Here is a 57,671-nt window from a genome sequence, read left to right as displayed (position 1 = left end):
CTTCGCATCCTCGTAGCGACGAAGCTCGACGATCGAGCCCGGGGCGGAATCGGCAGTGGCGTCGAGATCTTGGAACCGAATGTGATGGGCACGACCGTCTATGCCGTCCACGATGGCATAAGCCGAGCCCCGTAGCTCATCGTCGAGCCCCCGCTCCAACAGCCGACCGATGATAGGTGTATCGATCTGCTCAGCTGCAAGGACATAGTCGGCTGCGCCTTTGTGGATGCCATGGCCGGTTAGGCTGCGATGCATGCGCTTGATGATGTCGCCGCGCTCGCCAAGCGCGCGCAAGGTCGACTCGACGTCTTCGCCCACCATCCACTGGCCAGGACGGATTTCGTTGGCGAGGCCGAGGTTTTCCAACTTGCGGAGCCGTCCGACCTTCTGCGTCAGAAACTCGTCAGGCCGCCCATCAGGATGCGGCGCGAGATCGATGATGCCATGGCGATCGGCGTCACAAACAAGCTGGCGGTCGAGCTGCGTCCAACGTTCGCTGTCGATCTGCCGCTCGATTGTTTGGCGAATGTCGTGACCGGTGCGTAGCCCAAGTGTCTGGGTGAGGATGTCACTCGCCCGGTCTCGCATGCCTTGGCGGATGTAGTCGCGCGATATGACGAGGTTCTCGCCATCATCGGCGACACCACGAACGAGAATATGGACATGCGGATGTTCGGTGTTCCAATGGTCAACGCCCACCCAATCGAGCTTCGTGCCGAGATCGCGCTCCATGTCGGCCATCAGGTTGCGAGCGAAGCCTTTGAGGTCGCCCAACTCCTGAGCATCGTCCGGTGAGACGATGAAACGGAAATGGTGCCGGTCCTCCTTGCACCGATCGGCAAAGACGTCGTGATCGGCCTCGTCCGTATCAGGACCAAACATTGTCGCCTTCTCGCCGTCGCGCGTCACGCCTTCGCGACGAAGGTATTTGAGATGAGCAGCGAGCGGTGCAGAGCTTCTGAATTGGCGAACGACGCGCGCTTTGACAATGGCACCGCGCGAGCGGCCGGTGATGAGGCGATTGGCGCGGATGCTTGCCGACCGGCCGCGACCGAACGTCGAGGCCCTTGGGGAGGTGATGCGGCCTTCTCGCGAGATATGACCGCCCGCCCGCTGTGCCGCTGCGAGCGCCTGGAATATGAACGGGCGAGCGCGCTGGCCGGCGCGGGAGCGGATACGGCCAGGGCGCACACGAAAACTATCGTCACGATTCATAGGCGCTGAGCCCGCGAGGTGCGATTTCCATTGTAGATCTTGAGAAGACAGCGAGCGTGCACATCGCCAATTACGCGAGCACATCGCAAAGCGAGACAAAAACCATAAGAAAAACAACCAACCGACCGAGCCGCACATCGCGGCCCTTTATCCTGCCATCCCTTCCCGTACTGCCCCGAAACCCACCCTCCCGCCGCAATTCCTGCGACGCAACAGGCCAGAATGCGATTGACCAGGAATGCGCCGATCATTGTGGTGTCTCGGACGAACCCTGCACAAACGGGCTATGGACAGCAGAGGGCGGAGACAATCCACCTTCACTGCGCGAGCCGTCCGGTTGCGGTACGAGCGCCGTAAGATCGGTGACCGCTTGGTCCACCGGTGCTCGCACGCTGGGTGAACGGATCGCCGTGAAGACGGTCTCTACGGGAACATTAGTCTCGCGCTCACCCTGAGGCGCCGAGCTATTCCGTGTGTTCACGACGTGCGCGAAAATCGCCGCTTCGAGTGCGCTCACCCTGCCCGCTCCTTGACGTGCGCGCATCGGAATGGGAACCGAACCATTGATCAGGGGCGCCAGTTTCCTGACGTAGTCGATCGTCTCGTGCGGAAGTGGCCGGCCGGTAACAAGATGCTCTTCGTATCGCCCAGGGCCGGCATTGTAAGCAGCGAGGAAGCCGTTGCGGCCGAAGCGGTCGAGCATCTCGCGCAGATACGCCGCACCTGCAAAAATGTTGTCGCGCGGCTGATAAGGATCGTCACCGAGGCGGTACTTGGCGCGCAGTTCTTCCCATGTCGCCGGCATGATCTGCATCAAGCCCATTGCTCCTTTGCTCGACACCGCATGAACATCACCAACGCTCTCGACATGCATGACGGCGCGAAGTAGTCGCTCGGGAATGGCAAAGCGTTTGGCCGCTTCCCGGATATGCGCCGACCAGGGATCAGCGGACGAGATGGTACTGCTGGAGTGCGCCGGCCGCTCACGATGCGCGGAAGGCTCAGCACAGACAATAGACGCCGTAAGGGCGAGCATGACGCTTGCAGACAGTGCTGCAATGCCTCGGCAGATAAAAGCACCTGCACCACGATCCCGACGCGCCTGCAGCCTGCCACCGTGCTCGCTTCCGTCAAGGGCAAGGCTTCGCCGGCCGGACTTGCTTGCCGCAAACTGCGGCGCCATGGACGTCCTGAACGAAGGGCAAGCGTCCGGCCGCCCTTGACCTTCGCTGCGCGCGGTGGCCGCCTGACAGGCGATCGGGTCGGAGGGTTTGACCGGCGCCCAATCGATCAAAGGGTTTGACTCAGAAAGTTCGCTGAGGCGAAATCGGAGCATCCGATCAGCCCCGTTCGTCGCGCTTCGACTGCCGGCTCCAGTGCAATGCCCAGATACTTTTCTCGGCATCGGACTGAAACAGATTGGCGCGGATCGCCTGAGTGAACGACGGATCATCGATGGAGACGGAGAGGTAGTTGCCGGCCTTCTCGCCGGTGCGATCCCATGCCGCGCCGATCTCCATGCCTTCGCAGAAGACGCGATGGTCTGGCGCGTTTTCGGCGTCCGATTTCTCGGCAGGCAGGATGGCAAGTTTCGCGTCGAGCGTCAGCGTAGAGACGTTGCCGAAGAAGCCGTCATCGTTGCGGGTGAAGGTGCCGATCTGGGCCACTGCGTTGCTCCTTTCATGAGCGTTGATGAGGGTTGGTGCGAGAGGTCATGGCTCGCGGCGATCCGCTTCGCCAGAAACATCCAGCACCGGAGAAGCGCGGTCGGTGGTCCACATCGGGACCGCGCGGCCAATAATCGAAGTGAGCGGCAGCGGCCCGAAATATCTGCCGTCGAAACTGTCAGCCGAGTTCCAGTTCATGAGGAAGACTTCACGATCGGCAATGATGCGGCAACCCTGCCAGCCGGGCAGCGGCCGGCCACGACTGTCACGCTCGCGCGCATGTCCAAAGGCCACGCCATAGACGATGATGGAGCCGCCTCGCCGGCACACCATCGTGCCTCCGAGTGCCAACACATGTTTCAGGAGGGGCACGCCGTCCGGCAGGTATTCGCGTTGGGCGAGCAAATCCGCCAGTGGCTTGGGCGGCATGACGACGGCGATGTCGGAAACCCCGATCCGGTCGACCGGCTCGACGCGATAGAGTCCGACCGGGACGCTTGCTGACGCGTTCCAGATCAACTTCCGTCGATGGTCGATCGATGCCGGCGCGGCGACGAGGACCGCACCGCCAAGCATAGCGACGATGATCGTTGCGCGCGTGCTCATGGCTCAATCCTGCGGCGCAGGAGCCATGCCTCATGGCGCTGGCGGGTGTAGGGCCTGGGCGCCTCGCGCGCAGCGAGCCGGCTGTGGGCATGCCGCCAGTAGTCCGGCGACACATCAATGGGATCGATGCCGATCGCTTCGATAGCGTCAATGATCTTCAGCACCTTCTCGACGTTCGGCCATCCGATAGCTGTAAGCAGGATGTCGGCGCCGGGCCGCACATAGGCGACAGTCGAGCAGCGCTCGCCGGTGGCAACAGCGCGTAGGATATCGATGCGGGAAGCGATGGTGCCGAAGTCGTTCGCGGTCCAGCGAACGAAGGCGAAGATACTGTCTGGCGTAAAGGAGACGACGCGACGGCTAAGGTCGATGTTCCTGTTGGAAGCAACCTTTCCGAACCGGATGTAGTTCTCGATCCGCCTCTTCAGCCACACCAGCTCGACGTGGGTGAGATTGCTCATACCGGCCCCCGTGAACTGAGGTCAGCAGTCAGCATGGCGAAACGAGGAGCGGAGAAATCAGCCGTGCTTCGGGAAGGAAAACGGGCGTCGATCGTTCTCGGCCCGGCCGAATGATCATGTCGCCGCTGTCGTCCACAGCCTCGCTGATCGGCGCTTTCCGTTAGAAAGAATCCGAAGGATTCACAGTTAGAAACGTTAGAGGAGCGGGTTCGGCAATCGCTGCAATGGCTTAAGCCCGATTCCGGTTCCTGATAGCACGGGAATCCGGTTCCCGATGGCACGGGAGTTGCGGTTCCTGATAGCACGGGCCTGTCCACAGTCATTTCACAGCCCTGGTGGTGCGGCCACGTGGCGCCCACGACGTTGCGCTGGCGCTAGCAAATTGATCCGCCGGGTTGAGTTGGAAGTTCAGGCGTGATCGACCGTCGGGATCGACGGAGAATGCCAGCCGGTAGCCCGGCAGTGGCTGGCGACGCACGATCTCGCGCAGGTCGAAGGTGAAGCGCTTGAAGGGCGACAGACTGCCGGACTTCACGTGGAGATGACGAAGATCAAAGCTCCAACCGTAGGTCTGGCGGCCACCGTGCTTGCGAACGAGACGATAGAGCCAGCGCTCCAGGCCGCCCGTCAGCCCGAAATATTGGCGGTCGATCGTGAGAATAAGTGCATCGTCGATGACGCCGGCATAGAACCAGTCCGGCAGGATGAGCTCGACGCCGAGTGGGCGCCCGTTGGCATCCATCCGTTCCTTCCATTCGTTGATCCAGGAGAAGCGATGTCGCCGCCGCTCGGACGACTGACGGATGGACGTGGCAACCGTCGTCGATTGCAGGCGGTCCAGCGCGGCCTTCAGTCTGTCATAGCTATGGGCGGAGTCGCCACGCTCAATGAAGGCAAGGATCTCGTAGGGCGTGGCCGCCATCAGACGCGACGTGCGAAGGCCTTTGTCACGTGCATCGACAATCTGACTGGCTGCCCAGATCAGGATGTCGGCGTCCCAGATCGTCGCCATGCCATGTTCGATCGTCGCCTCGACGCGGATCGAAACCTCGCCCATGCGAAAATCGATAGGCGTCACGCGCCGGGATTTGGCGAGTGAGAAAAATGGCCACGACATCAGGTCTTGCGCATCGCGTGGCGTGATCACACTGGGGCGCGCGCGGAACAGATCAAGCTGCCCCTGATCGGTCGAGCGAAGCTGCATTTTCTTTGCCCCGCAGAATAGAATCAGGAGACGCGAGCGCGCCGGCCGGCATAGGCTGGCGCGCGGGCGGCATGCGGCTTGGCAGGCGGAACAACGGTCGCGTTGGCATCGCTGGTGGACGTGCGCGCACCAAGCTCGATCCAGGCGTGCAGATCGTCGATGTCATACAGGACGCGACCACCGACCTTTCGGTATTTTGGTCCGGTGCCGTACGTCCGGTGCTTTTCCAGGGTGCGAGCGCAAAGGCCGACGATTGGTGCCGCCTCCTTGGTTCGCAGGTATTTTTGGGGCGCGTCCGCGGGACCCTTCGACATCGCTCGATCTCCGTTCGGTTTTGCTGTCGTCCTGGCCTGCCGGGACGCGCGAAACGGACGATGGTCGAATTGAGGAAAAGCGAGGGAGGGCAAACATCGGGGGATGTGTTTTCGCTACCCACGCGAAAGGGATTTCAGCGATCGGATTTTCGGCTGCGGCTGTGTGGATAGAAGAGAAGGTCGCGGTAGCCGCCGGCCACAAGACGATCAGCCCTTCGCAGGATCGCCCGAACCTTGTGCCGGAGATGATGATCGCGCCAGTCTCGAGGCGCGATTGACTCTCGTGACAAAAGCACCTCCGCAATCTCGCGGTAGGTGGCCCCTGCGCGACGGGCGTCATGAGCACGCAGGTTGAGAGTGTGCCTCGTCTTCGCTTGCTTCGGCAGCGCACCGTAGGCCGAGCCTGATGGTCGGCCGCTCAGCGCCCGCCTGAACCGGCGCGCTGCATCGAGCCGTGTCTCGAATGCCGCATCGAGTGGCAGGACGATGGCGTTGAATTCGGTCGCGCCGCTGTGAATGTCAGTGACGAGATTGTTTGTTCCGGTCGATGCCGGCCAAAGAATATGAAGCTCGTCTGCTTCCCAAACGGCGGCGCTGCTGAGTTTGGAGAGTTGAACAGTCTGATGGGAAGGGCTGACTGACGATCGGATTTGCATGGCTCGCAGCACGCGCGGCGAGGCCTGTTCCGTCCAGACGATGTTGTCAGCTAACGGAAGCCCATCACCGGTGACTGTGAAATCGCGCGCCCCAGCGTGCGGCGAAGTCAGATTGTCCGAGCAGGTCTCCGGTATTTGCGCCTTGCGACGCAAGCTGACTGCACTCGACGATGAAGGCGTCGTTCCGGATCAGGTATTCGGCAGCGAACTCCGGCGCTTCGTAGTCGCGCATGTGCACGTAGGCCGCTGGATTGGTCCAATCGCCTTGCAATTTGCCAAGCCCTCTCCCGATGCCAGCACTAGGCTGCGAGCTTCGGAATCAGCATCGAAGTCGATGCGCGGACTGGGTAGTTGGAGAGTCAGCAAACCGCTGTGCTGATTCAGCAAAGCGGGGCGCATGGTATGCTACACCTAGTGGGGTGCACCGCCCGCCAGAAGATACCGATAACCACTCGTCGTCATCCACCTCGCGCGGGCAAGATGGGTCTCCCAGGACTTGAACGCTCGCTCCGGCTCCTGCTTAGGGTCCATGTGCAGCACGATCCTGGCCACCTCGCGCCAGTCCGCACCTTCTGCCGCCGCGTCGAGCAGGCGAATGTAGGTGAGCAGCCGCTCCTCGTCATAGCCGGTCAGGATCGGTGCATCCGGCGCAACGTCGGCGACATCGGGATCGAGGAGTGGTTTAAGCACGGCCCACCAAAAGTCGTCGAAGCACAATTGGGTGCATTCACCAGATAACCGGATTTTCTGGTTATCTGGGTTTCCATTTAATTGATCTGCCGGTTTCGTCAAGGACCGGCAGCGAATGCAAAAGACACTTCGGTCGCCAAGACATTTGCGACTTATCCAATTGATCGTGGACAAGCGCAAAGCTGCAGGCTTGAGCCAAGCCGACCTAGCAAAGGCAATCGATCGATATCAGTCAGTAGTCGCAGCCATCGAGTCGGGGGGGCGGCGCCTGGATGTGATCGAATTCCTAGATCTGGCTGAAACGATCGGATTCGATCCCCATGATATTCTGAATGAGGTGGCAACAGTTCCGAGTATGCCCGTCAGAAAACGTTAGCGGCCGATTTGCTCAAGGGCGAAATCACACCTGAAATCCAAACGAATTTCTTGTGGCTGTAGTCAAACAGCAGCAGTCGCATCGCGAGCCGGGCGGAGCCCGGCGAGCCGCCCTGTCTCCGTACGGCCGCAAACGTTGATCCTGGCTATCCGTCGGGCGTCATACTTTGATATGACGGTTTCGTCGATTTGGCGGACCTGAGGGCGGCGCGGCGAGACAGTCGCCGCGCGGCCTTTGTTCGTTCATGTCGCCTTTTCCAATAAGGCCTTCGCCCTACCTTCAAGCTCCAGCCGACTATCCTGATGCGCCTTAGTGCGGGCATGCGCGGTCATGCCCTGCACAAAATCGAAGATGCTTTCGGGCGGGCGGCCTTCCTCCTGCAACACAGTCTCGATGATCTTGCCCGTTTCGCCCTTGGAGAAACCGCGCTTGCGCAGGAAGCTTTCGCGGTCTTCGTCGCTACGGGCCACGATCTTCTCACGCGCAGCCTTGATACCGGCGATGAACGGCGCCGGACTTGAGTTCGCAAAGCTCGTCAAAGCGGGTGCTGCCTCGTGCGCAAAACGCTGCGAGGCAAACTTCGAATGCCGGATGCTGATTTCCTCCAAGCCCTCAACGCCCCACAGATTGCGGTTCATGCAAACGGCGCGGAGATAGAAACTCGCAATTCCCAGCGTCTTGCTGCCGACTTCCGAATTCCAGCAATAGAAGCCGCGAAAATACAAATCCGGTTCGCCATTCGGGAGCCGTCCGGCTTCGATCGGATGCGTATCATCAACTAGAAACAGGAACACGTCTCGGTCGCTGGCGTAGAGCGTGGTGGTGTCCTTGGTGATGTCCACGAAAGGATTGTGAGTCATCGTCGCCCAATCCAGAACGCCCGGCACCTTCCACATCGTGTCACCGGTACCATTGCCCGCGATTTTCATCACGGCGGCCACAAGCTCATGATCCCAGATACGGCCATAGTCCGGGCCGGTGACCGCGCGAAGCTCAAGGCGTCCGCATTCTGTCTCGAGGGTCTTCATCAACTCCGCCCGATGGCTCAAAAGGCCATGCTGTAAATTGATCCCTGCCAACGGTGCGGGCAGCTGGCGCATGTAAGTCGCCGGCGCGCTGACAAGGCTGCAAAGCTGGCCGAAGCTCCAATGCGTGGGCGCAATAGGCTGCTCCTGTCCGGGGATGATAAGCGAAAGCTGCTCTGCATTGTCGCGGGTAGCTTCGACGCGAACCGCGCGGCTCTCCACGGTGCGGGCGGTAGCGCGGTCCGCTCTCTGCTTCACGGCATCATAAAGCTCGGTGAGGCTCAGATAGCGCTCGTCATCGGGACGCGAAAACCATTCCGAGGAAACTCGTCCGATCCGCTCGCCGCGCGAGATATCGACGCGAAAGCCGCTGGAAATCGCCTGCTGCTGGGTGTTGCTCTCGCTGTTAATAATGGTGGTCATGTTCATTGTGCTCACTCCTTTTTTCGTCAATGCCGAAGGCATGTCCCCCGGCATGCCTTCCGGGGGCGCGTGAGCGCGCGGGAGTGATGGGGGCCAATGCCGACGCGCGGAGCCGGGCTGCATGGTCGAGCGGAGCGGATGGAAATTGACGGCCACTGTTGTTGCAGTCAGCCGCTTTGCGAGCCTGCGGCCCTGCTCTGCACAGGCGGCACTGGCGGGGAAGCGAGGGGAAGTTCCTCGCTTCCCATCGGTCGACAAGGGTATCCGCAGTCGATCTGAACGATGAATGCGAAGCTTACTCTTACAATGTTGTGCAATAGATTTGGATTTTACAGAGAAAGGTACTATTTGCCTCGTTGGCGGGACAGGGAAATCAAACTTCGATCAATTCGTCCGATACAAAAAAGGGAAATTATATGACCAGTGCTCTCGAACAAGGCAACCAACTGGATACTGTGTCGATAGCGGCTGACATTGTCGCCGCCTATGTATCGAACAATCCATTGCCGGTCGGCGAGTTGCCGAAGTTGATCGGCGATATCCATGCCGCTCTGAAAAGCATCGGCACGCCGGCGGTAGAACCGGTGGTCAAGCAGGAGCCGGCAGTCTCGATCAAGAAGTCGGTGACGCCTGACTTCATCATCTGCCTGGAGGACGGAAAACAATTTAAATCGCTGAAACGGCATATCGGAGTCCACTATAATCTGAGCCCCGACGAATACCGGCAGAAATGGAATCTGCCCTCCGACTATCCGATGGTGGCGCCGAATTACGCGGCCACCCGCTCGGCTCTGGCGAAATCAATAGGGCTCGGGCGCAAGGCGGCTGCGCCCACTCCTGCCGCAGCGGAAAAACCAAAACGGGCTGCTCGTGCGGCAGCAGCGAGAACAGCTGCGGCAGCCATCAAGTCACCAGTGAAGAAGGCGCGCAAAGCAGCGGCCAAAGCCTAGCGCGCTGCAGCTGGCGGACGTGCCAACCTGTGCAGGACCTGAACATGGTAAAGCCCCGCCTTGCGGCGGGGCTTCGTGTTAGGTCGGATCACTCTGCGGTGCGGCGGGACCAGATGAGCGAGAAGTCGCCCTCGGTGTCGGTCTCGACCAGGCTCGCATAGATCGGAGCGGGAAAGCTCGGATCGTCGAGCTTGACGGAGTGGTAGTCGCGTCCCTCGCGCGAGGTCTTCTTCCATGCCGCCCCGAACTCGGTGGCGCCGGCGAAGATGCGGAAGTCGGGACCCTTTTCATTTTCGCCATCGGCCGGAGAGAACGTTACCGTCTTGACGTTGAGGTTGAGGGTTTTGACCGATCCGGAGAAGCCGTTCGCGGTGCGGGAGAAAGTGCCGATTGTAGCCATTGTGGTGGTTCCTTCTGTTTTTCTCGGGCCGCGCCCATCGCGACCTCGATGGTGGTCGTGAGGCCGGAGACGATCGGTCTGCATCCCGAAGGGGCTGAAACGAAGTGAAAGACGCCGGCGCGAGGCTTTCTTGGACCGCGAGGAAGGACGCGCAGCGGCCAGGGGAAGAAAACGCAGCGACGTCGTTGCGGGAAGACGATCGAGACTGAGCGCAGCGAAGGTGGTCTTCGGTCAGACCAAATCCATTCGAGGACGTAGCGGGCGCTGCCGAACGGATAACAGATCGGAGCGGGCATACTCGCAGCGACCATTCGCATTTTGACGCACGCCGTGGGCTGCCTCTATGGTCGATGAGCCTGGCTTCAACGTGAAGGCGACAGATCACCAACCCGGGGGAACCGGAAGGGCGAGACTTCCATCGGCTCTTTGCGTTATTGCGCTCGGAGCGGTGCGAAGAAAGCCTTCCGCCATTTGAGAAAGTCGCAACTGGTGGGCTGTCAAGCAATTCAACCGACTAACTGCCCGCATGCGATCGATACGAAGAGAATGGCGCAGCAAGCGCCAGGCCGGGCTCTTTGCCGGTTTCGGTGGCCACGCTATAACCTCAGGTTCGCCATCGCGAGGTATACGCATCCGGCTTTGCGCTCTGCGGGGTGATATGCCCGCCCTATCGCTGCAACGGGAAAAAGTTCGAGGAGACCGCACCCATGAATCTAAGGTTTGCCAGCCTTGCGCATGGCCGGGCTGCCAACATGTCCAGTATGAGACTGATAGAGCTCGGATAGGCGCTCCAGCCGTTTTTCCACCGTCTGGCCGAGGCTCCCGATCACGTCGTTGACAAGAAGATTGACTGCACAGCTCAGGGATACCGGCGAACTCCAGAACAACTCGACCTCCGTGGATACCGCGATGACGTGGCTGGTAAACTTGCGAATCCAGTCGCAAAACTTGTCTGTGATCATAACCAGGGGGATACCTTCGCGGCTTGCCCGTGCGGCCAAATCGTAGGTCTGCTCTGAGTATCGTCGGACATCGAAGAGTACGAGGCAGTGGCTTTCGGATTCGGTCGCGAATATCTCATGGTAGTTACCTGCCGATGTGTCGACGAGGCTGACGCCGTCCCGCGCGTATTGCAAGAGATTTGCCAGCATCGCCGCGACGCCTCGTTCCGTTTGAAAGCCAACGACATGCACGCGGTGGCTATGCGCTAGCAACGCGACGATCCGCTTCCAGTTTTCGCTCTCCGCCATCGCATAGACCTCAATAATCCCGGCCAGTTCCAGTTCGAGGCTGCGCTTGGTGCGATTGCCCTCCCCTTTCGTCTCCACGAATTCGGTTACCTGATCGCCGACCAGCCAAGGCACACCTGACATTGTCGTTTGCAACCCCGCCTTGAGATCCTTGAAGTGGCGATATCCCATCTTGCGCGAGAAGCGGCCAACGGTGATTGAGCTTACCTGCAGCTTGGCCGCGATCGAATTGGCGGTCTCGAATGCGATTCCGCCGCGATTGGTGAGGATGAAATTGGCTATCATCCGTTCGGCCTGCGTGAAGCCTTCAAGATTGTCCTCAAGCCGCCGCAACAGATCATGGGACATATCACCTCCACCTTGCACGAATTGGTTCTCCGCAGTTTTCGACGGCCGCCACACTAGGATAGCGCGCTCGTCGATGCCAGCACCGCCATTTCCGTCCTTTTCGAACGCGCTTGCGGCATAATGTTACTTAATTGACAAACAGTCAGCATGTGACATAATCCTGTCTTGTTGATGCAGGGCAAAATCTGCGGCAACGATTAGAGACCGCAAAGACTAGGGAGAATTCCAGCCGGCAAGGCGAGGAGAACCCACGAACAGAGACAGGTGTATTGGGTGATCTGATCCAGTCTAGCTTTCACGCTATATTGTCTGCGAGGAAGCTCCGTGCTTTTGAGATACAATTGAGCGCTGCGCGCCACCTGTTGCGCAGGCACGATTGATTTATGAAAAATGAGCGGAGCATCAAAGGGCGGTCATCGACTGCTCTCTCTCCTTATTGAAACACAACCAGCGAGAATGAGGTACGAGGAAAATGTTTAAGCTGACCGCATCAATATGCGCATTCGCGATGCTTTGCGCCACCGCCCCGGCGATTTCTGCCCCCAATCTCGACACGTTCAGAAAAGAGCTCGACACGTTCGTGGAAACCCAAATGCACACCCAGAAGGTACCTGGGGTCGCGATCGCCGTGCTGCGCAACGGCAAGATTGTCGTCGCGAAAGGTTATGGCTGGGCGAATGTCGAGCTTAACGTCCCAGTGACGACCGAAACCATGTTCCAGTCGGGCTCGGTCGGCAAGATGTTCACCGCTGCGGCCGTCATGACGGCGGTCGAGCAGGGCAAGATGGACCTCAACGATTCGGTAAGCAAATATCTGCCTGACGCGCCCGCCAGTTGGCGCCCGATCACCATTCGGCAATTGCTCACCCACACGTCAGGGCTCCCCAATGCGGGCGCGGATTTCGATCTAAGGCGTGACTACACCGACGACGAGCTTGTTAAGACGTTCTATCCGATGACGCTTGATTTCGAGCCCGGCGCACGCTGGAGCTATAGCAACACCGGCTATCAGTTGCTGGGCATTCTCGTGAAGAAGGCAACCGGCCAGTCCTATCTCGACATCCTCGACACGCACGTCTTCAAGCCGCTGGGCATGAAGACCGCGCGCGCCGTCAACGACGCCGACATCGTGCCCAATCGCTCGGCCGGGTATCAGCTCGTCGATGGGGAGCTGAAGAACCAGGACTGGGTTTCGATGTTCAATCCTACGGGGGACGGCTCGCTGTATTTGTCGCTCGACGACATGATCGCATGGGCCCGCGGCGTGGAGAAAGGGGCGGCGCTGAGCAGCAACAGCTGGAAGCAGATCTACACCCCTGTGCGACTTAATAGTGGAAAGCCTTATCCCTATGGTTTTGGCTGGTTTCTCGACGAGGCTGGCGGCCATCCACGGTATTACCATAGTGGCAGCTGGCAAGGTTTCAGAACCTTCTACTCGCGCTACCTCGGCGATGACCTCTCGGTAATCCTGCTAGCCAATTCGGCGGATGCCAACACCTACGCCCTTGTCGATGGAATCGCAGCGCTGTGGGATCCCACCCTCACCGCGCCGGGACCGCGCCCCTCACCAGACTCCGAAGCAGATCGTAGCGTGACCGCACTGATCGAAGCCGCACGCGCCGGTACGCTGCGCCATCAGGACGTTCCTCTTGCCAGCCCAGCAGCGCTTGAGGAGTCGAACCAGTATTTCATGCCGTTGCTGAAAAGGCTTGGCCCCTTGACCAAGCTCGAACTCACCGACCGTCGCGAGGTCGGCGATGACACGGTCTTTTCCTATGCGGCGACCTTTGGTGCACGTACCATCAAAGTGAGTTTCGCGCGCGGACCAGGAGAGCAAGTGTCAAACTTCTCCATTGACGATTAGACGAGGGTGATGAAGGGCCATCGTGGGCGCGCTCGTTGATGGAACGAACGCGCCCACGGGGGCGCGTCTCAGTGTGGTTTGAAGGTCTTAGCCTCGCCAACCCCACCCCCGTGTGGGAGGTAAGCCACACAGACCAACGTCGCGTCGCCGGTCCCTGTCGACGGCCACAGCGACCGCGGCTGTGGCTCGTTCCCGGCTCATTGCGGGCGCTACCACCACCCTCTCCCTCGGGTTCGGCGACTTTATCGCGGCCACGCTCATGGGCGGGGCCGAGAGCGTGATGATAGCAGGCGTAGCTATCGACCTAATAACTGTTGCATTCAACTGGCCACTTAGTGCCCGGTTGGCGTTATCGTCACCTGCTTACGATGATGTTGCTGACGGTACTCAAATCTAATTGCTGCGATTCGTGGTGTCTTGCAGTCGAGGTCCCCGGCCGCGCCATTGGCGCGGCCGGAAAATTCTCTTGACGGAAAGGAGGCCGGAGCCGCGTGGCGGCTCCGGCTGTTGCGGCTCACTCAGCGGCGACGTTGAAGGAGTCGCCTTCCTCGGCCAGGTCGCTGCTTTGAGTGAGTGTCGAGTTTGCCGCGCCCGGCGACGTGGCTTCCGGCTCCAGTTCGGCAACCTCCGGCGATCTCGCATCTGGACCTTCCTCGTCCTGCCGTTCTGCGAACGTCGCAGGCTGTTGGGTTCGCAAGACCGCAGGCAGCCATCCGGTGCCGGCGAGCAACTGCTCGGCGGCTTCTGCCATCGGCTGCTTTTTCAGATCTGACAGCCTCTCTGCCGCCTCGTCGCTGGCAGCTTCGCGCACGGCGTCGAGGATATGTGCCTTGGTGATCCGCCCGAGATATGTTCGAACGGTCGGCGTCCAATGTGCCGTCATGTCGAGGTTGATGGCTGTCGCCAGCCTGTCCGCAGTCTCGTGGGCGCGAGGCTTGCGCTCCCATGGCTGCTTCACGGCATTGACGGTAAGCGAGACGCAATGGGCGAACAGGGCCATGACACTTGCATGGTCGAGTGAGGCGATGAAGCCCCACAGGTCAACTACATTGCTAGGCATATCGGCAGCCCACTCCGCGTGTCGGTCCGCCAGCGCCTTGCCTGCCGCCGTATCCTCAATGCCATCCGCGTGCCCGGCGAGATAGACGCTGGTTGGCCGGATTTCGAGGCAGTGCACTTCCGCGCCCCGGTAGAACGCCTGCGCGGCGAGCGTGTGCGTCACGGCGACAAGGGCAATGTCAGGCTGTTCGCCAAGTGCGAGCCGAAGCCCAAGCGTACGATGAGCGGTCAAGTCGCGAACAAGAAGATCAGACAGCGACTTGCCTTCCTCGTCCGCTTCTTCGTCGCTCCCACCATCGGCGTCCGAACCGTTGCCGGCTTCGATGATCTCGCCATCATCGTTGATGGTATAGCCTTCGCCATCCGCTTGCGTTTCCGCTTCTGGCTCCGCTTGCTCGTCCTCGGCGCGGAAGAAGCCACGTTCGATGCGAGCCGTTCCGTCATGGGAAAGCACGACAACCACGCCGCCGCGCGAAACAACATCAGGATCGTAGGCGTCACGCCGAGCGTCGATGCGCTCGATCTCAGCCTCAAGTTCGCCGAAACGCTGATTGACATCGTCCGGCAGTTCCTCGGCGCTATCCCATTCGTCGGCGAGCCTGTTGAACGCTTCGGATGCCGTCGCATAGGCGGCTTTGTCTTCCTCCGACAAATCCACCGGCTGTGGGTACGTGCGGCGCAGGCCGTTGGCATGTGGATAGTCAATATGGACATCCACCCACTTCCAGCCTTCGGACTGTCTGACGGCTTCAGCAATGCCCTGCAACTTCTCGATTACCAAGCGGTCGAGCAAAGCGGCGTCTTCATAGAAGCCGCCGCGATCCTCGGTGAACAGGTCACGCAGGATAGCTCCACCGGCTTCCATATAGGCTTGCGCGCCGATGAAGATGGCTCGCCGGTCGTTCGCCGCAATATGCGTCCGCGTCAGTTCGCGGCGGATGACGTAGGGATCGCGATTGTAGGAGAGGTTTTCGAACACCTGTCCCTGCCGGACGTGATCGTTGGTAATGGCAAAGGCCATCAACTGGTCGAGCGTCAGCCCCTCCTCGCGATAGACCTGCATCAGCTTGGGACTAACCGCGCCGAGACGCAGGCGCTGCCGCACGACATGCGCGGTAGTGCCGAAACGGGCGGCGATTTCCTCCGCACCCCATCCGCGTTCCTCGTGAAGCTCGCGGAACGCTTCAAACTGATCGGCGGGATGCATCGCCTCGCGGGTGATATTCTCGTCCAGGCTGATCTCATGCGCGTCATTGACCGTGTCGATGACACAGCGGATCGGCTCGGTCTTCTTGATATGCTTGCGCTTCACGCGCAGCAGTTGCGCCAGCCTGCGGCCTTCGCCGATGCTGACGAAATAGAAGCCGGTTTCCGCGCCCTCGCTGTCAAGCTCCGGCTCAACCACAAGGTTTTGCAGAATACCCTTGGCCGCGATGCTGGCCGCGTAGGCTTCGATGATCGCCTCGCTGTGCGGCGTCTTGCGCGCATTGCGGGGCGACTTTTTCAGCTTGTTGAGTGGGATGAAAACCTCGGTGCCGCTCTCGCCGGCAGTTGTGGTCTTCGCATTCCTTTCATTCGTTGTCATGGTTCTGATCCTTCTCCGTTGAGTGCCGAAGGCATGCCCCTCGGCATGCCTTCCGGGGGCGCGTGAGCGCGCGGCAGAGAGGGGGGCGAATGCCGGCGAGCGGAGCTGGGCTGCGCGTCGAGCGGGGCGGATAGATGCGTTCAAAGCGAGATAGTCGTGCGCCGCCTTGCGAGCGAGCGACCCCGCTCTGCGCAGGCGGCACTCGCGGGGGAGAGATGGCCAAGACCATCTCTCCATATTTGGAAAGAGAGAGCCTTTCTCCTAGACGTTAGAAATGGCACTCATGGGCGTGGCCGCTACTATTGGCGAGGGAGACGGCTGTCGCTCGCGCCATCTTGCGCCCGATAGGGAGGACTTTGCCGAGCGAATGCTTGAGCGTGATGGCTATCTCCAGCCTGCAGAACTACCGAGCTTATTATACAGAGACTTCGATCCGGCGAGAGGATAAGCAAGATGGCCAACGAGCGCGACGAGGAGTTCGACAATGAACCCGACGAACGCCCCGAATACCCAGCATTCGATGACATCGACTGGAGCGCCTTTCGGCATGCGTTAGGCTCCCTTGGGCTATTCGATGACATGTTCCTGACAATGCAAGCGAACAACCTGGCAATGGTCGACCAATTTATTTCCGGAATAGAGCAAGAGGTTCTAGAGGAGGACATCGAAGGCCGAGACTATGGTCGTCTGATGTTTTTGAATGCGCAAACCCAGATGTGGATTTTCAGCGTTTACGAACTTCTTCGGACGTGGCGCGCGCGAGTGAAGGAAGCGATCAAGCTCCATGAAAACGGGGGACTGAAACTTAGGATTGACGCATTGCGACTGGAAAAGGGCTTCATCCACACCAACAAGCTGTCGCGCGCCGATCAGCTTGAGAGGGTGCTGAAGAATCCCGCCGTCGTCGACCGCGTGCGAGAAGATCTCCGCCTGACTCATATTCTGTTCGGGCAGATTGAGTTTCTGCGGGTTTCGATGGCCAAGCATGAAGTCAGTGGCAAAGCCAAATCCGTTGCGTTCTCGCCAGGTTACGGACGAGTGAACATGTGGACGGGTTCGCTCGATTACCAACTCGAAAGCGGCCAAGTCATTCTCGGCACGCTGAACCGCCGTCAGATTGCGGATGGGATCCGAGCTTTCGTTGACCGCTCCGAAATCCCGGATGACAATGCGATCGCAGCGTTTGACGAGTTCATGAAAGCGGGGGACACTCCGGAGCTGCGAGAGACCTCTTTGTGACAGGCTTGTCCACGCGTAGCTGAGAGGGGCATTTGTGGCGCAAGCGGAAGTTCGGCTCTCAGGAAAGGCTCAGGAGCGAGAGGACCTCTCAGACGTAGATACGCCTCTGATCTTCCCCAAAATCAAATACGAGAATTCAGCGCGCTGTGGGACCACTTTGCAGCCCCACCGTTTTCCCCGCAGGTGCGCATCACTGAGGCAATTTCTCCCTTAACAATGCTAGGCGGGCCTCCAGGTCGCGACTGTATTTTTCGCTCTCGGTCAACGAAACTGCCGTTGCCAGCCTATCAATCGCTTCCGGGACTCTGCCCAGTGCTTCCAGGCAAAGGGCAACAAGGTCGTGATAGATCGACATTCGACTCTGCGCTCTCTGGTCATTCGAAGCCAAGTCTAGCGCCTTGCTCGCCGTGGCAATTGCGTCCTTGTCATTACCTAGCGCCAGCTGTGCCTTCGCCTTCTGGTAGAGCAACCAGTGGTCTTTGTTGCCGTCTGAGATACGATCTGCTGCTGCTAACGCCCCTGCCGCGTCACCGGCTGCTAGAAGCGTCTTAGTTACGATCCGGATGTCGTAGGAGCGATCCGACTGCGCGTTGAGGGTCGTCGCGAACGCTGTCGCCGCTGCATACAGCTTGGATGCGAGATCGACCTTTCCTTGCCTCGACGCCACGGACGCCACATTGGCCAACGCCTCGCAAACGTTACCCCATTGTTTCTTGTCCACCGAATTCGGAAAGATCGCCAGCATGTCCGGAAAAGCTTCAACCACCGCCAGGCAGACATCACCGAACTCGTAGCTGAAAAGCGACGTTAGGGCGAGGAACCCTTCGTAGAACTGATCGAAGCCTGCGAGAGCGGAAAGCGAAACAACATCCGCGAATTGCTTTGCTGTGTCGGCGTCCCGCCCCACGTACCTGGCGATCTCCGAATAGGAACGTACCCTGCTCAGAGAAGATAGCGAGACCCGCAGCGGAACCGAATAGAGATCGCTATTGACGTCCTCAATCAGTGTTCTTAGGGCGCTGGCGCCTTCTGCTCGAATAGTTTCATCAGCCCCTTCCTGAGTGCCAAGATGGGCTATTTGCCCCAATGTCGCATGCCAGGGTGCACCGGCCTCAAGCAACTCCTTAAAGCACTCCAAAGCACCCCGAAGCTCGCCCGAACGTCGCAGTGCTTTTCCTTGGTGATGTAGCATCTCTGCGCGGACATCCGCGCTGGTCGTGCCGTCCGCGATTCTCCCGTACTCGGCGGCGCACGCTGCATAGAAGGCGGACCTGTCGTCCTGACCAAGACCGTATGAGAAGGCTTCCTTGGCATCAACGACGCTGAGTAGCTCAGCGAGGGGCATGTCCGGCTTGAGTTCCAGTCCGTGCAGATCGGCCATGAGCCTATTGCGCGCCACTCTTTCTAGCTGGAGAAGCGCGTAGGTCAGCCAGTCAGGATCTCTCTTCCCTCTGCGTTCGTGCTCCTCGAGCAGTTGCAGCGCCGACAAGTGGATTTGCCTTAGAACGCTGGGCAGCATTTCGCCCTTGGCGCGCTCTACAAACAGCTCTATCGATCGCGCGAGGTCCCTACTGTCGGCATTTTCGGTCCGAACGGCCGCACAGATCAGGTCGTGGACGGACAGTGTGGAAGACACTGCAGTGCGATTCAGCAAACCAAGGCGCTGCAGTGCGCTGCGCGCGTTTATCCCGATAAAATGGTTCAAAAACCTGGAGTCGTAGTTCGTGCAACCACTGTTTGCGATCTTAATCAATGCTGACCGGCTAACTTCGCTCACCCTACCCAGAAGGCGCGCCATGATCGAACTGCCGTCAGCCTGATGGGTAAGGCCTGGCAGCTCGAGAATCTCTCGATAGAGGTCATTTCGGTCCACACCCTCGAGCGTGGCGATCTGTCTGGTCACGGCAAGGATTAGCGGAGAAAAGCGGCAAGCCTCAACAAACTGGCGTCCGAGTTCATCGGAATGTGCCTCGTCCTCGCCAAGGATCTTGAAGGCGATCGAAGTTGAAAGCTGCGGAACCGGCAGATGGACATGACTGTCCGGCTCGCCCAATTGCGACGTAATGAGAACTCGTCCGCCTAGGCCAAAACCGACTTCAAGTTCGGCAAGCGCATCGTTGCCAAATGGGCGGGAGAGGTCATCGATGACAAGAAGGGTTCTGGTTGAGTTGAATACGCCTGCGACGTTGATTGCCACTCCACCGCGTGCCCGCTTTACTGCGGTGAGCGGCACTCCCTCGCTCCAGTCCTGCCCAGAGATCCATAGGTAGTTCCCAAACCTCTCTATCGCAGAATGAACGTAGTCGATGGCAGCCTGAGTTTTCCCTGAACCACTCAACCCGTGCAGGACGCATACGTTGTTGCCTGCATCAAAATGACGCTGGATACCTTCAAGGAATGAGGGTTCAGAATGGTGGTTCTCGCAGAAAGGCGGTACTCGGCCGTAGTATTCATAGTTGTCGAGGTTCTGGCGAAAGTCAGGCAAAAAATCGCAGTAAAACTCAGCTGCATTGGTGTGGTCCTGCACAGACTGGAATATGACCTTGGCCAGCTCCCGCGCATCGAGAAAATTTATCACGTCTCCTTGCTTTTTTGCGATTTCGGAATTGTTGAATTCACCCCTAAAGGATGGCGGCTCCTCATCTCGCGAGACCAAGTATATTTTCGACAAAACTCTTCCGCCCGCCTTCTCGATTGCATGGCTCACATCCTTTTGGATCTTATCGAAGCGGTACTCTTTCTTTCGACCGGATGAATCCTCAAAGTACCCTTGCTCAGTGCTATACTCCCCAACCACTGCAAAATCCTGAGAGAAGGTATCCACGGTGTAGCCAACTGGTGAATAGTCTTTGTTTAGACCATGATGAACAAGATCCTTGTTCTCGAGAGTTTCGATCACCTTATGGCCGATGATTTCCAATGAAGTGGCGTCGAGATCCCCAAGCTCGTCGATCAGGTCCTTGAGGACCCTCTTCTTCACAAACTCTGACATCGTTACACCCCATCGATGAAATCCCAGTGGTTCCACCATGACTACATATTTGCAGGAGGATGTGCCAGCGCTGTCGGCCCACACATTCCTAAACGCGGCCTCCTCTGCGCGTCCAGAACTGCTTTGGGAAGTAGTTGGACAAATGGTTCGTATTGCCCTGAAGGCGCGGTTTGCCTTCAGACAGCCGCAATGCCGATCTCAACGTCCGACATGGGGCGCATTGCAGCCCGGCAATGTTGGGGTCGACATCGGACGATCCGGTTTTAGCCGACGTCTGCGGTAAGCTGTCGTTCCGAAACCAACCCACAATTGGTCGTCGCACCTGTCAAAGCCGCCTCTCGTAAAGGCGCCGACCTTTTCGTTGGGAGTAGCTCAGTTAGATCTTCACAAACCGATAGGTGAAGCGGTCGGTCTGGCCCTTGAGAACTTCGATACCGCCGGGAATACAGCATAATAACAAAGGTCAGCTCTATCTCAGCTTGGGATTACAAGCCGACGCCCACGATACCGTGCCCTCGATGTGGCGTACGATAAGTAGCTTGTCGGGATCGGTTCGGCAGGCATACTCGCCCTGGCATCGTGAACAGCGGCCAAGCTAAGACTTTTCTTCAGCGCGAATGGTGTCGCCGGCACGTCGCGGCAACGGCGGGATGTATGCTATGACCGATGACATCGAAGACGAAGACGATGGCGATATCTTTTCGATTGGGAGCGTACCGATCGCCAAGGTTCTCGCTGGCCACAAGACGCTCGCCGCCGCCTTTGGACCCTACGATAAAGTCCGTTTGACCGCGACGTTTGGAGCGCTTCTGGCGAGACGCGAGCTCTTCGCCAACAGCCACAGGCTGGAAGTGCTTACCCATTTCGCGCTGCTGACCGCGAAGGGGACGAAAAAGCCCGATGCCCATATCGTCGAACTTGGCTTCAACGCAATGTCCGAGACTTTCATAGGCCAGCGCGAGGACCCGAGCGAGGATGTTGCCATTCATAATATCAGCACTGCCATCGGCAACTTCCGCATGCTTGGGGGAACTTGGGAATCCGGCGGCTTCTATCTCCAGCGTCTGGTGAGCACACTCGAAGGATTAGGTGGAGGTGGGCTACTAAATTCGTTGCGAGATTCGGTTTATGCCCTGCTCCGGCTGTCAGAGGAGGTCTGTCGCCGCGCTGGGCTTGTGCGCAACGAGTTGGGACCGGAGATGCCGCTCGGTGTACTACCCCGCAGTCTGCATCCTGGTATAGGTTCGTCTCGACGTCTCGTGCGCTTCAACCTTTCCGAAGCCACGGACCTAGGGATTGATCTCGACGACCTTGCGCCCTTTGGGTTTCAGGCCAATTTGATAGGTCGTCTCGATACCGAGCGGATCGGACACTCGCTGCTCGAACGTTTCCCCCTGATACTCAGCGAAAGCGGTCTCTATTTCGTGCTGCCAACCTCGGTCGGCACCGCCATCACCCGCTTTCTCGTCGAAAGCGTGCAGCACGCCGGTGCACTGCGCCCCTTCGCGATGGCCATGGCAAATGAATATTCTGAACTCTTTGCTCGCATCTCAATACTCGACGAACGGCCTGTTTCGCTTGAATTTCGAGGAGCGAAGGGAGGACTTGGTGCTGCGACGATGCTGGAGATCGATCATGGATTGTATCTCAACCTGATCTTCGTCGCCGACGATCTCGCGAACTTTCCTAAGGACGGCGTTCTGGGTTTCTTCCCTTCCGAAGGCGATTGGGACAAGCTTGTTGACCACTGGATCGAGCAGTCGTGGGAAGCGGCAAAGGCAAGGCCCGACTATGTCGGTGGACTGACCTTGGTTGTGCCATGTGGTGTAGGCCGCGGCGTCCCATATTTCATCGAGGACAAGCCGCGCAAAGGCTGGCGTGTTGCCATGATCAGCGCCCCCGACCTAGTCATCCTTTCCTGGTTGCCTAGCTTCAAGGCGCTGTCCCTGTGGCGAATCCTGGAAGCAAGTGATCGCCTGGAAGAGTTCGGTGTAGGCCTCCACAACTTCAACGGACTCCTCAATCTTGTGGGCTGGGCGCGTCAGCTCGATGGGCATCTCGTTCCGCATGCCTCGCTGCCACCTGAAATGGGGACTGCTCCAGCCCTCATCTGGGTGCAACAGAACAGCCTGAGAGATGTTCGGTACGAAGCCCTGACCCAGTGGGACGCCCACATGGCGTTTCATCCGGACGGCAGGTGGCGGTCGGTTCGTCGCGACGACGACCCGATCTTTGACGAGGATCGCACTAGGCCCTTCTATGTGAACGATGAAAGGCCTGACGGGGCGTGGCCGCAAGGGATCTACGAGTCACCGCTGAGGAGTTGGTGGTGTGTTCTCGGGACATCGGACGGCACAAGTGCCCACGTTGCCTTTGAACTGATGCGGCTCATCCGGACCTGGGTGTCGCGCTTTGCTCCCATTCTAGACCACGAGCTGCCGAAGCTCCCGCCTATCGTGACCTGGAAGCTCACATTCGACGGAAATATCGGCGATCACCCGTCAGAGTTTGGGCAGGCACGTACGATCCTTGCGAAGGCGCTCGAGCGTGTCACCGTAAGACTCGATCTCGAGTCCAAGGTCTGCGAAGTCATCGCGGGAGTGGGGTTCGAGGCGGCCTTCCGTCACCCGGAGAATATCGCCGAACGTGCTCTGATGCAGAGGACAATCGAGGGCTTTGCATCCCTGACGGGCGAAAAGCTCGATGTTATCGAGTTAGATCGACTGCTGACTGCGGTGGTGCCCGATGTTCATGCGCGGTCGCAGCATGCCTTCATGGCGCACGATTTCCGCGACTTCGTTCGGGACTCGGTATGGGCTGCGCCAGTGCCGATCGACGGCGATGACACCGCTTTTCTTCGTCTTGGCCTCGCCTGGCGCTGCCGCGACCGCTCCTTTGGCGACGAGATCCTCGGCAAGGCTGACTGCACCAGCTTTCTCAACAGCCTGGTTACCGGGTTCGAAGACGATATCTGCATGGAAATAAGCGGGCTTGATAGGGCTGCGGTCATTGATTTCGCGATGCTTAATCATGAGAGCGCCGTCGCGGATCGAAGCAACTGGCACATGACAGCTGCAGCCGTTCTCGCGCTTCACAAAAACAAGGCTGCGACCATCAATGTGATGACGACCAAAGATTTTTCGTTCAGCGCCGTGATCCAGTCGGCGCGGTTGCTTGTCGAATTTGCCTTGGGCGAAGCAAAAAACAACGGGGGCCGCAAACCCGGACGCCTGCAGATGTCGCGGCTGATGGCCAAGGTCATGATGATCGTCAAGTTGGGTGGATGGTCGGACGCGATCAGGTGGGATGCAATGGAGCCACGTCTGCGCATCAGCCCACTGGGCGATATTCTCGCCAACCTCACTTTTCATGCAGATGTGCTCGAACCGTTCGGTCGAGAGACGAGCCAGTTACGGTTCGCCGAGAGCATGGGGTCGTACGGCGACAAGATCAATGATCCAGCAGTAGATTCGGCACCATTGCCGATCAATGACGAGTTTCCAAAAGAGTTCTGGGAGGCTTGGAAAGAGCAGTTCGGTACGAGCTTCGAGGCTATGCGGGATCTCCTCAATCTTCTCGACGATCTTGGGATAGAGCGGCGCCAAGCGATCTTCCGCATCAAGCGGAGCGAACTTCTGACTGCGATGGCAAATCGCGAGGCCATTCTGCCCGAGGCGGAGGCATTGATCAATGAACTGACATTCGAGCCGCGATCATCTTGGCGGACGCCGCCGGCCGGCTTTGCGGCACGAGACATATTTCCGTGGCGGTTCCGGCGCCCACTGTCGATCCTGCGCAAGCCGCTGATCCGATTGGATGAGGCATCGGATCCTACGCTTCTGGTTGCCCCGGGAGTTGTTGAGGACGCAATTCGCTACATGCTGGGGTGCTTCCATCGAGGCGATTTCCATCGGTCACAACTCTCTCCCAAGATGAACAGGTGGGCTGGCAAGTCTGCTTACCGCCGTGGCCACAAGTTCGCGCTGGAAGTCGCAGCGCGTATGCGAGAACTGGGCTGGGAAACACGACAGGAAGAGCGGGTCACAGCACTGCTCAGGCGAGGCTTCCCGACCGACTTTGGCGACGTGGATGTTCTCGCCTGGAGGCCCGAGTCCGGCCGTGTTTTGGTTATGGAGTGTAAGGACGTACAGTTCAGGAAGACGGACGGAGAGATTGCCGAGCAACTGGCCGATTTTCGCGGGCTGGAGATAGACGGAAAGCGTGATCTCCTCCGCAAGCATCTCGACCGGCTCGATACGATAAGGGCTTACCCCGAGGCGGTCGCGAAATCACTCAAACTGCACGTGCCGCCGATTATTGAGGGTGAATTGATCTTCAAGAACGCGGTGCCGATGCAGTTTGCTTGGGAGCAGCTTCGCAGCAAGACTGAGCTCCACGTCTACGACAATTTGCACGCTATCTAGCTCGGTGCAGAACTCGCTCACCACACAGGAAGCGGATAGCAGTTGCAATCGTCCCGGGGGGCCTAGAAGAATCCGCCGAGAGACCACCGGCGCCTCGGAACCAAAAGCTGCCAAGCCGCCTCCGGCCCATGTCCCGTTATACAGTTTGTGCAATCCAGTGCAGCACTCCGAGTGCCACACGAAAGGTGCGTTCGTCCCGGCAGTAGATCAGCGGAGGGCGCCCGTCGAGTTTGCCATCTACTGATTGCCTCACGATACGCGCGGCGCGATCTCCGAAGAGCTCCCTGGCTTCACTATCCAACCTTGACCGCCATTCCGCCGCGACGCGTTCCGCATGCCGCGTCTGTGCGAACTTGCTCAGGGCTTCTTCAGCCAGTCCAAAGCCGGCGAAGTTCCCCTCGGCTAGGTCGAGCGGAAGGATTCCACCCTGATCGGCAAGCGGCGTGCGGAGGAAATCGGCCAGATCCGGCACATCCAGGGTCTGTTCCGCACGCCTGATCATCGATTGCCGGCGACCGTCCGCCTCTTCAACCGCGCGTTTGGCATTGGCCTTCGCCTCGGTCTCGGTTTTTCGGGAGATCGCTGCCTCGATGGCGCGCGCCGCAGGCAGGCCGTGCAGATCGCGTGGTGATGTGCTGCTTCGTTGAAGCAAGACATCGAGGAGCTCTTTCAAGTCGTTGTCGATCGATGTGTCGGTATCGAACGTCTGCTCGCGAGGCCTTCCGTTCACCATTTCGGTCATCTGCCACCAGGATTCGACCGTCATCGACGCGCGATCTTCTGCTGGAATCCGGTCCAGGATTTGGGAGACAACGCTAGAAATGCTGTTCCGGCGCTGAGTCTTCTTCCGATGGGCTCCTTCCCACTTGCGCCATCGATCTGCCAGCTTGGTATTCAGCGCGAAGGAGAGGTGCTGCTGTTCGATCAGGCCGGCTCTGGTCAGTGCCTGAAGGAACCGATGGATGGCCTCCCAGGGTGTGAGGAACTCCGGGTCGAGATGGCGCATTGCATCGGCGAGGTCTTTCGTCAGCTCGACAAAGTCGCTGTGGACATACCCCTCCTCGGCAAGGCGGGACACAATATGGTCCGTAGCTAGGAAGCGATGATGATACAGCCTTGGCCGCAGGATCGTCGCAAGGACGACCGACCGCCAGGTCTCCGACCGGACCGTGAAGCAGCCTGTTCCTCCGATCTCGAGTGCTAGATGCTCGCGCACGCCAAGGGCGTGTAGCGCGGCAAGATCCTTGATGCGGAGTTTCTGTTCGCCGGCGCTTCGGCGGGTTTGACCATACGCCTCGATCTTACGCCTCGCGATGGAAGCCAATTGTTTGGCCGCAGCATTGGCGTCCAGTCGTTCGCGGAGATGCATCTCCTCCACTGCGCGTTCGATCTTCGCATTGAACAGCCAATTTCGCGGCGCGGCAAAGAGGACGGCCTGTCGCACTTCCTCGGGTAACGCGTTGCGGGGGACTGAGGACATGTCGATCTCGACGGCCGCTGTCCCCAACCTCTTCAGGCGGGAAATCTTCTGCTCTTCGCAGGGGTGGGTAACGGCGATCTCGACGAAGAGATTCATATCCCCGCCCTGGAGATGGAGGTCCGGGATCACCTCGACATGGTCGCGGAATTCCAGGATTGCACGATCAAAGGTGATCTCGCGCTCTTCGGCAATCAGGACTTCATACCTGCCATGCGCGGCGAACTGGCGGGGAATGGTGAGTCGCAACTCCGCTTGGATGATCTCCTTGCAAAGAAGATGAAGCGCGGTCTCCGGGCCGCCACCGCAAGCAGGGCCGTGGTGAGCGAAGTGCGCCGCCTTCAGGTCATCCTTGAGGTTTGCAACTAACGCCACCTTGCAGTGCGGGCAGATCAGACCGCAGGAAAGCCCGCGACTAGCCCTCCCGATATAGACCAGCTTGCCGCATTCGGGATCGCGGCCGTAGACGAGGCGCGCGCTGTCGCTGCCGAACTGCCGGCGGATCTCGGCGTCGTCGTGACCCTGATTGATCGACATTGGCGGACAATACCGCCGACATGGTATGGCCGCTAGTCCTCCAGGCAGGGTGCGTGCCCGAGGTGTCGCGTGCCCTCTTAGTCAGCCTACCCAATAAAAACAGGCTGCAATGCATGAGCACCAGCAAAACGCAGAAGGCGCGTCATGCGCGCCTTCTGTCGAATCCCTTAGGCCTTCCACAGCTGAAGGGACTTTGCTGCGGCATCGATCTTGCCGACCAGATGCCTTAGCGGCGCGCAGTCCGGATACTCTTTCAGGAGGACGGCCTTCGCTTCCGCGAGTCGCTGGAGATTGCTTTCCTTCCCCGCTGCGCCCTTCTCGCCTTCCGGAAGCGCTGGCGGATCACGATAGTACAGCTCAAAGAACTGGCTGCTGGGCAGTTCCTTGTCATCGTATTCGATCTGGACCCAGTCATCGAGTTCGCTACGCACCGACTCTATGCGCTTCTTGACGCCGGCCCGGCCATATGACCCGGCGATGACCTTCTTGAGCAAGGCGCCGACGGCCGAGTGTCCGCCGATGGACATCCGTCTGTCAGGCCGTCGGCCACGGCCCGACAGTATCATCGAATAAGGCACCGATGAGTTCCCTGCACGGGGCTTTCGCTCCGCCGCTGGAACCTTTCGTGCTGTCCTTTGTCCGATTTCGCCAGGGCTTTCAAACCGCTTGCCGTCGGGAAGGGTGAGCAGGTCGCAGCTGGCGACAACGATAGGCGCCGCGATGCGAGCTAGCGCGTCTTCCACTGATCTGACGGGATAGCCTTTGACCCTATCCGACATCAGATACATCTCGCATCCGCCATCCGGATTGTACATGCCAGCCCATGAGGCCTTCACGACATCCCAGTTATGTTGCGTCGACCACGCACGACGTGCTTCTTGACGATCTTTGACCGCGGCCGAGTACGGCTCGTCCAGCGCGATGTAGGTCTTGGAATGAGGATCATACCAAGTGCTGGCATGGTCTCTCCCCGGTATGCGGGTGTCCCCGTATCCTGCGGGTCTTGTCTTGTCGGAGGACGAAGGCAGCAGCCCGGTCGCGCACATGAACTGCAGGGTCCGGGCAGCTCCGCATGCCGTGCGCCTCGCATTGTCGATGGAAGCGGCGATCCTGTCGCTGACAAGATGATCGCCCGCCCAGCGCTTGAAGTACCCAAGCCAGCGGTCATGCCGATACTGGCTCGGCTTTATCATGTCATCGAGGGTCTTGTTCAACGCCACCCGAACGGTCTCGTAGCCCGACGCCTTGGTCTCGCTGTCGCGCCAGCGCATGGTGACGAAGATGGCAGCAAGAGGGATCGGGACCGCCGAAGAGGCAGCGTTTGAGACCAATGCTCGCCGTGCGTGCGTGAAGTTTGAATAGCCAGCCTGAGCGGCTGCCTTGTCAAGGGCATTGCCGTGAGGAATGCCGTCGCTTTTGTGAATGTCCCTTGCGAGGGACTTTATGCCAATGATGGTGGTTGGCCGAAGATCATGAGTCGACATGTTTTTCTCCCGGCTCGATGCGAAAGCGTCACCCGTCCACCACTTCACGAGCCCGAAAAACATAATCGGGTTTCATTTCCAAAGGCAGTACTGACCAGCAGTTTCGCAATTGACGGGTAGCGTGCTCCTGCCGAAGCATTCGTAACTTAGACATGAAGGCAAGGAACGACAAGAGGGGATGAGTCACAAGCGCCGTGCAGACCGGAGCTTACCAATAAACGTTCTGGAGCCGTTTCCAGACCGTTCGGTTTCGGTAGTAAGTTGCGAGAAGCTGCCGTTCTTCAGGCGACCCCTTATCGGACATGGGGAGCTACTTCGAACAAAGATGTAAGCTGCCCTTCCCCATCCCAATCCAATGGCAGTCCTTCGAGCCTACCATTGCAGTTTGGTTTTGCTTCTATAGGCTCTAAGCGATTCCAAGGAGGTGCGTTTTGACTTTCCAGAAGCGGAAGGAACGTCGCCAAAGCCCGGCTCCCTAGTGCCGGGCGACCAGCGCGATGCACAACTGAAACGTAAGAACGGTACCGGAATGTTGGACTTGTTTACTCCGCGATTCCGGGAAGCAAAACTCCACAATCACTTTCGTCTCATCTCGGTCGACGCTGACTACGCAAAGGTCCAGCCCATCGTTCAAGACTGGGCGACTGGCCTGCTGGATCGCAGGGGAGAGAGCCAGAAATTCATCAACGAATTTCAAACGACGTTCAATTCCTCGATGTGGGAACTCTATCTGAACAGAGCGCTGATCGATTTGGGATGCAGTGTCGACTTTTCAAAGTCTGCGCCGGATTTCTTCGTTCGAGGACCCGGAAACTACGAGTTCAACGTAGAGGCTGTCGTCTCCGACCAGCCTCCGGCCTCGAAGCAGCAGAAGACCTTTAACGAGCAAGATTTCAAAACCCGTGGTGCGCTGAAACTTGTCGGGAAGATCAGGGATAAGCTGGATCTTTACCGCGGAAGCAATGGAAAGACACACCCGTATTCCTCGATGAGCCACGTCCGCAATCGGCCATTTGTCATTGCAATCGCCCCCTTCGATAGCGACCTCTCACTCACCCAAAACAACGAACTCATCAACATGGTCCTTTTTGGCTTGGCGCCGCCTGTGCTCGAAGGACCCGACCTAGGAAAGCAAGACAGGATAACCTCTCTCCTGAAGCCTTCGGGTGCGCGAGTTGAGATGGGAATTTTCACGAACGATTCGTTCAAAGAGATCAGCGCCGTTTTCTTTTCTACGGTCGGGACCTTTGGAAAAGCAGTCGTTGAAAGTAAGATTGACAGGCTCGTCCGGGCGACCCGTTACAGGGTGATCGACAAGGACAGGATTGCGCCCGGTTCGGAGCTCTGGCAAGTCGGGACGCACCGGTTTCAGTTCGCCGCGCTGAACTACCTCCTCACGCAACGGCGAGAGAGTGAGCATCAGATCGGCGGTTCAGATGTGCTTATTCAGCACTCATCGTTTCATCGTGAAACCCATCTGGATGGGCTTCAGGTCTATTTCAATCCGTTTGCAGAGGTACCGTTTGAGCCGGAATTCCCATGGCCCGCAGAAATCGCTCGCAACTACTACGACGTCGAAAGCGGTGAGCACATCCAAGCGCATCCTGACGGCGCGCTCGTTTCAAGGCAGGTTTATGAAATAGTCCCCGAATACGTTCGGCTTCTGCTCGGCAGCTACGGCTTTCTTCGATGATTGTTAGCCGGATCGGAGAGGCTGCAAGATCGATTCCTAAGGCCGCATCGTGAGTTCCGCGCACACACTACCCAGTCACCGGTATCGTCTGGCGAATGGTGCGGAGACATTTCCTGAGGTGCCTTTTTGCGACTGTGTGACGACTGCTTTGAACGCCGGTCATCAGCATCTGGTACCATTCTTGAAGTAGCAGCAGCAGGTAGGGCATCGAACGATCAGGTCTGTCGCCCGAAACCGAATTGGGTCCCCTTTATGGAACAGGAGGCAACTACTGTGGCAGCAGGAACCGCCGCGAACATCGAACTTGCGGATCTCATCCGACGAAATGTGCAGTCTATGGCCTTTCCGCCATCGGAAATAGAGGCGGCCGCCTATGAAGAGGTGAGCGCGCTGCCGCGCGTAGCTGTTTCTCGGCCGCCCGCGGAAGAGCTTTTGGCGGCTGGCTTCGTGCCTTATGATTGTCACCGAAATTGCGGGGAGCAAGAAGCCAGTGACCTGGATGGCAAAAGCAGACAGGTCACTGGATGGTTGCCTCATGGTGAAGACCTGATCCTCCACTCGGTCGCCATTATTGGAAATCAATGGATCTGTCTGACGCCGCAGTTAGTGCCTGCGCCGAACAGGTTTGAGTTCATTCCTGACCCTCATCTTGAGTGGCGCAATGCAGATGGCGGCGCGACCCGGACAGCATTCCGTCATGGGAATGAGGTACCGAAAGCACTTCGCAGGGACCCAGGTCGTCATATCCGTATGCGGGACGAATTCCAGGCTCTCGTCGCAAGGGGACATTCGGTGATCGAAGCCAGAAATCTCATGGCAACGTCCGCTTTTTAGGAGGTCGAACGTCGGTTCGGAATGACCGGGATGTGGCGCCCACCAGACATTCATTGGTTGACCGCTTGGCGCGGCGGTCGTCTCATCTCATCCACATCGTTGATCGGAGAACGGCCTGCATATGCTCTGCGAGGTCGAGTTCGCCGCGCGCTTCGATCTCTAAAGATATCTGGCCTTGGTCAGGCGATCCCCTTCCCCAACTGCAGCATAACCACAGATGGCGAGCAGTGCCCTCTCCTCCTCCTGGCTGGCTCTGTCGGACTCGCCGCTGCGACCGCGAACATTGTGCAGAGCTTTGCCGAACGCCGCATATGCTGTCCTGTGGGCCTCAATCAGCGTTCGCAATCTATTGGACGGCTGTTGGTCCCGGTCCGGTGACTCTGTACGGAGCGCCGTTGTGGTAACAGACGAGGCGACTGCGCTGCCAGAGTGGAAGAGCAAGGCGCGGCGATTGATCCTAGACGTGGTGAACTCTCCCATCTGCTTCGATGGCTGTCAGGCCAGTGACGTAATCCACCGGACCGTAACACGACGGTTCACGCATTCATGTCAGGATGGAGAGACCCCTTGGCAAGCGCATCTGACCTGACGGTTTTGCTACGCTTCGCCAACATAGCGGCACGCACATGTTGAGCGATCGACAAGGAACCTGTCAGTTAACATCGGTTTATATCGCCATAACTGTGACTTCTGAACCCAGACTTCGCAAATGCAAGGCTAGTCGCTGCGCTTGGCTCTTTGGCACCGCAATCGCCAGCAGTTTTTCTGCGCGGGACGCGGCTACGTAGATTTCGCGGGCGTCTTCAGCATGATCTTGGGGGATTCCAGTCTCCAAAAAATCTATTATTGCCTTCGAGTTTTTTGTCATCACAACACAGACGCCGGGAAACTCTAACCCTTTAACCGAGTGAATGGTCCTTGCCGGAGAACCGGAAACAGGCGGAAGCCCCAAGACCTCTTCAAGCGCGGCATTCTTCTTGAGCCGCTGGCCAATTGAAAATCCTCCCGGCGCCAGCATCGGTCCGATCAAGGCTTTCGCCAGCGCATGCCACTCGTCAGCATTGGCGAACACGGCCGGATCGAATTTGAGCCTTCGAACCAAAGCGAGGATCATTGGACGCCAAGAGTTCGCCGTTATCCCTTCCGCCACTAGATGTTGGTGGTAGGTCTTGCCATCCAATTTGCCCAAAATCTCCAGGACAATAGCGTGGACGTCCTCCAATGCAGCCCGCCTATTTCCGGCTTCGAACGCGAAATGATAGTCCATGGTCGCCATGGCGAGCCTCAGCGTCAGGTCCAATTTACCTTTTGTCGTGGGTTGCCCTATCGCTTTCGCTCCGCTTTGCCGGGTTTTCGCAAGCACCGGGCAGTCCGATGGCGACAACCCCACATTGTCGATAAGCTCAAGGAATTTCTCGCCTATTTTTTCGGTCACAGCAGATCCCGCATAGGGGAGAACATACACGGGCGTGGCGTGATCCCGGTTTGGCCCTATCGCTTCATCTATTACGTCGCGCGCCTCTTTTGTGCGTAGCGCCACTATCGCGCGGGTGATGTGACGGCTCGATCTGAAATTTCCTGTCATCGGCAAGCGACTATCTTCGGGAAATTTCTTTCCGAACGCTACCAGTTGTTCCGTCACTCCACCGCGAAACGCGTAGATGGATTGATGCGGGTCGCATATGATTTTGGTCGAGATGCCGGCTTCGTGCAGCCATGAAATAACTTCCAGATCTGATGGATTGCAGTCTTGCGCCTCGTCAACGATGACTTCCTGGAAACGGCCACACAGTGCCGTGCTGATCCGGGCGCTTAATTCCAAATCTGCCAGGCGCGTAGATGCAATATCCCTGGCGTCGTCATAGCCGAGCTCACCGCGAGCCCAAAACCTCTCCCGGGCTTTGCGAGCAGCCGTCACATAGGCCTTTGTCATTGCCGGCTTGGCAAATACATCGAAACCCAGCTTCTTCGCAGGCGTCGCCAAAAGCTCCCCGCTCTTGCGATCAAAGCAGCTTAAGGGCAGTGGAATGGCTTTCTCGAACGGACGCACAGTTCTGTGCTCCAAATCGGGGACCAAGCGAGGCGGTATCGGCAAACCAGGAATTCCAAAGGGCGCCACCAGGAATTGCCAGAGGAAGCTATCGAAAGTTCCGATAAAGTGGGGAAACGCAGGCGATGGTAATTTCGCGTCCTGACGTAAGCGCGCTTCGAGTTCGGCGACGGCGGCATTGGTGAAGGAAAGAAATGCAATGCCGCGGCCGCCTAGCCGCCCGGCTAAAAGTTCCCGTGCCCTTTCTACCAGCACCCGTGTCTTCCCCGCTCCAGGGCAAGCAGAGATGAATGCGGAGGCGCCGTATCCAATGATCTTGAGCTGCTGGTCCGTGGGCTCGAATGCGCCCGTCATTTTACGAGGGCCTCAATGGCTCCCTTGATATAACTAGGGACGACAAAGTCCTCACCGGCGACGATCCGCTCAGCGACGAGCTGCCCGAAATCGCCCTTTCGGCGGGTCTTGAAGAGTGCTTGAATTGCTGCCGCTTGGTCGTCCTCTTTTTTTGCGACAGCCGCATCCCATGCCGCCTCAGACATTTTATGAAGCTCCAGAAAGGCCTTTTTCATCAACGGCGCGTTGCCGGCACGAACAAGTTCCGTCTCAAGCGAATAGGTATTTATGAACGTGTCGCAAAGCCCTTCTGCTCCAAGGGCTTTGAGTGTTGCGCTCAGGGCTTCTTTCCGCAGCTCGCCGGGCGTCTTTTCGCCAGCTGGTTGCGCCTCCCGATCGCCATCGGTCACCACCACGAGCCGGTCTGCAATTCTGACATCCGAATATTTTGTGAGCAGGAGTTTCACATATGGCTGAAAGTCCACCCCGTCGATCGGCACGAAGACGGCGGACCGAAAGAGCCGAAACGAGTCTGGCTTGCCCTTGAAAACGTGATGCTTCGCGATGACGGGAAATAGCAAGGCTTCGGCGACGCCTTCCACCAAAAGCACCCGGCCACCAAACAAAAGCGCCGATTTCGTCACATCAAGATATCGATCTACTTTTCGCCGCTCGAGAGGGGTCAAACCCAACTCGCCCAGCGGTATGCAGCGTGTCTCCCTTCTTGGCACCGCCATCTTTGCATCAGGAACAGGAGGCGCTGCATCGGCTCCTTCCACCCCTTCGGGTTTGGCTGGTGACGGCTTCGTAAAAGAACGGAAGAAAATCAATTTCTTGCTGTCGACCCAAGCAGAAAGATTCGGTGAATGCGTCGCGACGACAACCTGCAGTTCCCCGGCGCGCTCAGCGTCGTCCGGCTTCGCCTCCCTGGATTTCTCCGCCTGCTCCTCCAGAAATGACAAAACTGCTGCCTGTAACTGCGGGTGCAGATGGGCCTCAGGTTCCTCCACGAGGAAAAGGGTCAGGTCGGCCGCACTCATTTTTTCGAGTTCGACCGCGATTGTCGCCATGTAGAGCAAATTCGCGTACCCATGCCCGGAGTACCGGAGGTCTTCGGGTTCGATACCGTGATCCGCCAGTTTGAACCTCAGATCGCGAGCGATATCGATTAGTTTCTCATCCTTCGCGAACCCAAGCGATGCCGACTGGCGCCGCACTCCCGATGTCAGGGCAGATAGACCGACATCCACAGCCCCATCTACCTTCCCCAGAATCGGATCGGTCGTGTTTCGCTGCAACCTCTTTGCCAGTTCATCGGGATCGCCCCCGTCGAGGAAGAATTTCAACAAAGCATAGACGCGTGTTGGGTTACCTGAAGCAAGCGACCGTTTGGCGTCTCGGAGCGGCGGAAGATAGACGTGACGCACATTGTCATGGCATCCCGCCTCTGGCGTCGTCTTATGCTTTCCGGCCCACAGGACCGGCTTTACGGGAAACTTCCCGGCGCTGTCATCGTAGGTGAGCCCAAACCTCACCTTTTCCAGAGTCTCGTCTATTGCCGCTGACATCAAGCGTCCTTGTTGGGGAACGCTGAGCTTGTCAAAACGCGCCTCCAATTCGAAGCGTCGCTTGTCGCTTCCAAACCGCACGTCGGTTGGCTCGCAATAGATTTCCCTGCGTCCTCCAAGAGGCGCTGTCACCAATCGTATAGCATCGATCGCATTACTCTTGCCGCCGTTATTCTCGCCAACGAAAATGTTTGTATCCAGAGACAGCTTGATCGTTTCTTGATCGAACGAGCGAAAATTCGTGATGGATATTTCTGACAAATACATGCGTCCCCCTTGATATGATCCTAAAAAGCGCCCTACTTCAAATGGAGATGTACAGTCGAATGTCGAATCGAAATTAGGGAAATAAAGGTCACGTACCTCAAGCTGTGCTGTAATACAGCACTCTTGCCAAGGGGCCTGCCGTTTGAGCCGGCCCGCTTGCATTGACAGGCTCGCGCGCTGTCAAACCGCGTGCCATATCTTGAAAAGACAAGCTGATAGCCAAACTCAGATGTCCGGCAGCGGAAACACGATGGCGCTGTCTGGACTAACGAAGAGTGGGATGGATGGACGGCGAAAGTTTGATTCCACGAAGCAGACGTAATCGCGCCACACCGGCACCGGTGATGGCAACGCCGACGCAAAGCTGGTCCCCGCCCGTCGATAGTGACGCCGGCTACGAGACCAAGATCGGCGGCAGCATCATCGACCAGTTCGTGCTCGGACACGACCCGACGGACGTCCTGCGCGAACTCGTGCAGAACGAGTTCGATGCAGACGGCGAGGTCATGGCTGTGACGTTTGGCACCGACCAGCTGTCCATCTCCGGCTCCGGCAGGCCCATTGATAAGAGAGGCTGGGAGCGCCTGGACGTGGTGATCGGCACCGGCCGGGTGGCCGGCGATTCGGGCGGAACGGAGATCGTGCCAAAGGAAAATGGCATCGGCTCGAAGAACTTTGGCCTTCGTTCGCTCTTCCTGTTCGGCGATAGAATCTACGTTCGTTCGAATGGTCGACGCGCCGTTCAGAATCTCATCCGGTTGGCCACAAAGATCGAAAGTGATGTCGGGTCGAAGGGCCAGCGCGGCGTCAGTATCCACGTCCCCTATCGCACACAGGCCTTCGCCAAGCTGCAGCCGTTCACCGCGGAACGTGAGGCCGAGACATTCGACAAGATGGCGGGTGGACTCCTTGCGACGATGGTCAAGCTGGCACTTCCAGGGCGAAAGCGTGGGATCCGCGTCCTGACACTGCGCTCGGACCGTCAAGGGCGAACCCTCTCGTGGCGCCAGGATGTCGTGCGCGAGTCCTGCAAGGTAGTGGGGGTGAACGCCCTTCGACGGGTCGGCAGGCTGGCTGATCGGTCCGACGTTGGCGAGAAGGTTGCAACCCGGCGCTTCGAGGAGATTGAGTTCACCCGTGCCGTGCCGATACCTGCGAAGTTCACCGACCAGGCGTTAGGACCCTATTACGCAGCAGGTGGCGAGACGGTCCGGATCGGCATTTCCCTTCCCATCCGCCTGAAGCGGCCCGACGTGACCACCACCGGCCGGTTTTTCTACCCATTGCAAACACCCAGCTCCGCTACCGGGTCAGCCGTGAGCGTCAGCGCTCCCTTTGATCTGGTCGCCGATCGCTCTGCCCTCCTGGACTGCGAATGGAACACTTGGCTGATGGGCCAGGCAGCCGAGCTGACGGTAGCTTTGTTGACCGATGATTGGATTGCCCGCTTCGGATCAGACGCCTTCTTAGCCATCCGCGCCACGACTGAAGCAAAGCCGGCAGCTTTTGCATCCGCCTTGAAGAAGCACCTCGAGGAAGCCACGTGCTGGCCAACCTCTTCCAACGGCGATCTCGCAAAGGCGGCAGACCTCGTTCTTCCAGAGGACACCACGTTTGCAGGACTGCTCTCATCAGCGCGATATCTTCGGCCCGATCTGGCCAGCGTCCCCGAGCTGCGCGAACTCGTGAGACTATGCGGGGCCAAGCCCTTCACGCGTAATTCCATGATCCGTCTGCGTTGCGCGCCCAAAGATGTGTCGGGTTTGGCGACCAAACTTCTAAAAGAGGACGCGGATTTCAGCTTTAACGACTATTCCGCCGCCCTGTCCGATCTCCAGCGGCAGCGCACGATGGCAAAGGCCATAGCCAGTGTCGGTCGACGGCTTTCGAACGAAAACCGACGGGATCTGAAGTTCACCAAATCGACTTTAGCAGCTGACGGGTCGCTGCAAGCGGCCGATACTCTGGTAGTGGTAGAGGAGGATATATGGGACGTCTGCCAGGCGCCCCTCGCCACGCGATTGCATCCGTCTTTGAATGGCGAGAAGGCGCTGACCGATCTGTGCGAGCCATTCGATCTCGACACATGGTTGCGCGCCGCCGCCGAACGCGCTCGGACTGGCACGATTAAAGAGGACGAGCGCCAGAAGCTGTACAAGCACCTGCTGTCTGATGACCTGACGCTCAACCGGTCGATCATCGCGTTGCTCAGGCACAGCCCCGTCCTGCGCGACCATCGTGGCGGGTGGATAGCCCCCATCGACATGGTGATCCTCCCGGCCGCACAGGCCCGCCTCCTCTCGCGGACTATCCATGCGCCGGCGCCGGCCGTAGCCAAACGCCCGAAGCTGCTTGCCGCCCTTCGATTGCGGGACAAGCTGACGGGTGATGACATAGTCGTCTTTGCCGCACACCTCATCAATGAACCGGAAAAAGCGTCAGCTTTTGAAGCTCTGCTGAAGGGCAACTTCCAATATCTCACCCCAGGGGTGGTGAAACGGCTGCGGGCAATTCCATTCCTCTCGGCCCGCTCCGGCGAGTTAGCGGCGCCAGACGATCTGTTCCTTGATAACGCGGTCAACCGGATCTGCGCAGCAAGTGACAGTCGGATCGTTGCGGGCCGAGATCATGCCCTCTATGCACGCCTGGGATGTCAGGAGCGCCCCTCCGTCGCCGTCATGCTCAAGGCGCTTGAGGAGCTAACCGACAAAGGTCTTCCTCCTGACGATTTGGTCACATTCTACGCAGCTCTCATCCAAGCGCTTCGGGCTGAAAGAATAGCCCCTGGCGACTTCGCCGATCAGGCGATCCTTTGGTGTGGGGGCGCCTACCATGCACCACGGGACGTCGTGGTCGGCAGCCGAATACCAGTATGGTTTCAGGAAGTAACGCCTCATCTGCGTGCTCCCAGCAGCCTGGTCGAGAGTTTTGAGGCCCTGGGCGCCGCAACCGATCCCCGAGACTATCACTGGATTAAGCTCTTCCGTTGGGCTGCTGATCAAACGACGGGGAAGTCCATCGCAAGTGTCAGAGTTCGTCAGATCCTTCGTGAGGCCTATCATCAGCGTGGGTTTTCGGGTCTGCCTGAAGCCCTCCCCGAGGACACCAGATGCTTGCTTGGGCAGGACGGCTGCCTGTTCAGTCGTGCTGACATTTCCTCGGGGGCTTTCGTCGAAGACGACTTCCCGGCGCTGGCTGCCGCGCTCGCCCAAGCGGGCGCCACCACAGGATTTGCCGCGGTCACCGAGGAATCTCGGCACTTTTTCGGGACGCTAAACCTGCGTCGGCTCACCTCGATTTCCGGCGAGCCACTCCTCGCACTCGGGGTTGAGGGCAAACCGCCGCCCTGGTTTAAAATTGGCCATTCAGACCGTATCCTGAAGCTTCTCAAACGCGAGGACTTCCGGACTGCAGTCGACCTCCTCGTCTACGACTATCGGCGCGAACACAGCAGCATGCGGATGCTCTTCCAGCGGGAGGTGATGGACCGCCTGGCATCCATCGAGCACATTCGCTTTGTCACCGGCATCGACCGGCGATACACGGTCGGCGGCAAGACCGTCGCGATCGTCACCGAAGCTGCTGCAGTCAACGGTGACATAGCGCTACGGCCCACGCGGACAAAGTTCGAGTTTGAGCAGAACCTGACTTACGCCTTGGCGGAACTTCTCGGCGCCACTCAGGTGACCGACGCGCGGAGACTGTCGGTCGCGCTTTTACCGCTCCTGATGTGCGAGTCCGGCGCGGATATGTTTGCCTATCTCGAGCGTCAGGGACTCAAGCCCCCGGCCTGGGTTGAGACGGCCATACTCTCAGAGGAACCTGACGTAGACGTCGAGCCCACCGCGTCGCCGCAACAAGCTATCATACAGTCACTTCTGACCGAGATGTTCAATCAAGCGAAAGCCTCTGGTCCAGACGAAACACCTCCGTCGGCGCCAACGGCGATACCTCCGCCGTCAGCGCCTTCGACGCCCGAAGTTCCAAGACCTCAGTTTGCCTTGCCTGCCATCGAAATGGTCACCGCACGCATCGAACGCCCGAGCGACCACGCCGTAGCGGCCAGATCACGGCCACAAGCCGGTGGCGGCTGGTATTCGGGTGGGGGGAGCAGCTGGCGTCCGCCAGACGCCTACGACGTAGCTCGGGATCAAAAGGTCGGCGCGCGCGGGGAAGAAATCATCTACCTCTCGGAGTTGGAGCGGGTTCGGCTGCTCGGCCATGAAGAACCCGAGAAGCACGTGATCTGGGTCTCGAAGACTCAGCCTGGTGCGGACCACGACATTCGATCCATCGACAAAGAGGGAAAACCGCTCTGGCTCGAAGTGAAATCGACGATGGGAGTCGACGGCCGTTTTGAATGGTCGCAGCGGGAGTTCGAAAAAGCGCTCCGTGAACGGGACCGATACATCCTGTGGCGCGTCTACGAAGCACACACGACGCATCCAAGCGCAAAGCCGTTCGCCAATCCTGCTGGCTTGCTGGAGCGCTCCATGTTGCGATTGGAACTGAGCGGAATGGTCGGCTTTGTGGAATCCAAGTAGTCGATCGCGAGAAGGTCCGCTCCCGGCCGATGCCGGTCGTTCAATGATCTGCACGTATCGCCGCTCCTGACCAAAGCCGTCGAAGGTACATATCCCCATCGACCAGTCCCGGTTATTTCTTCGGCGAGCCAACCCGCGCACCTATTTGAAATCGCGCGTCTTCACCTTGATCTGGTCGATGTGAAGATAGGGATCGATAATATTCCTCGGCCTCGGCCCCTTCGGCATGCCGCGCGGATCGGGCGTGGGGCTGCCATGATGGAATTCGTCGCCGCGCCCATGCGGCAGCGGAAAGTCAGTGTCCCGGTCGCCAACGCTGGCAAGATCGGCCGAGAGATCACTGAGCCTATGGGCGACAAGATGAACCACCTCACCTTCCCGCTGAATCCGGCCATAAACCCCGATCATGCCTGCCGACAGCACGACCCTGCGAAACTTTTCAAACACCTTGACCCACACCACGAGGTTGGCGATGCCGGTCTCGTCCTCGATGGTTATGAACATAACGTCCTTGGCCGAACCTGGCCGTTGCCGGACCAGAACGAGCCCGGCTGCCTCCAGCCATTGTCCATCGCGCGCCTGCATGGCCTCGCGGCATGAGACGATGCGCTTGCGCCGCAAATCGGCGCGCAGGAAGGAAACCGGATGGTCCCGCAGGGTCAGCCCGACATGCCCATAATCTTCAACAACCTCGCCGCCGGCCGTCATGGCCCGCAGTGCTACAGCCGGTTCGTCAATTTCCGCTACTTTGCGCTGCTCGCGGGCGGAGGCGGCCGCAAACAGCGGTAGCGGCTCGTCGCGCAGCGCCTTGATCGCCCATAGGGCCTCACGCCGAGGCAGCGACAACGACGGCTGAAACGCATCGGCCTGGGCGAGTTCGACCAGAGAGGCAGCGGGCACGCCGGCGCGTTGCCAGAGGTCGTCCACCGAGGCAAAGGCCTGGTCAGCGCGTACGGTGACGATGGAAGCCGCATCGGCATTGGCAAGGCCCCGAACCATGCGCATACCAAGGCGAACGGCGAACCGGTCCTCGTCCGCAGTGGGCTCGAGCGTGCAATCCCAGCGCGACGCGTTCACGCAGACCGGCCGCACTTCGACACCGTGGTCCCGGGCATCGCGGACGATTTGCGCCGGCGCGTAAAAACCCATCGGCTGGGCGTTGAGAAGGGCTGCACAGAAGACATCCGCGTGATGACATTTCATCCAGGATGATGCGTAGGCGATCAGCGCGAAGCTGGCAGCATGGCTTTCGGGAAAGCCATAGCTGCCGAAGCCTTCCAGCTGCTTGAAGGTCTTTTCGGCGAATTCGCGCTCATAGCCGTTCTTCACCATGCCGCCGATCAGCTTGGCGCCGAAGCTGGAGACGCCACCGGTATGCTTGAAGGTTGCCATGGCGCGGCGAAGCTGATCGGCCTCGCCTGGCGTGAAGCCGGCGCATTCGATCGCCACGCGCATCGCCTGTTCCTGAAACAGCGGCACGCCCAGGGTCTTTCCGAGCACCTTTTCGAGTTCGGGTTTGGGATAGACAACGTCCTCCTTGCCTTCGCGCCGGCGCAGATAGGGGTGCACCATGTCGCCCTGGATCGGCCCTGGCCGAACGATCGCAACCTCGATCACCAAATCATAAAATGTCCGCGGCTTGATGCGCGGCAGCGTCGACATCTGGGCGCGGGATTCAATCTGGAAGGTGCCGAGCGTATCGGCCTTGCGGATCATTGCGTAGGTGCGCGGATCCTCAGCCGGAATCGTCGCGAGATCGAGATTGATGCCCTTGTGTTCAGCCAAGAGATCGAAGCCGCGCTTCATGCAGGACAGCATGCCTAGCGCCAGTACGTCGACCTTCATGAACTTCAGCGCGTCGATATCATCCTTATCCCATTCGATGACCTGACGATCCTTCATCGCGGCGGGTTCGATCGGCACCAGATCGTCCAGCCTGTCGCGGGTCAGCACGAAACCGCCGGGATGTTGCGACAGGTGACGCGGCGCGCCTATCAATTGCCTGGCCAAATCCAAAGCCAGGCGCAGACGGCGGTCGCCGAGATTGAGGTTCAGTTCTTCGGCATGTTTTGGCTGGACACCTTCTTCCGACCAGCCCCAGACCTGCGATGACAGCATCTTGATCAGGTCTTCGGGCAGGCCAAGCGCCTTGCCAACGTCGCGCAAGGCGCCTTTCGAGCGATAGCGGATGACGGTCGAGCACAAGGCCGCGTGCTCGCGCCCATAGGTTTCGAACACCCATTGCATGACGATTTCTCGCCGCTCATGCTCGAAATCGACATCGATATCAGGGGGCTCCCGGCGCTCTTCGGAGACGAAGCGTTCGAACAGGAGATCATTGCGGGCGGGATCGATCGACGTGATGCCCAGCACGTAGCAGACGGCGCTGTTGGCCGCTGACCCCCTGCCCTGACATAGAATGTCCTGGCTGCGGGCAAAGCGAACGATCGCATTGACCGTCAGAAAATACGGCGCGTATTGCAGTCTCTCGATGAGCTGCAATTCATGTTTGAGCGTGCCAACGACCTTGTCGGGCACGCCCTCGGGAAAGCGCTCTCCGGCGCCTTCCCATGTGAGTTTCTCCAAGGCCTGCTGTGGCGTCAGCCCGGGCAGCATGCGCTCCTCGGGATATTGATAGGAAAGCTCGTTCAACGAGAACCGGCAGCGCTCGGCGATCTCAAGCGTGCGCGCTATCGCTTCGGGGTAGCGACCAAAAAGCCGCGCGATTTCGGCGGGCGGTTTCAGGTAGCGGTCGGCGTGGCGCTCGCGGCGGAACCCGGCATCGTCGATCGTCACATTGTGCCTGATGCAAGTGACGACGTCCTGCAGGATTCGTCGTGACGGCTCGTGGAAAAGTACGTCGTTGGTGACGACCGTTGGCACGCCTAACTGTCCGGCAAGATTGGACAGATCATGCAGCCGCAGCGCATCGTTGGGACGGCGCCGCAGCGTCAGCGCCATGTAAGTCCGATCGCCAAATGCAACACGCAGCCGCCGCAGCCACAGCGAGCATGTGTCGTCGGCCTGATCCGGAATGAAAACCGCAATAAGGCCTTCGCCATAGGCGATAAGGTCTGCCCAATGCAGCACGCATTTCGCCTTGCCGCCACGCTTCTTGCCCAGCGACAGCAACCGGCAAAGTAGGGAGTAGGCCGCGCGATCGGTCGGGTAGACCAGAATGGAGATCTCTTCCGCCAGATCCAGCCGGCAGCCGACGATCAGCCTGACACCGGTCGCCTTTGCTGCCTCGTGAGCTCGCACGATGCCGGCCAGGCTGTTTCGATCGCAGATGGCGAGTGCCGGCATGTCCATGAGGGCTGCCTGCGCAAACAGTTCCTCGCAGGAGCTGGCGCCGCACAGGAAGGAGAAATGCGAGGTGCATTGCAGCTCAACATAGGGCGTCGTCATCCGAATATGCCATGCAGGAACCAACGATGGGAACCGGTCGCGGCATCCTCGCCATCGCCGGCACGGTAGATCCAGAACCGTTCCCCAGCCTCATCCTCGACCTGGAAATAGTCGCGCACGGCGGCTAGCTCGGCGTCGCGCTTCCACCATTCGCCAAAGACACGCTCAGGACCGTCGGCGCGCTTGACGCGTCGACGGATGCCTCTCCAGGTAAAGCTTGCCGGAGGATGATCCGGTAACAACGCGATTGCCTCGATCCGCTCCGGCACGGCAAACAAGCGCGCCGGGCGCGGCCAATGGTCTGGCCAGGCGTCGCCGGTCTCAGCGGACGCAGGCGCCACGCGCCGGAACGATCGCTCGGGCACGTCGCTGGCAACCGGCGTAAACCGATAGAGCCTTTCCTCACCGACACGATTGCCGAGAATGTCGATCAGGTCCGAGATGTCAGCGTCGCGTTGCTCGATAAGCGACGAGATGCTCTGTCTGGGCGTCAGCGGTTCAGCCAGCGGCGCCGACAGGCGCATCAGTTCGATGCCGAAGCCCGGATCGACCGTTTCGATCTTGTCGCACAACAAGCGCGTCAGTCGCTTTACATCGCGAACCGGCAAGGCCGTGCCGACGCGAATGGCCTCGACGCGGTTGTCGACGCGGCAGAGCAGTAGGTCTAGCCGCCGGGCGCCGAGACCCTTGGTCTCCAGTTCCGCGCACAGCGAGTGCACAAGCTTGCCGACATAACGCGCGATCGTCTCGGCCGCACCGATGGGTTCGCCAAAGGCACGTTTGACCTCGACCATTTCGGCAGGCCGGACCGGCTCTATGGGTTCAGCAAGGCTTCCGGCGGCCTGGTCAAGGCGGCGGCCCAGTTCAGGCCCGAAGCGCAGGGTCAGTGGTGCGCGCGGCTGCCGCAGAAGCTCGCCTACCCTGTCGAAGCCCAAAACCCGCAGGCCGCCGATGATCGCGTCGGGCAATCGCAGGGCGGCAATGGGAAGGGCAATGATCGCGTCATGGCTTGTACTGACAGCGACAACGCTGACGGTCTGCCTGGCATAGCGCGCCACCGCATAAGCGGCACCCCAGCTATCAGCTATCGCTGCCCTGGCCGAAAAGCCGACCTGGCCGAGGCGCTCGACCATATCGGTCAGCATCAAACGTTCACCGCCATGGAGGTGATCGGCGCCGGTGGTGTCCATGATCAATCCGTCTGGAGGATCCACTGCTACGATCGGCGCGTACCGCCGCACGGCCCACAAGGCCAACCGCTCCAATGCCTCCGCGTCGGCATCGGGCTCCGCTTCCATAGCCACCAGACCCTGAACGAGGGCCTGAGCTTTCGTCGCCGGCATTCCGACGCGCAGGCCCGCTTCGAATGCCGCCCGATCTGTAGCTGTGACCAGGCGACGGTTGCCGTGCCGGCCGACCGTCACCAAGGGCCTATCCGGCGGCGGCGAGACGTCGCCCAATTTCCTTCTGAGCCGGTCGGTCGACCAGTTTGGAAGGAAGAGCGAGACGACCCTTGGCATCACAAGCCTCCACTTCGATATCGAGCGTTTCCCCTCCACGAGACCGGATCAGTTCAAGTTGCCATCGTGCCCGGCCAACGCCGGGTACCGGAAGCGGACGCGATGGCAGCACGGAAACCCGCCAGCGGGTGACAGACGCCGTCGGCTGCCGAAATCGGCGGCCTCGGTCTGACGCCGCCAGCGGCGGATGGCGATGCCCATCGCGCCAGAGCCTTCAGACGCGAGTTGCAAGCGTCGCGAGGCCGTCATCGACAGCCGGGCAACCTCGGCAACCACAGCTCCCAGCCCGACATGCCGCAAGCCCTCCTCGAAGCAGGCGAGCAGCGATTTGTCGTCACCGGCTTCGACATAGATCACGCGGTCCGGGTGAAGTCCGACCTGGGCGATTGCCGGCGCAAACAGATCCTGGCGCGTGACGCACCAAAGCACCTTGCCTTGCGTCCTCGCTGCAATCCCGGCTGCAAAAAGCGACGCGGCGGCGCCATCGATGGCACCGTTGCCGCCACCGGCAACCTCGTGGAGAGCGCCAAGCGCCACACCGCCCCCAGGCAGGTGGCTGTCGATAGAGGAGATGCCGAAGGGAAGCACCGCTCGTTCGCGCGTGTTTCCGCCTTCGAGACGCGCAATGCGATCTCGCAGATAGAAATGGCAGCGTTTGGCGTCGATCCACTCATCTGTCCCCTGAACGCGGAATGCTGATGGCATGTTCCTCATTTGTTCTCTTCCTAATAAAGAGTCAATGGCATGGTTAGGTTGCGCTGCGGAAGAAATGTTTGTCGCGACCGCCCGCCCGGTGGCATCGATAGAGGCATTTGCCGACAGGACGATACGGTCGAAGGCCACGATGCTCGCTGGGCGTCGCGCCGGCGACTGCCGGCGCCTAAAGGAAAAACGGCGCATAAACCGCAGTCCTGCGCGCGTCCGCACATGCGGACATTGTCGCGCGCGGGACGGAGGAAATTCGCCCCCGCCGCGGGCGGTTAACAGGACAGCCGTAGGAGCGTCAGCATAGCGCCGGCCGCAGGACGGGACGCGGGACCGACTGTCCCCGTCCGCGGTGGTCCGCGTGTAGCATCGGTCACGAATGCAGTTGCCTTGGGAATTGAGCACAGATTCATCGACCGTTGCCCAGTGTGCCATCTGGCTGAAAAAACGTAGCTATTTCGCCTTTGTCAAGAGTCTATTGACAGCGATGTTCTTATTTTGTTCACTGTTGCGAGAATTGGTACAGGAGGCGAACCATGGAACTTCGCTTGAACATTGAAGGTGCAACGCCCGAGGAACTGGCATGCGGTGTCGCAGCAGCCGAAGCAGTCTTCGCGCGGGCCGGCATTACGGCTTTGCAAGGCGCGGAGGGTTTGTTTGCGTTGGAAGGGTGGGATATCAAAGGCTTTCCGGAAGACGACCAGCCAACCGAGGACGAGGATCAGGCAGCTTCGGTCTGGATGGAGGCCGACGAGGCTGCGACGACTGCATGTTGTGCGGGCTGGCCGGAGCACAAAGTTCCGCGCCATCAGATCATGGAACTGATCGACGTTTCCCGAACGAGATTGCAAGCCGAGGCGCTTCCGGACACGTGGCCGGCGCGCAAGCAGCTCTATCCTGACGTCGTCAAACGGCTTGAGGTTACAGCCGGCCCGGACCGCCAGATCGACTTCGATATTGCCTTCGTTCTGGGTTGGGTCCCCGAACGGCCGACGCTGGATCGGGTGGAGCCGCTTTCGGAAGAAGGCGACCGTATCCCCTTCTTCACCAGCGACCTTGCCCAGGTTGAAGAAATGGCTCGCAAGGCGCTCAAGGACTGGACGATCAAGATTGACCGGGATCCCTATGATGCCCACGTTTTCGACCCTGCGGTCGCCGATGACCGTGACGAATTGCGCATGGCGGCGTGGCGCGATTTCGACGGCTCGTTGCTTATGGAGAAGCCACCTGCAAATCCGGCAATCGCACTAATCCTGGCAATGATGCGGGGGCAGTCGATGCATTTCGAATAATGGTGAACGACAAAACACGGCCGCGATCGTTTACCGATCATGCTTGGCCACTCCAGGTCGCACGGCCAGATGGCCGAATGGCTGACAGGCCACATCGCATCTGAGGAGAGAGACAATGTCAGAAAAGCCACCCTATATGCCGACCGGCATTGGAATGGGCATGATGAGCGACGACGAGACCAAGGTCGGCGTTCTGATATTCGAAACGGCGCAAGGTAACTTCGATTTCGCCGTCAATCTGCAGGCAGTCGATGTCCTCACCAAGGCAATCAATAAGATCGAGATGCATCTCCGCTCCGGCAGGACGCACTGAGTGTCCGACGATGTGCCAGATCAGAAAAAGCCGAAGCTGATCGTTGTCGTCGCGTTCGACCGCGGCGAGGATGGCGACCTGTTCACCGCATACGGCCCGACCGACCAGCAAAGCGAGGACCGCGCGATCCGCACGGCAAAGGCGCTGGCTTCAAACCATATCGGTGTCATAGCATGGAGTCGCGACGCCGACCCGGCGCTTGGCGACTATGGCCCGCCGACAGTGCTGTTCACCAACGGCGAAGTGCCGGACATGGAGTGAAAGAATGATCGATCCGCCCAGGCACCTGGACGACCATGACTACGTAGACCGCGCGCTAGACTGCCAGGAGGCTATGGAGCCCGGCTTTCAAGCAATTATCGATTGCATGTTGGAAGTGGGCTGGACCCGGGGTGAGACATTGCGGGCGCTGAAGCGGCTCATTGCCGCTGACAACATGACCCAGAAAGAGAATGCCAAGACGGAAGCAGAGCTCGCGATCGCGCGCGCTATGGTACGCGCCGGCAAGCCGCTTTAGGCTGCCGCCTACAGTTTGCTGACCCCAGCTTCATCGACCTCCGCTTCCATCCGATCGCTGACCGGCTCGGCCTTGCCGGCACCCTGAATGGACGCACCATCGAAGCCTTGCAACCAGCCGTCGGCATATTCCCTCCAGAACTCAGGCACGACGCGCTCCTTCCGTCCTTGCGCGCTTGTATCCCATAGAGCCAGGCATAGCCGACGCGCTCCTGATCCTTCTTAGCCACGGCCATAGTCGTCCTCGCGCAAGATGTCGGCGTCAGCCGCGGCCTTCACGAACGCCGCCCTTGCCACGCTGGCTTCTTTGATTCCGTCTAGGACCGCCAGGCAGGCCCTTCGAGCGGCCACATGGCTTTTCCCCGTCACTGCGGGCCAGCGATTGAGAAGCACGTCGGCCGCCTGCGCCACGCGCTCAACCTTGTATGTAGATAGTGTTGCCGGACCGGCCCAACGCGACCGAAACGGGCATATCGAAACGCTTGTCTTGCATCATGACACCCCTGGGCTACTCGAACCTGATTCAAGAGTCGGAGCGCGATTCAGTTCCGGTTTGTCATTCCGGAATGCCGCCCGCGCTGTTGTCGACGGCCGCGACTATGATCGCGAACGCGCTGCAGACTTTCTCATTCTCACCCGTAACAGCGAAGCCGGAACTGGTGGTTCAATGAGTGGGGGAAAGGCGGTAGCGCTCTAGCGCTACCGCCATCCAGCGTGCCAATCTCATGAGCCGACGCATACGATCCGCTCCAAAAGGCACTCCCAAGATGGCGGCGGCCCGTTTTTGAGAACGACAAACCTGCCACTAGACAGCGAGGCTTGCGCTTGCATGCGGTTTCCGCAATCCTGACATGATGCGACAATCGCCTCTTCAATTTGTGCTGGCGCTGGCAAAAGCGCGGTTGGCTCAAAGGCCTTCCGCCGATGCGGAGGAATGGAAACCGCTTTCGACGGCTGCTACAGACCGCATGACTGCTCCCGAGGTGTACTACTCGCCAGAGGAGTTGGAACGGCGGCGTGAGAACTCGAGGCGAGCAACCGAACAGGCCACCGCCTACATCACCGCGGAACTGGGAAAAGCAAAAGGGCGCAGTGAACGGCGCGACAAAAGACCATGACCCGCCTGTCCTTTGCCGAGGAGCTTGAAAGCGCCGCGGATCGCATAGGGGACATGTCGCGGCCAGATCTGCAGATCATCCTTCGTCGCGCTGCTTTGATGCTCAGGAATGTTGCCGGCGTTACCCTTGAGCCGGCGACTGAGGATGCACTCAACGACCTGGCTGCCGAGATGAAAGTGGGCCGGTCCGACCTCATACAGATTGTAATGCGCGAGTGGCTGGAGACGAACGCCTATCTCCCCGTGCGCACCATCGACGAGGAGAGCGAAACCAACGGGAGCGCTTAGTGGTTTGGCGTTAGGCGACGCGTGCTCACCGGCCAGTCACCACGCGGGCAACTGTCGGCGCTCTGAGGAAGACGGCGTATAAACCGCAGTTCTGCGCGCGTCCGCAACAGGGGACGTTGTCGCGCGCAGGACGAAGGAAATTCGCCCCCGCCGCGGGCGGTTAACAGGACAGCCGTAGGAGCGTCAGCATAGCGCCGGCCGTAGGACGGGACGCGGGACCGACTGTCCCCGTCCGCGATGGTCCGCATGACTTCGCGACACAGTGGAAACAGACCAGCTATGATCGCGCTGAGTTCCGGTCCTCGGCAGTCGAGCCGCCGATGGGCAACGATGCTACTGGTTTGCACGCCGTTCGTCATCGGTAAATGAGGTCGGCCACGAAATCCGTCAGGGATATCGACCGCTTTGTCTACCCTCGATGCCGAGACGCTGGCCCATCTCCCTGCTTAGTCCGGCTACCCATTTTGTCATCACGTCGCCGGCAAGGTCAGCTTGAGTGAGGCCGAGCTGCGCAACAATTTGCGCCTTGAGCTTTGGCAAACGGCTTAGAAAGTCTCTGGTGCCACTGGTGACCGGAAGCATCCGGGCTATCGCGTCGAGCGCCCAGATCACAGTCGCCCAACATTCGAGAAAATCTATGGGCATCTCCTGGAGATCACTGGCCAGGATTAGTCGGCGGATCGGTGGATTTCTTCCGCAAAAGAACGCCGCGATGACCCGGAGCACCAGGCGTGGCCACCCTTTGTCGTCAACCGAGCACTGCAGGCCACCTGGGAAGGCAGCACAGTACGCGTTCCATAGAATGACCATAAGCAGGAGGCGGAGTTTAACAACATCGGCCGGACTCAGAGAGCGCTCGTCGTTGGTCAGACCCTCGACGTAGTTGTCCACAGCCCGCTCGAAAGCCTTGCGGTCGGCAGCTGGTGGCTTCTGGTCGACCTCGACCCGGGATCCGGGATCCGGTTCTGGAATCCGGGGATTGAGGCTCTCAGAATCTCCGCTCTCGTCACCGAGATCCATCCAGTTGTCATCATCCACGTCCTCGGTGCGATCGTCGGCCGCCTCCCCTCCGCCCGACAGGCGATTGAGGAGCACTCGCACACCATCGCAATGTGTTCCTGCGAGCGTGTTTTCGCCCTTTGCTCCCCTGGAGGGACGACCAGCGCGCTCAGCCATGAACTCCTCGTAGCTGAGCTTTCGTCCGGGCTCAGCGAGGGTTTCCTTTCTTGGGCGTGGTCCGTGTGCCGCCCCGATCTCAGGCGCCGCATCGGCCTCTGCAGTGTCGGCACGGTACAGATATTCGAAAGCTTCGAGCAGAAAGAACTCCGCGCTAGATCCCTCCAGGAACGCTGCGGCCGAACGCGCAACGCGGCCGCTGGCAGGTTCGCGCCGCCTGTTCCTCATCAGCGCGCGATGGACCACTGGCACAACTGTCGAAGATATTTCGCCTTCGACCACGCGGGCGAAATGAACTTTCGCCAGCAAAGGATCGTCCAGCGGCACGATCCGTTTGTGCGAGCGCACGATCAGCCGCTCGGCTTCTACACGGATGACCGGATCTCCCGACGAGTCGATGAGCTCAATGCTGCCGCCCGTCCAGCGCGGTACGTCTGGAGGTGTCCATATCAGCAGGCCATGATCCACCTCAAAACTTCCTGCGCGACGCCCTGCGAGGGGGGTAAACGAGATCGGCTCGCGATGCTCGACGACCGGCAGTTCGCTTGCGCGCGTAGCTGGAAGGTCGAGAAACTCCAGGAGTTCCAGCGTCTCGATCGAGATTCCGGCAGGCAGTCTGCGATACACACATGCCTCAGAGTTGGTACCGGCGAAACCTTTGCGGCCGAGGGCGGGCGGCGTGCAGTTCGCGCTGCCTGAGAGCACATGGTCGTGGCCTGCGGTCATCGCGATAAGAAGCTTCGCGTGAGTGAAGCGGCTTCCTTCCCACTCTGAAATGTCGATGATCTCCAGATCAGCAGCATGTTCCGCTTCACGGGGAAAATCGTGCCGTTGAGCATCCAGCAACACGGTGATCCGACCTGGATTGAGGGCCGCGCGAATGTCAGCAATAGCGTCGAGTGCTTTGTCCCAATAGGGGCTGACGATGATCAGGCGCTCGACGGGAGCACCTCCGACAAGGCCTGCGAAACGTTCCAGGACGCCCAGTTCGTCAGGAATGGCGAGAAACGCCAGAAGGCTGTCATCACCAAGGACCTGCACGTCTTCGGGCACAGGTCCGGCAATCCACGGTGTTCGCTCGCGTGCCCAGTCAAGCGCGTCGCGCGCGGCTCCCTCTGTTTCCGATGTGATGCGTTCAACATAGTGCCAAACCGCGCGGATGAAATCCTGTTCGGGTCCAGGCTCCGCAGAACATTCAATTTCGGTCGCGATCTCCAGATTTCCGCCCAGACCGGCGCCGGTGATGTTCGCTGAACTGACGAACGCCCGGCCTCCATCACGGCCAAGCTGCAGAACGATCTTCGGGTGAAACACGCCTGCCCCAACCGGTGGCCCGTACAGCGCGTAGTCCCGACCGAGTTGCCTTGGCAGCGTCGAACCATCCATAAGAGCGAGCGCTGTCATCCGGTCGTCGGCAACAATGAGAATGTTGGTCGCCCCGCTACCCATCAGCTGAGGCAGCATGACGTCCTCAAATGCGCCGAATTCGACGGCAAAGCTGGTCGCCAGTGCGCTGTGAAAGCCGCGGCCCTTTCGCCGCACCAGACGGTCAAGAAGCCTCATGGGTTGAGACCAAGCAACTCGTGACCACGGATCGTAGGACCATCCGGCCCGACGAGGTGTATGTCAGCGAGGAACTGCACAGCAGGCGCGAGCCGCGGTGTGGTCGCGACCGGAAGGTAGTCGGACCGGTGTGCAATCCGACCGTCGCGCGCCTCAAACAGGAAAGTGTAGTCTTTCTGTCGCCGGAACTTCTGCATTGCGACCCAGCTGTGCCGTCGCACGATCCGCCGCACGAGATAGTCTGAGACGAGTTCGGCGACAGGGCGCCCTTCCTGATTGTCGAACCAAGCCAGTTCAGTCCGGATCGATCGGGCATGGCCATCCAGAGGAAAGTTTTGCGCGATCTCAGCAGCCAGCTCGGACCGCCGATGGATACGGCCATGCAATGCCGCGATGAGTCGAAGAGCTTCCCAGACCTTGTCTTCCGCCGGGTGCCGCCTAGCCGAAAGGGTGTCTGACCAGTTCTGATAGTCGTCATCGTCCGCATGCAGGTCGCCGCGAAACTCCTTCCAGGTTCGGTCAGCAATCACTGAGTCAGAGCTCCGGAGACGGAATTCAACTTCCGCCCCTATCTCGCCCAGCTCAAGACCGCCTTCCACTTCGCTCACAAGCGCAATCGCCCATCCGAGCAATCCTGCGGCTGCCAGCTGGAAAAGATCGTGTGACTGGTAGGCCTCCCAACGCAGGCGTTGGCGTTCAAGCGCTTCAGGCAGGTCAAGGTCCGCGCTGTGAAACAGAAACCAGCGGATGTCGTCAGGATCAGGACGGCTGCCCAGTGCATCTGCAGCCCGCAGCAGTAGCAAGAGGGTTGAATGCCGGCTCTGGCCGGACACGGTCACGCTGTCACCTACCGGAAACAACACCTGTTCATAGATCTCACGTTCCGGCGAGTCCTCCTGAATCCGGGAGGGTGCTATGGACCCGAGAAAGCTGAGCTCTTCTCTGGTGACGCGCGCAGATCTGATTTTTGCGATGAGCAGCGCTTCCACCTGCGGACCGATCGCGTCGCGGAACGCTCCGGCGGCGGTAATGCCCCGGGCAGCCGTCGCCTTCGGGATGCCATGATCGCCTTCAATGAACAGCCCGGTCTCTACCATCTGCGAGTAGTATGCGCCACCGAACACACCCATAGACTGGCGCAGATATCGGTTCACATTCGGGTCGGTCGACGCGGCCTCGATAAAGTCAATCTCTGCCTCACCCCTGAGAAGCCGATTGTTCGCCCAATCGATACCACCAACTCCGGTTTCGCCTCCTTGCACCGACGAAACCAACGCATAAAGCGCCTCGGCCCGCCGTACCCATCTCTTCCAGTCTTCAAAGTCGGTGCTGCCTTCATGGCGCGCGTAAGCATCACTCAGCCAGCAATAGAAACCATAATACCGCATGCGCAGCGTCACGTTGCTGATGCCAGGCACCAAAGACTGATAAAGGGCAACGCCGCTGTTTTGCATGCCCAGTGGATCGAGGCCGCGTTTTTCTGCGAGCTCCGTCCATTGCGGTAAAGCGTTCATGCAAATCTCCCCCCAAAACTTTGATAGCACTTTGACATCTGGCCGCCAGCACATTTCAGGGAATGGTCGGGGTGCTGACAATTATTGTTAGATTAAGTGCCGCCAGCTGGCTGAGCGCTGCAACGAACGGGACATGAAGGCCGGAGAACAACGACCCTGGTGGGGCAATCGCCGTGGCCAGCGACAAGCCGACCTTTGTGCAGGCGAAAGCAGCCTCGTCGTACGACATCAAGCAGCGGTGCCTTCCAGCAAAATGGAGAGTCTGCATTATTGCTGATGACGAAGCGTGATGGACGCCTTGCGGAAAGGGCTTGTTATGTCGACTGAAAAATATCTCACTCCTGATGAGGTTTCGGAACGATATCGGGGGGAAATTTCTGTGGGAACTCTCCGGAACTGGCGGTCGCTGCGTATCGGGCCTTCATTCATCAAAATTGGCAAAGCAATTCTCTACCCGTCACCAGAGCTGGACCTTTGGGATCAGAAGAATGTCGTGGCGTGTAGAAGCAAGAAGATAGTGGACAATAGTTCTGATTAGTTTCTTTAAGGCCCGTGGCGCGGTAGGAAAAACGACGGGAACCTCCTTGGTATATTGATCTACAAGGGTCCCGCCGCAGCAGGTCGATTGTTCGCCTCCAAAGGATTTTAGATGGCTATGACGCGAAGCTCTAAAGTGGCTCTCGCCAGCGACAGGATTTACGATCCAACGGCGCCGGCAAACTTCCTTTCCGGTTTCGCAGATATGGACCTTATCAAGCTGCGGGCAGCACTCGACGTTGAAATGAAACGACGAAAAATCGCGATCTCGGTTGGCCAGATGGCAGAGGAACTTGCGATACAGTACTTCTACAGTACATCCGGGCGACCGAATTTACTCGCAGCCCCCACAGGAACCGCGAATGTGGACGCCTTGTCCAGGAAGGGAGAGAGGTATTCGATCAAAGGTATATGCAACGCAAGGAAAACCGGAACAATATACCCTGACTCCGACGATCCTCATAAGCAGCTGTTCGAATACCTGCTGATTGTAAAAATGGGCCGGGACTGGTCTCTGGAAGTGATCTACGAGTTCGACTGGAAGACGTTCTGCGAGAACCGCAGCTGGGATAAACGTATGAACGCGTGGTATATAGGGGCTTCCAATAAGACGCTTGCAAAGGCGACTGTCTATCTGCCGACTGAAAAGGCCTGAAGGAGGCGGAGCTGTCCTGCTTTCACGAGGTTTCGGCGGTCAAACTGCTCCGCGTTTCCGCCCCCTCAATTTCGGCACATTGGAAATCCCCGCGTACGAAGGCAGTGCACGATTCAATCACGTGCGCCAACGGCTGACGTGCCGGCCCCTTCATGCAGCACTCCCAGACCGTCAGAATGCGCCAATGTGCTGCGCCCAGCGCCACTTGGTTTTGTTGGTCACGCGCGCGGTTTCCTGCAATTTTTGACACCCAGAACTCCGGTCGCGTCGCCGGGAGCTTAAACAGCGGACAATCATGTCCATGCCAGAAGCAACCATTCACCAGTATGACAGCGCGGAAGCGGGGAAATACCAGGTCAGGTCGTCCGGGCAGTTCCGGCGCGTGGAGACGGAAACGGAGCCCCGCCCTGTGCAAACCGCGACGCAGAAGCAATTCAGGTTTAGTGTCGCGGCTGCGGATGCGGCTCATATTGTGCCGGCGTTGCTCGGGTGTAAGAACGTCCATATCAGGCGACTACAGCTGCTGCATCGGCGACGACAAGCCGAAGCGCTGCCCCGCTTTGTCCGCGGGCGTCATGCCGGGACACAGAGTTACAGCACCAAAGCGGAAGCCCGCGCGATAGTCAGAATGGAACAGGCGCCCCGGCATGGCTCTCTCGGTCACCCTTTTCCAACATTGGCATATGCGATGTCAGAAGATAAGCCGCTTTGACCATGCCATCAACTTCACAGGAACCCGCCTTCTGCACTATTTAAGCCGCCCTCCATCCGCGACATGCTAAACCGTCGCTACTTCAGCGACAGTGGATCGGGTTGGGTCGTGGTTCTGCGCCGCCACCGTTCACGCGTCGTCCACTTCTGCCCAGTGCAGATCTGTCGACGCCGACCATTTAAAGTGGTCGCACCTGACCGTGAACCCGTCGGGACGCACGCCAGCCGGCAATACCGACAGGTCTTTAAGAAGGTCACGTGCGAAGTCGCCCACATCCTCTGCGACCTGGAGCTTTGCCCCTTTCGCATCCAGGAAACTCAGCCGATAAAGGTCGTAGCGCACGGCGCGTCCGGCCGCTTCAATCTCCGCCATAGATATGTGAAACGGCGTGTGATGCTCTCCAGTGGTCGTCTTCACTTCGACCTGGATGGCGGCGCCACCCGAAGTGATGACATCGAAGTCGTAGGGACTGATCGCGTTCTCCGCTGAACGCCAGAACCAGGAGGCGATGTCGCTGTTGCGGTCAAGATGACCACAAACGAGTTGCTCGCCCTCCAGACCAGTCCGTTCGGAGCGACGACGCGCCTCAGCCAGTTGCTCGGTCGATACCACGCGACGGCCGGGTCGCTTCAAAAGTCGTTCAATCGCCTCCGCATCGCCCTGCGCGGCCTGATCGAGATCGGCGGCCAGTGCAGGCTCAAGGAAGAGGTCGTGAACTGGATGCTGTGGCGGAGCCGCAGCAATAATGGCCGCCAGCGTGTCACGGCTGATCGACGCCATACTCCGGCCGGCCGAGAGTGAGAGAGCCGCGAGCAGAGACGCGTCGTCCGGGTCGGCCGCAGAGATCACGAACAGCCAGATGCGTTTCGGCTGCCCGGCACCTTCGAAGGCCAGAAGCGCGATGTCTCCGGGTACAAGTGAATTGAACCGACTCTCGTTGTCATCGGGATTACGGACGAACTCTCCGTTCAGGCGGTAATTCTTATAGCTTCCGCCTTTTGCTATCTTCCGGATGACACGTATCTGTTCATAATCGGAGCCTGGCCCGGAAATGCGAAGGCGAACCTCAAGTTCACCGTCGCCAGCCGCGAGGATCTCTGGCAGATCTGGGAACAGCTCACCTACGAAGACATCCCGGTTCAGGTTGATGGATTTCTGGTTTCCCGCGTTCTGGAGCCTGTACTGCGGCTCGAAGAACGTCAGGTCCGACCGGGTTAGCACCTTGATTGCAAATTTCATTGTATCACCCCCAGCCCCTCCCCACCCGCATCCCGCAGAATTGTGTCCAGCGCCGATGCGATCTCGTTCGTGCTCATCCCAGGCGTCAGCGAAACTGCTCCAAGTCGAAACTCTGAGCGGTAGTCCGGGTGGAAGAGCCGGCCAGGCATCGGCGTCGATCTCCAGTCGCCAGCTGCGACCAGAGCGTCAGGGCTGAGCAGATAGGCTGCGCTCACCATGCGCCGGACGCCACCTCCAATGTCCTGCGCAACAAGCGCGTCGCGGTACATGTGCGCTGACGCCAGCGCATCATTCAGGTCCGAGCCGATTCTGTACTTCGCATCGAGCACGATCAGCCGATCATCAGCCCCAGCAATCGGTTCGATCGCCACGTCGGGCCGCATTTCCCGGCTAAAGCTGCCGCGACGATCCTTCTCGACCCAGAACTCGCGGTACCGGCGCTGAAAGCATAGTGAGAAGCCCGCCTTCGGAAGTCTCACAACCGCCTGCCCTGCGGCCAGTGTGACGCCCTGTCCGGCTTCGAAGAGCCCTGCCACGTCGACTGGCTCTGCGCCATAGCGATCGACTGCCGCACGCACGAGCCGCAAATAGGCCCAGAGCTCATAGAGATCGAAGGTGCGGGCTAGCGGCATCTGCAGGAAGTCGCCGAAGACGTTGGCAATGCCTAAGGACATGTCGCGGTGAAGGGCGGCGAAACGCCGATATTGAGGGTCGTTCTTCCATACGGGCGAGGCGTCGGGACGAGGATGACCCGAGACCACTGATTCAAATAGCGGCAGGGCCAGAAGGCCGCGCAGCTGACGGGCCATGCGTCGCGAGCGAACAGCCCACACTCGGGCGACCCGTCCGGCTTCAGCGTCTGCCGGGGTGTTCGCGCGGAGCACCGCCCCGACATCCTCGAGCCAGCGGGCCCAGATCTCCAGCGACGCCTTCATCTGACGATGTTCGGAGATGTCCAGACTCGATCGTCGGACCTTGCGGCGGATGATCGCCGGCAGATGACCACGAAGGGCGACAGGCAGTCGTGCGGGACCCGTCTCGCGATTGAGGCGCCCGGAGCGGAAGGACTTCAGGACCTCGGGCGCTGTCGCGCGCGTCGCGCGATGGGCAGGCGTCACCTCGTCCTCTGCCCTCAGAATTCGCCGAGGCCGGGCATTGATTGCATTCACCGTCTGGACCAGGCGTGGCAGGCGGCTGCGCAAGAATTCCAGCCTCGCGATTGGCGGCGGCCTTCGGCCCGCACCGCGCGCGATGCCTTTGCGGAAGGCGCTCAACGCAAAGAGTGCAAAGGTGTCCTCAAGCACCTCGCGGACCATCACGTCGAAGGCGTCGCGCGTCAGCTTCCGTTCGGCCGGATCGGTCACAACCGGAAAATCGAAGGTGGCGTCCGGCAGCTTCAGCCGGCATTCCACCGCGCCCGCATGAAATCCTGGCGACCAGCGCCAGATCGCACCGTCTGGAAACGGCGCCCGCAGCGCCTCAAGCGGGAGCTCATCAATGAAAAGGTCGGCCTGGGATCCGCCCGGCGCTCCGGTCAGGACGAACAGGTGCTCCTTGGCCTCCTGGACAAGGCCCGGTTGC

The 57,671-nt window shown here is 59.3% G+C and carries 43 protein-coding genes and 1 pseudogene (2 of these 44 only partly in view); 16 read left to right on the top strand and 28 right to left on the bottom strand.

From position 1 onward, the window contains the following. The 9 genes from EJ075_RS26095 to EJ075_RS26055 form a co-directional block, all read right to left on the bottom strand. On the bottom strand, positions 1–1,215 hold the 5' portion of the coding sequence (locus tag EJ075_RS26095) for a VirD2 family relaxase/mobilization nuclease (protein WP_126106305.1). 525 nt of this gene lie to the left of the window's left edge; 1,215 of the gene's 1,740 nt are visible here — the first part of the coding sequence; it begins with the start codon at positions 1,213–1,215; its stop codon lies off the left edge, out of view. A gap of 247 nt (positions 1,216–1,462) precedes the next feature. Further along, positions 1,463–2,551 (bottom strand): lytic transglycosylase domain-containing protein, encoded by a 1,089-nt coding sequence (locus tag EJ075_RS26090; protein ID WP_164547186.1) that lies wholly within the window; start codon positions 2,549–2,551, stop codon positions 1,463–1,465. A gap of 4 nt (positions 2,552–2,555) precedes the next feature. After that, on the bottom strand, positions 2,556–2,882 hold the full coding sequence (locus EJ075_RS26085) for a DUF736 domain-containing protein (protein ID WP_126106304.1): 327 nt from the start codon (positions 2,880–2,882) through the stop codon (positions 2,556–2,558). A 45-nt stretch (positions 2,883–2,927) separates the two neighbouring features. Further along, on the bottom strand, positions 2,928–3,488 hold the full coding sequence (locus tag EJ075_RS26080) for a S26 family signal peptidase (RefSeq protein WP_126106303.1): 561 nt from the start codon (positions 3,486–3,488) through the stop codon (positions 2,928–2,930). Further along, positions 3,485–3,949, bottom strand: coding sequence for a DUF2840 domain-containing protein (locus EJ075_RS26075; RefSeq protein WP_126106302.1), 465 nt, complete (start codon positions 3,947–3,949; stop codon positions 3,485–3,487). Before EJ075_RS26075 ends, EJ075_RS26080 begins: the two co-directional genes overlap by 4 nt. Positions 3,950–4,268: 319 nt before the next feature. Continuing rightward, positions 4,269–5,153 (bottom strand): replication initiator protein A, encoded by an 885-nt coding sequence (locus tag EJ075_RS26070; protein WP_126106301.1) that lies wholly within the window; start codon positions 5,151–5,153, stop codon positions 4,269–4,271. Between the two features lie 23 nt (positions 5,154–5,176). Further along, complete coding sequence (locus EJ075_RS26065) at positions 5,177–5,467, bottom strand: helix-turn-helix domain-containing protein (protein ID WP_126106300.1); 291 nt, start codon at positions 5,465–5,467, stop codon at positions 5,177–5,179. A gap of 134 nt (positions 5,468–5,601) precedes the next feature. Further along, the gene (locus tag EJ075_RS26060) at positions 5,602–6,276 is read right to left on the bottom strand and encodes a DUF2285 domain-containing protein (protein WP_126106299.1); all 675 of its coding nucleotides are present in this window, start codon (positions 6,274–6,276) and stop codon (positions 5,602–5,604) included. Between the two features lie 258 nt (positions 6,277–6,534). Then, positions 6,535–6,813, bottom strand: a complete 279-nt coding sequence (locus EJ075_RS26055) for a DUF2285 domain-containing protein (protein ID WP_126106298.1) — start codon at positions 6,811–6,813, stop codon at positions 6,535–6,537. A 115-nt stretch (positions 6,814–6,928) separates the two neighbouring features. Between EJ075_RS26055 and EJ075_RS26050 the strand changes: the two genes are divergently transcribed. After that, positions 6,929–7,189, top strand: a complete 261-nt coding sequence (locus EJ075_RS26050) for a helix-turn-helix transcriptional regulator (protein WP_126106297.1) — start codon at positions 6,929–6,931, stop codon at positions 7,187–7,189. A 242-nt stretch (positions 7,190–7,431) separates the two neighbouring features. Here the strand turns inward: EJ075_RS26050 and EJ075_RS26045 are convergent, their stop codons facing one another. Next, positions 7,432–8,637 (bottom strand): DUF932 domain-containing protein, encoded by a 1,206-nt coding sequence (locus EJ075_RS26045; RefSeq protein WP_126107469.1) that lies wholly within the window; start codon positions 8,635–8,637, stop codon positions 7,432–7,434. Positions 8,638–9,053: 416 nt separating this feature from the next. On the opposite strand from EJ075_RS26045, the gene EJ075_RS26040 reads away from it, so the two are divergent. Continuing rightward, positions 9,054–9,587 carry a MucR family transcriptional regulator gene (locus EJ075_RS26040; RefSeq protein WP_126106296.1) on the top strand — a complete coding sequence of 178 codons (534 nt, stop codon included), beginning with the start codon at positions 9,054–9,056 and terminating at the stop codon, positions 9,585–9,587. An 88-nt stretch (positions 9,588–9,675) separates the two neighbouring features. Here the strand turns inward: EJ075_RS26040 and EJ075_RS26035 are convergent, their stop codons facing one another. Together EJ075_RS26035 and EJ075_RS26030 are read right to left on the bottom strand one after the other, a co-directional pair. After that, positions 9,676–9,987 (bottom strand): DUF736 domain-containing protein, encoded by a 312-nt coding sequence (locus tag EJ075_RS26035; protein WP_023728967.1) that lies wholly within the window; start codon positions 9,985–9,987, stop codon positions 9,676–9,678. A gap of 713 nt (positions 9,988–10,700) precedes the next feature. Next, positions 10,701–11,585: a MurR/RpiR family transcriptional regulator gene (locus EJ075_RS26030; RefSeq protein ID WP_126106295.1), complete on the bottom strand. Its 885-nt coding sequence runs from the start codon at positions 11,583–11,585 to the stop codon at positions 10,701–10,703. A 472-nt stretch (positions 11,586–12,057) separates the two neighbouring features. Between EJ075_RS26030 and EJ075_RS26025 the strand changes: the two genes are divergently transcribed. Beyond that, positions 12,058–13,449 carry a serine hydrolase domain-containing protein gene (locus tag EJ075_RS26025; protein ID WP_126106294.1) on the top strand — a complete coding sequence of 464 codons (1,392 nt, stop codon included), beginning with the start codon at positions 12,058–12,060 and terminating at the stop codon, positions 13,447–13,449. Between the two features lie 514 nt (positions 13,450–13,963). Here the strand turns inward: EJ075_RS26025 and EJ075_RS26020 are convergent. Beyond that, positions 13,964–16,093, bottom strand: coding sequence for a ParB/RepB/Spo0J family partition protein (locus tag EJ075_RS26020; RefSeq protein WP_126106293.1), 2,130 nt, complete (start codon positions 16,091–16,093; stop codon positions 13,964–13,966). 453 nt (positions 16,094–16,546) lie between these two features. Between EJ075_RS26020 and EJ075_RS26015 the strand changes: the two genes are divergently transcribed. Further along, positions 16,547–17,332, top strand: coding sequence for a hypothetical protein (locus EJ075_RS26015; protein WP_126106292.1), 786 nt, complete (start codon positions 16,547–16,549; stop codon positions 17,330–17,332). Positions 17,333–17,522: 190 nt separating this feature from the next. Here EJ075_RS26015 and EJ075_RS26010 read toward each other — a convergent pair whose 3' ends face one another. Continuing rightward, on the bottom strand, positions 17,523–20,324 hold the full coding sequence (locus EJ075_RS26010) for a tetratricopeptide repeat protein (protein WP_126106291.1): 2,802 nt from the start codon (positions 20,322–20,324) through the stop codon (positions 17,523–17,525). A 659-nt stretch (positions 20,325–20,983) separates the two neighbouring features. Between EJ075_RS26010 and EJ075_RS26005 the strand changes: the two genes are divergently transcribed. Next, on the top strand, positions 20,984–24,748 hold the full coding sequence (locus EJ075_RS26005) for a hypothetical protein (RefSeq protein ID WP_126106290.1): 3,765 nt from the start codon (positions 20,984–20,986) through the stop codon (positions 24,746–24,748). Positions 24,749–24,884: 136 nt separating this feature from the next. Here the strand turns inward: EJ075_RS26005 and EJ075_RS26000 are convergent, their stop codons facing one another. Together EJ075_RS26000 and EJ075_RS33845 are read right to left on the bottom strand one after the other, a co-directional pair. After that, complete coding sequence (locus tag EJ075_RS26000) at positions 24,885–26,762, bottom strand: hypothetical protein (protein WP_126106289.1); 1,878 nt, start codon at positions 26,760–26,762, stop codon at positions 24,885–24,887. A gap of 167 nt (positions 26,763–26,929) precedes the next feature. After that, a complete protein-coding gene (locus EJ075_RS33845; protein WP_126106288.1) occupies positions 26,930–28,246 on the bottom strand; it encodes a DUF5623 domain-containing protein in 1,317 nt (438 codons plus the stop codon). A gap of 424 nt (positions 28,247–28,670) precedes the next feature. Between EJ075_RS33845 and EJ075_RS25990 the strand changes: the two genes are divergently transcribed. Next, entirely contained in the window at positions 28,671–29,939 is a 1,269-nt protein-coding gene (locus EJ075_RS25990) for a hypothetical protein (protein ID WP_245458019.1), read from the top strand. 273 nt (positions 29,940–30,212) lie between these two features. Continuing rightward, complete coding sequence (locus tag EJ075_RS25985; RefSeq protein WP_245458018.1) at positions 30,213–30,773, top strand: hypothetical protein; 561 nt, start codon at positions 30,213–30,215, stop codon at positions 30,771–30,773. A 667-nt stretch (positions 30,774–31,440) separates the two neighbouring features. On the opposite strand, the gene EJ075_RS25975 is transcribed toward EJ075_RS25985, so the two are convergent. Together EJ075_RS25975 and EJ075_RS25970 are read right to left on the bottom strand one after the other, a co-directional pair. Then, a complete protein-coding gene (locus EJ075_RS25975) occupies positions 31,441–33,177 on the bottom strand; it encodes an ATP-dependent helicase (protein ID WP_126106286.1) in 1,737 nt (578 codons plus the stop codon). Beyond that, positions 33,174–34,991 (bottom strand): AAA family ATPase, encoded by a 1,818-nt coding sequence (locus tag EJ075_RS25970; RefSeq protein ID WP_126106285.1) that lies wholly within the window; start codon positions 34,989–34,991, stop codon positions 33,174–33,176. Before EJ075_RS25970 ends, EJ075_RS25975 begins: the two co-directional genes overlap by 4 nt. A 284-nt stretch (positions 34,992–35,275) precedes the next feature. Here EJ075_RS25970 and EJ075_RS25965 point away from each other — a divergent pair, with 284 nt between their 5' ends. Further along, positions 35,276–39,535, top strand: coding sequence for a DUF3883 domain-containing protein (locus EJ075_RS25965; protein ID WP_126106284.1), 4,260 nt, complete (start codon positions 35,276–35,278; stop codon positions 39,533–39,535). Positions 39,536–39,676: 141 nt separating this feature from the next. Here EJ075_RS25965 and EJ075_RS25960 read toward each other — a convergent pair whose 3' ends face one another. The 3 genes and pseudogenes from EJ075_RS25960 to EJ075_RS25950 form a co-directional block, all read right to left on the bottom strand. Continuing rightward, positions 39,677–42,943, bottom strand: a complete 3,267-nt coding sequence (locus EJ075_RS25960) for an error-prone DNA polymerase (RefSeq protein ID WP_126106283.1) — start codon at positions 42,941–42,943, stop codon at positions 39,677–39,679. Beyond that, positions 42,940–44,463 (bottom strand): DUF6504 family protein, encoded by a 1,524-nt coding sequence (locus tag EJ075_RS25955; RefSeq protein WP_126106282.1) that lies wholly within the window; start codon positions 44,461–44,463, stop codon positions 42,940–42,942. The genes EJ075_RS25960 and EJ075_RS25955 overlap by 4 nt, the downstream gene beginning before the upstream one ends. Next, positions 44,375–45,129 (bottom strand): annotated as a pseudogene (locus EJ075_RS25950) (ImuA family protein). Before EJ075_RS25950 ends, EJ075_RS25955 begins: the two are co-directional and overlap by 89 nt. A 575-nt stretch (positions 45,130–45,704) precedes the next feature. Here EJ075_RS25950 and EJ075_RS25945 point away from each other — a divergent pair. From EJ075_RS25945 to EJ075_RS25930, 4 genes are all read left to right on the top strand, one after another. Beyond that, positions 45,705–46,460 (top strand): hypothetical protein, encoded by a 756-nt coding sequence (locus EJ075_RS25945; RefSeq protein WP_126106281.1) that lies wholly within the window; start codon positions 45,705–45,707, stop codon positions 46,458–46,460. Positions 46,461–46,575: 115 nt separating this feature from the next. Further along, positions 46,576–46,773, top strand: coding sequence for a hypothetical protein (locus tag EJ075_RS25940; RefSeq protein WP_126106280.1), 198 nt, complete (start codon positions 46,576–46,578; stop codon positions 46,771–46,773). Next, positions 46,774–47,034, top strand: a complete 261-nt coding sequence (locus EJ075_RS25935; protein ID WP_164547185.1) for a hypothetical protein — start codon at positions 46,774–46,776, stop codon at positions 47,032–47,034. A 4-nt stretch (positions 47,035–47,038) separates the two neighbouring features. Next, positions 47,039–47,290, top strand: a complete 252-nt coding sequence (locus EJ075_RS25930) for a hypothetical protein (protein WP_126106279.1) — start codon at positions 47,039–47,041, stop codon at positions 47,288–47,290. A gap of 8 nt (positions 47,291–47,298) precedes the next feature. On the opposite strand, the gene EJ075_RS33840 is transcribed toward EJ075_RS25930, so the two are convergent. Together EJ075_RS33840 and EJ075_RS25920 are read right to left on the bottom strand one after the other, a co-directional pair. Then, positions 47,299–47,439, bottom strand: coding sequence for a hypothetical protein (locus EJ075_RS33840; RefSeq protein ID WP_245458017.1), 141 nt, complete (start codon positions 47,437–47,439; stop codon positions 47,299–47,301). Between the two features lie 72 nt (positions 47,440–47,511). Continuing rightward, positions 47,512–47,700: a DUF982 domain-containing protein gene (locus EJ075_RS25920; RefSeq protein ID WP_245458016.1), complete on the bottom strand. Its 189-nt coding sequence runs from the start codon at positions 47,698–47,700 to the stop codon at positions 47,512–47,514. Positions 47,701–48,140: 440 nt separating this feature from the next. On the opposite strand from EJ075_RS25920, the gene EJ075_RS25915 reads away from it, so the two are divergent. Both EJ075_RS25915 and EJ075_RS25910 read left to right on the top strand, forming a co-directional pair. Continuing rightward, entirely contained in the window at positions 48,141–48,407 is a 267-nt protein-coding gene (locus tag EJ075_RS25915) for a hypothetical protein (protein ID WP_126106278.1), read from the top strand. Next, positions 48,404–48,694, top strand: a complete 291-nt coding sequence (locus EJ075_RS25910; protein WP_126106277.1) for a hypothetical protein — start codon at positions 48,404–48,406, stop codon at positions 48,692–48,694. The genes EJ075_RS25915 and EJ075_RS25910 overlap by 4 nt, the downstream gene beginning before the upstream one ends. A gap of 387 nt (positions 48,695–49,081) precedes the next feature. Here EJ075_RS25910 and EJ075_RS25905 read toward each other — a convergent pair whose 3' ends face one another. Further along, a complete protein-coding gene (locus tag EJ075_RS25905) occupies positions 49,082–51,433 on the bottom strand; it encodes a hypothetical protein (protein WP_126106276.1) in 2,352 nt (783 codons plus the stop codon). Continuing rightward, positions 51,430–52,947 (bottom strand): hypothetical protein, encoded by a 1,518-nt coding sequence (locus tag EJ075_RS25900; protein ID WP_126106275.1) that lies wholly within the window; start codon positions 52,945–52,947, stop codon positions 51,430–51,432. The genes EJ075_RS25905 and EJ075_RS25900 overlap by 4 nt, the downstream gene beginning before the upstream one ends. A gap of 316 nt (positions 52,948–53,263) precedes the next feature. Here EJ075_RS25900 and EJ075_RS33835 point away from each other — a divergent pair, with 316 nt between their 5' ends. After that, positions 53,264–53,485 carry a DNA-binding protein gene (locus tag EJ075_RS33835; RefSeq protein WP_126106274.1) on the top strand — a complete coding sequence of 74 codons (222 nt, stop codon included), beginning with the start codon at positions 53,264–53,266 and terminating at the stop codon, positions 53,483–53,485. A gap of 111 nt (positions 53,486–53,596) precedes the next feature. Then, entirely contained in the window at positions 53,597–54,139 is a 543-nt protein-coding gene (locus tag EJ075_RS25890; protein ID WP_245458015.1) for a hypothetical protein, read from the top strand. Between the two features lie 22 nt (positions 54,140–54,161). On the opposite strand, the gene EJ075_RS25885 is transcribed toward EJ075_RS25890, so the two are convergent. From EJ075_RS25885 to EJ075_RS25875, 3 genes are all read right to left on the bottom strand, one after another. Further along, the gene (locus EJ075_RS25885) at positions 54,162–54,644 is read right to left on the bottom strand and encodes a very short patch repair endonuclease (RefSeq protein WP_126106273.1); all 483 of its coding nucleotides are present in this window, start codon (positions 54,642–54,644) and stop codon (positions 54,162–54,164) included. Between the two features lie 336 nt (positions 54,645–54,980). Then, positions 54,981–56,090 (bottom strand): DUF3883 domain-containing protein, encoded by a 1,110-nt coding sequence (locus EJ075_RS25880; RefSeq protein WP_126106272.1) that lies wholly within the window; start codon positions 56,088–56,090, stop codon positions 54,981–54,983. Further along, positions 56,087–57,671, bottom strand: the 3' portion of a protein-coding gene (locus tag EJ075_RS25875) for a DUF2357 domain-containing protein (protein ID WP_245458014.1). 77 nt of this gene lie beyond the right edge of the window; only the last 1,585 of its 1,662 coding nucleotides appear in the window; its start codon lies off the right edge, out of view; its stop codon occupies positions 56,087–56,089. The genes EJ075_RS25880 and EJ075_RS25875 overlap by 4 nt, the downstream gene beginning before the upstream one ends.

Source organism: Mesorhizobium sp. M6A.T.Cr.TU.016.01.1.1, from assembly GCF_003952585.1.
GTDB classification, from domain to species: domain Bacteria; phylum Pseudomonadota; class Alphaproteobacteria; order Rhizobiales; family Rhizobiaceae; genus Mesorhizobium; species Mesorhizobium mediterraneum.
This window is presented reverse-complemented; position numbering and strand designations above follow the sequence as displayed.

Bases quoted from the DNA above. Each gene is read 5' to 3' on its own strand.
- EJ075_RS26090 (WP_164547186.1), bottom strand. From the start codon at position 2,551: ATGCTCCGATTTCGCCTCAGCGAACTTTCTGAGTCAAACCCTTTGATC.
- EJ075_RS26080 (WP_126106303.1), bottom strand. From the start codon at position 3,488: ATGAGCACGCGCGCAACGATCATCGTCGCTATGCTTGGCGGTGCGGTC.
- EJ075_RS26075 (WP_126106302.1), bottom strand. From the start codon at position 3,949: ATGAGCAATCTCACCCACGTCGAGCTGGTGTGGCTGAAGAGGCGGATC.
- EJ075_RS26070 (WP_126106301.1), bottom strand. From the start codon at position 5,153: ATGCAGCTTCGCTCGACCGATCAGGGGCAGCTTGATCTGTTCCGCGCG.
- EJ075_RS26065 (WP_126106300.1), bottom strand. From the start codon at position 5,467: ATGTCGAAGGGTCCCGCGGACGCGCCCCAAAAATACCTGCGAACCAAG.
- EJ075_RS26050 (WP_126106297.1), top strand. From the start codon at position 6,929: ATGCAAAAGACACTTCGGTCGCCAAGACATTTGCGACTTATCCAATTG.
- EJ075_RS26045 (WP_126107469.1), bottom strand. From the start codon at position 8,637: ATGACCACCATTATTAACAGCGAGAGCAACACCCAGCAGCAGGCGATT.
- EJ075_RS26040 (WP_126106296.1), top strand. From the start codon at position 9,054: ATGACCAGTGCTCTCGAACAAGGCAACCAACTGGATACTGTGTCGATA.
- EJ075_RS26035 (WP_023728967.1), bottom strand. From the start codon at position 9,987: ATGGCTACAATCGGCACTTTCTCCCGCACCGCGAACGGCTTCTCCGGA.
- EJ075_RS26030 (WP_126106295.1), bottom strand. From the start codon at position 11,585: ATGTCCCATGATCTGTTGCGGCGGCTTGAGGACAATCTTGAAGGCTTC.
- EJ075_RS26025 (WP_126106294.1), top strand. From the start codon at position 12,058: ATGTTTAAGCTGACCGCATCAATATGCGCATTCGCGATGCTTTGCGCC.
- EJ075_RS26020 (WP_126106293.1), bottom strand. From the start codon at position 16,093: ATGACAACGAATGAAAGGAATGCGAAGACCACAACTGCCGGCGAGAGC.
- EJ075_RS26015 (WP_126106292.1), top strand. From the start codon at position 16,547: ATGGCCAACGAGCGCGACGAGGAGTTCGACAATGAACCCGACGAACGC.
- EJ075_RS26010 (WP_126106291.1), bottom strand. From the start codon at position 20,324: ATGTCAGAGTTTGTGAAGAAGAGGGTCCTCAAGGACCTGATCGACGAG.
- EJ075_RS26005 (WP_126106290.1), top strand. From the start codon at position 20,984: ATGACCGATGACATCGAAGACGAAGACGATGGCGATATCTTTTCGATT.
- EJ075_RS26000 (WP_126106289.1), bottom strand. From the start codon at position 26,762: ATGTCGATCAATCAGGGTCACGACGACGCCGAGATCCGCCGGCAGTTC.
- EJ075_RS33845 (WP_126106288.1), bottom strand. From the start codon at position 28,246: ATGTCGACTCATGATCTTCGGCCAACCACCATCATTGGCATAAAGTCC.
- EJ075_RS25975 (WP_126106286.1), bottom strand. From the start codon at position 33,177: ATGACGGGCGCATTCGAGCCCACGGACCAGCAGCTCAAGATCATTGGA.
- EJ075_RS25970 (WP_126106285.1), bottom strand. From the start codon at position 34,991: ATGTATTTGTCAGAAATATCCATCACGAATTTTCGCTCGTTCGATCAA.
- EJ075_RS25965 (WP_126106284.1), top strand. From the start codon at position 35,276: ATGGACGGCGAAAGTTTGATTCCACGAAGCAGACGTAATCGCGCCACA.
- EJ075_RS25960 (WP_126106283.1), bottom strand. From the start codon at position 42,943: ATGACGACGCCCTATGTTGAGCTGCAATGCACCTCGCATTTCTCCTTC.
- EJ075_RS25955 (WP_126106282.1), bottom strand. From the start codon at position 44,463: ATGCCAAGGGTCGTCTCGCTCTTCCTTCCAAACTGGTCGACCGACCGG.
- EJ075_RS25945 (WP_126106281.1), top strand. From the start codon at position 45,705: ATGGAACTTCGCTTGAACATTGAAGGTGCAACGCCCGAGGAACTGGCA.
- EJ075_RS25940 (WP_126106280.1), top strand. From the start codon at position 46,576: ATGTCAGAAAAGCCACCCTATATGCCGACCGGCATTGGAATGGGCATG.
- EJ075_RS25930 (WP_126106279.1), top strand. From the start codon at position 47,039: ATGATCGATCCGCCCAGGCACCTGGACGACCATGACTACGTAGACCGC.
- EJ075_RS25915 (WP_126106278.1), top strand. From the start codon at position 48,141: ATGATGCGACAATCGCCTCTTCAATTTGTGCTGGCGCTGGCAAAAGCG.
- EJ075_RS25910 (WP_126106277.1), top strand. From the start codon at position 48,404: ATGACCCGCCTGTCCTTTGCCGAGGAGCTTGAAAGCGCCGCGGATCGC.
- EJ075_RS25905 (WP_126106276.1), bottom strand. From the start codon at position 51,433: ATGAGGCTTCTTGACCGTCTGGTGCGGCGAAAGGGCCGCGGCTTTCAC.
- EJ075_RS25900 (WP_126106275.1), bottom strand. From the start codon at position 52,947: ATGAACGCTTTACCGCAATGGACGGAGCTCGCAGAAAAACGCGGCCTC.
- EJ075_RS33835 (WP_126106274.1), top strand. From the start codon at position 53,264: ATGTCGACTGAAAAATATCTCACTCCTGATGAGGTTTCGGAACGATAT.
- EJ075_RS25890 (WP_245458015.1), top strand. From the start codon at position 53,597: ATGGCTATGACGCGAAGCTCTAAAGTGGCTCTCGCCAGCGACAGGATT.
- EJ075_RS25885 (WP_126106273.1), bottom strand. From the start codon at position 54,644: ATGGACGTTCTTACACCCGAGCAACGCCGGCACAATATGAGCCGCATC.
- EJ075_RS25880 (WP_126106272.1), bottom strand. From the start codon at position 56,090: ATGAAATTTGCAATCAAGGTGCTAACCCGGTCGGACCTGACGTTCTTC.